The organism is Rhizobium sp. P38BS-XIX (assembly GCF_012641435.1).
GTDB lineage: Bacteria > Pseudomonadota > Alphaproteobacteria > Rhizobiales > Rhizobiaceae > Rhizobium.
Window position 1 is genome coordinate 1,358,243 of the sequence record NZ_JABAIJ010000001.1, and the last position, 57,671, is coordinate 1,415,913.

Annotated in this window: 51 protein-coding genes (1 of these 51 cut by a window edge); 14 read left to right on the top strand and 37 right to left on the bottom strand. The window is 59.7% G+C overall.

What is annotated here, in order from left to right; translation table 11 throughout:
- Window positions 1-170: 170 nt before the first annotated feature.
- The 3 genes from HGP17_RS06580 to HGP17_RS06590 all read right to left on the bottom strand — a co-directional run bounded on the left by HGP17_RS06580 (window position 171) and on the right by HGP17_RS06590 (window position 5,751).
- Window positions 171-1,184: a flagellin gene (locus HGP17_RS06580; protein ID WP_168807046.1), complete on the bottom strand. Its 1,014-nt coding sequence runs from the start codon at window positions 1,182-1,184 to the stop codon at window positions 171-173.
- A gap of 248 nt (window positions 1,185-1,432) precedes the next feature.
- The gene (locus HGP17_RS06585) at window positions 1,433-4,585 is read right to left on the bottom strand and encodes an efflux RND transporter permease subunit (protein WP_168808123.1); all 3,153 of its coding nucleotides are present in this window, start codon (window positions 4,583-4,585) and stop codon (window positions 1,433-1,435) included.
- Window positions 4,585-5,751 carry an efflux RND transporter periplasmic adaptor subunit gene (locus HGP17_RS06590; protein ID WP_168807048.1) on the bottom strand — a complete coding sequence of 389 codons (1,167 nt, stop codon included), beginning with the start codon at window positions 5,749-5,751 and terminating at the stop codon, window positions 4,585-4,587. Before HGP17_RS06590 ends, HGP17_RS06585 begins: the two co-directional genes overlap by 1 nt.
- A gap of 360 nt (window positions 5,752-6,111) precedes the next feature.
- Here HGP17_RS06590 and HGP17_RS06595 point away from each other — a divergent pair, with 360 nt between their 5' ends.
- Entirely contained in the window at window positions 6,112-8,577 is a 2,466-nt protein-coding gene (locus tag HGP17_RS06595) for a UvrD-helicase domain-containing protein (protein ID WP_168807050.1), read from the top strand.
- 123 nt (window positions 8,578-8,700) lie between these two features.
- Here HGP17_RS06595 and HGP17_RS06600 read toward each other — a convergent pair whose 3' ends face one another.
- Window positions 8,701-9,036 carry a helix-turn-helix domain-containing protein gene (locus HGP17_RS06600; protein WP_168807052.1) on the bottom strand — a complete coding sequence of 112 codons (336 nt, stop codon included), beginning with the start codon at window positions 9,034-9,036 and terminating at the stop codon, window positions 8,701-8,703.
- A gap of 149 nt (window positions 9,037-9,185) precedes the next feature.
- Between HGP17_RS06600 and gstA the strand changes: the two genes are divergently transcribed.
- The 4 genes from gstA to HGP17_RS06620 all read left to right on the top strand — a co-directional run bounded on the left by gstA (window position 9,186) and on the right by HGP17_RS06620 (window position 13,276).
- Entirely contained in the window at window positions 9,186-9,821 is a 636-nt protein-coding gene (gstA, locus tag HGP17_RS06605) for a glutathione transferase GstA (RefSeq protein ID WP_168807054.1), read from the top strand.
- 270 nt (window positions 9,822-10,091) lie between these two features.
- The gene (locus HGP17_RS06610; protein ID WP_168807056.1) at window positions 10,092-11,375 is read left to right on the top strand and encodes a sugar MFS transporter; all 1,284 of its coding nucleotides are present in this window, start codon (window positions 10,092-10,094) and stop codon (window positions 11,373-11,375) included.
- A 110-nt stretch (window positions 11,376-11,485) separates the two neighbouring features.
- Window positions 11,486-12,109 carry a bifunctional nicotinamidase/pyrazinamidase gene (pncA, locus tag HGP17_RS06615; RefSeq protein WP_168807058.1) on the top strand — a complete coding sequence of 208 codons (624 nt, stop codon included), beginning with the start codon at window positions 11,486-11,488 and terminating at the stop codon, window positions 12,107-12,109.
- A gap of 81 nt (window positions 12,110-12,190) precedes the next feature.
- Window positions 12,191-13,276, top strand: coding sequence for a glycosyltransferase family 1 protein (locus tag HGP17_RS06620; RefSeq protein ID WP_168807060.1), 1,086 nt, complete (start codon window positions 12,191-12,193; stop codon window positions 13,274-13,276).
- A gap of 4 nt (window positions 13,277-13,280) precedes the next feature.
- Here the strand turns inward: HGP17_RS06620 and HGP17_RS06625 are convergent, their stop codons facing one another.
- The 4 genes from HGP17_RS06625 to gcvA all read right to left on the bottom strand — a co-directional run bounded on the left by HGP17_RS06625 (window position 13,281) and on the right by gcvA (window position 16,338).
- On the bottom strand, window positions 13,281-14,678 hold the full coding sequence (locus HGP17_RS06625; RefSeq protein ID WP_168807062.1) for a hypothetical protein: 1,398 nt from the start codon (window positions 14,676-14,678) through the stop codon (window positions 13,281-13,283).
- 134 nt (window positions 14,679-14,812) lie between these two features.
- Window positions 14,813-15,001 (bottom strand): helix-turn-helix transcriptional regulator, encoded by a 189-nt coding sequence (locus HGP17_RS06630; RefSeq protein WP_168807064.1) that lies wholly within the window; start codon window positions 14,999-15,001, stop codon window positions 14,813-14,815.
- Window positions 14,998-15,378, bottom strand: coding sequence for a hypothetical protein (locus tag HGP17_RS06635; protein WP_168807066.1), 381 nt, complete (start codon window positions 15,376-15,378; stop codon window positions 14,998-15,000). The genes HGP17_RS06630 and HGP17_RS06635 overlap by 4 nt, the downstream gene beginning before the upstream one ends.
- A 51-nt stretch (window positions 15,379-15,429) precedes the next feature.
- Window positions 15,430-16,338: a transcriptional regulator GcvA gene (gene gcvA, locus HGP17_RS06640; RefSeq protein ID WP_168807067.1), complete on the bottom strand. Its 909-nt coding sequence runs from the start codon at window positions 16,336-16,338 to the stop codon at window positions 15,430-15,432.
- A gap of 123 nt (window positions 16,339-16,461) precedes the next feature.
- On the opposite strand from gcvA, the gene HGP17_RS06645 reads away from it, so the two are divergent.
- A complete protein-coding gene (locus tag HGP17_RS06645) occupies window positions 16,462-17,166 on the top strand; it encodes an SDR family oxidoreductase (protein ID WP_168807069.1) in 705 nt (234 codons plus the stop codon).
- 52 nt (window positions 17,167-17,218) lie between these two features.
- Here the strand turns inward: HGP17_RS06645 and HGP17_RS06650 are convergent, their stop codons facing one another.
- Window positions 17,219-17,755 carry a DUF805 domain-containing protein gene (locus tag HGP17_RS06650; protein ID WP_168807071.1) on the bottom strand — a complete coding sequence of 179 codons (537 nt, stop codon included), beginning with the start codon at window positions 17,753-17,755 and terminating at the stop codon, window positions 17,219-17,221.
- A 350-nt stretch (window positions 17,756-18,105) separates the two neighbouring features.
- Between HGP17_RS06650 and panC the strand changes: the two genes are divergently transcribed.
- Together panC and panB are read left to right on the top strand one after the other, a co-directional pair.
- On the top strand, window positions 18,106-18,981 hold the full coding sequence (gene panC, locus HGP17_RS06655) for a pantoate--beta-alanine ligase (protein ID WP_168807073.1): 876 nt from the start codon (window positions 18,106-18,108) through the stop codon (window positions 18,979-18,981).
- A 1-nt stretch (window position 18,982) separates the two neighbouring features.
- Window positions 18,983-19,804: a 3-methyl-2-oxobutanoate hydroxymethyltransferase gene (panB, locus tag HGP17_RS06660; RefSeq protein WP_168807075.1), complete on the top strand. Its 822-nt coding sequence runs from the start codon at window positions 18,983-18,985 to the stop codon at window positions 19,802-19,804.
- Between the two features lie 7 nt (window positions 19,805-19,811).
- On the opposite strand, the gene HGP17_RS06665 is transcribed toward panB, so the two are convergent.
- Entirely contained in the window at window positions 19,812-20,063 is a 252-nt protein-coding gene (locus tag HGP17_RS06665; RefSeq protein WP_168807076.1) for a DUF2164 domain-containing protein, read from the bottom strand.
- A gap of 230 nt (window positions 20,064-20,293) precedes the next feature.
- Between HGP17_RS06665 and HGP17_RS06670 the strand changes: the two genes are divergently transcribed.
- Together HGP17_RS06670 and HGP17_RS06675 are read left to right on the top strand one after the other, a co-directional pair.
- Window positions 20,294-21,016 carry an AzlC family ABC transporter permease gene (locus HGP17_RS06670; RefSeq protein ID WP_168807078.1) on the top strand — a complete coding sequence of 241 codons (723 nt, stop codon included), beginning with the start codon at window positions 20,294-20,296 and terminating at the stop codon, window positions 21,014-21,016.
- A 2-nt stretch (window positions 21,017-21,018) separates the two neighbouring features.
- Window positions 21,019-21,330 carry an AzlD family protein gene (locus HGP17_RS06675; RefSeq protein ID WP_168807080.1) on the top strand — a complete coding sequence of 104 codons (312 nt, stop codon included), beginning with the start codon at window positions 21,019-21,021 and terminating at the stop codon, window positions 21,328-21,330.
- Between the two features lie 45 nt (window positions 21,331-21,375).
- Here the strand turns inward: HGP17_RS06675 and HGP17_RS06680 are convergent, their stop codons facing one another.
- Window positions 21,376-23,211: an aminopeptidase P family protein gene (locus HGP17_RS06680; RefSeq protein WP_168807082.1), complete on the bottom strand. Its 1,836-nt coding sequence runs from the start codon at window positions 23,209-23,211 to the stop codon at window positions 21,376-21,378.
- Between the two features lie 339 nt (window positions 23,212-23,550).
- Between HGP17_RS06680 and HGP17_RS06685 the strand changes: the two genes are divergently transcribed.
- Window positions 23,551-23,691, top strand: a complete 141-nt coding sequence (locus tag HGP17_RS06685) for a hypothetical protein (protein WP_168807084.1) — start codon at window positions 23,551-23,553, stop codon at window positions 23,689-23,691.
- A gap of 201 nt (window positions 23,692-23,892) precedes the next feature.
- Here the strand turns inward: HGP17_RS06685 and HGP17_RS06690 are convergent, their stop codons facing one another.
- From HGP17_RS06690 to HGP17_RS06700, 3 genes are read right to left on the bottom strand one after another with little or no spacing between them, the layout of a single operon-like run.
- Window positions 23,893-24,771 (bottom strand): 50S ribosomal protein L11 methyltransferase, encoded by an 879-nt coding sequence (locus HGP17_RS06690; protein WP_168807086.1) that lies wholly within the window; start codon window positions 24,769-24,771, stop codon window positions 23,893-23,895.
- A 19-nt stretch (window positions 24,772-24,790) separates the two neighbouring features.
- On the bottom strand, window positions 24,791-25,936 hold the full coding sequence (locus HGP17_RS06695; protein ID WP_168807088.1) for an NAD(P)/FAD-dependent oxidoreductase: 1,146 nt from the start codon (window positions 25,934-25,936) through the stop codon (window positions 24,791-24,793).
- 7 nt (window positions 25,937-25,943) lie between these two features.
- Window positions 25,944-26,546, bottom strand: a complete 603-nt coding sequence (locus HGP17_RS06700) for an SCO family protein (protein ID WP_168807090.1) — start codon at window positions 26,544-26,546, stop codon at window positions 25,944-25,946.
- Between the two features lie 446 nt (window positions 26,547-26,992).
- Here HGP17_RS06700 and HGP17_RS06705 point away from each other — a divergent pair, with 446 nt between their 5' ends.
- Window positions 26,993-27,457, top strand: coding sequence for a chemotaxis protein CheW (locus HGP17_RS06705; protein WP_168807092.1), 465 nt, complete (start codon window positions 26,993-26,995; stop codon window positions 27,455-27,457).
- Between the two features lie 266 nt (window positions 27,458-27,723).
- On the opposite strand, the gene HGP17_RS06710 is transcribed toward HGP17_RS06705, so the two are convergent.
- From HGP17_RS06710 to HGP17_RS06720, 3 genes are all read right to left on the bottom strand, one after another.
- Window positions 27,724-28,218 carry a CreA family protein gene (locus HGP17_RS06710; RefSeq protein WP_168807095.1) on the bottom strand — a complete coding sequence of 165 codons (495 nt, stop codon included), beginning with the start codon at window positions 28,216-28,218 and terminating at the stop codon, window positions 27,724-27,726.
- A 184-nt stretch (window positions 28,219-28,402) separates the two neighbouring features.
- Complete coding sequence (locus tag HGP17_RS06715; protein WP_168807097.1) at window positions 28,403-28,846, bottom strand: SRPBCC family protein; 444 nt, start codon at window positions 28,844-28,846, stop codon at window positions 28,403-28,405.
- Between the two features lie 39 nt (window positions 28,847-28,885).
- Window positions 28,886-29,209: a helix-turn-helix transcriptional regulator gene (locus HGP17_RS06720; RefSeq protein WP_168807099.1), complete on the bottom strand. Its 324-nt coding sequence runs from the start codon at window positions 29,207-29,209 to the stop codon at window positions 28,886-28,888.
- A 280-nt stretch (window positions 29,210-29,489) separates the two neighbouring features.
- Here HGP17_RS06720 and HGP17_RS06725 point away from each other — a divergent pair, with 280 nt between their 5' ends.
- A complete protein-coding gene (locus HGP17_RS06725; RefSeq protein WP_168807101.1) occupies window positions 29,490-30,026 on the top strand; it encodes a GNAT family N-acetyltransferase in 537 nt (178 codons plus the stop codon).
- Between the two features lie 36 nt (window positions 30,027-30,062).
- On the opposite strand, the gene ligA is transcribed toward HGP17_RS06725, so the two are convergent.
- From ligA to HGP17_RS06770, 9 genes are all read right to left on the bottom strand, one after another.
- Window positions 30,063-32,216, bottom strand: coding sequence for an NAD-dependent DNA ligase LigA (ligA, locus tag HGP17_RS06730; protein ID WP_168807103.1), 2,154 nt, complete (start codon window positions 32,214-32,216; stop codon window positions 30,063-30,065).
- 158 nt (window positions 32,217-32,374) lie between these two features.
- Complete coding sequence (locus HGP17_RS06735; protein ID WP_348648890.1) at window positions 32,375-33,643, bottom strand: serine hydrolase; 1,269 nt, start codon at window positions 33,641-33,643, stop codon at window positions 32,375-32,377.
- Window positions 33,644-33,721: 78 nt separating this feature from the next.
- On the bottom strand, window positions 33,722-35,395 hold the full coding sequence (gene recN / locus HGP17_RS06740; protein ID WP_168807106.1) for a DNA repair protein RecN: 1,674 nt from the start codon (window positions 35,393-35,395) through the stop codon (window positions 33,722-33,724).
- Window positions 35,396-35,407: 12 nt separating this feature from the next.
- Window positions 35,408-36,277: an outer membrane protein assembly factor BamD gene (locus HGP17_RS06745; protein WP_205925796.1), complete on the bottom strand. Its 870-nt coding sequence runs from the start codon at window positions 36,275-36,277 to the stop codon at window positions 35,408-35,410.
- Between the two features lie 287 nt (window positions 36,278-36,564).
- Window positions 36,565-37,521, bottom strand: a complete 957-nt coding sequence (lpxC, locus tag HGP17_RS06750; RefSeq protein WP_168807111.1) for a UDP-3-O-acyl-N-acetylglucosamine deacetylase — start codon at window positions 37,519-37,521, stop codon at window positions 36,565-36,567.
- Window positions 37,522-37,854: 333 nt separating this feature from the next.
- Complete coding sequence (gene ftsZ, locus HGP17_RS06755) at window positions 37,855-39,588, bottom strand: cell division protein FtsZ (protein WP_168807113.1); 1,734 nt, start codon at window positions 39,586-39,588, stop codon at window positions 37,855-37,857.
- Between the two features lie 101 nt (window positions 39,589-39,689).
- A complete protein-coding gene (gene ftsA, locus HGP17_RS06760) occupies window positions 39,690-41,021 on the bottom strand; it encodes a cell division protein FtsA (RefSeq protein WP_168807115.1) in 1,332 nt (443 codons plus the stop codon).
- A complete protein-coding gene (locus tag HGP17_RS06765; RefSeq protein WP_348648905.1) occupies window positions 41,018-41,926 on the bottom strand; it encodes a cell division protein FtsQ/DivIB in 909 nt (302 codons plus the stop codon). Before HGP17_RS06765 ends, ftsA begins: the two co-directional genes overlap by 4 nt.
- An 11-nt stretch (window positions 41,927-41,937) precedes the next feature.
- Window positions 41,938-42,864: a D-alanine--D-alanine ligase gene (locus HGP17_RS06770; RefSeq protein ID WP_168807119.1), complete on the bottom strand. Its 927-nt coding sequence runs from the start codon at window positions 42,862-42,864 to the stop codon at window positions 41,938-41,940.
- A gap of 617 nt (window positions 42,865-43,481) precedes the next feature.
- Between HGP17_RS06770 and HGP17_RS06775 the strand changes: the two genes are divergently transcribed.
- Window positions 43,482-44,813, top strand: a complete 1,332-nt coding sequence (locus HGP17_RS06775; protein ID WP_168807121.1) for an MFS transporter — start codon at window positions 43,482-43,484, stop codon at window positions 44,811-44,813.
- Between the two features lie 89 nt (window positions 44,814-44,902).
- Here HGP17_RS06775 and murB read toward each other — a convergent pair whose 3' ends face one another.
- The 11 genes from murB to rsmH all read right to left on the bottom strand — a co-directional run.
- Window positions 44,903-45,877, bottom strand: a complete 975-nt coding sequence (gene murB, locus HGP17_RS06780) for a UDP-N-acetylmuramate dehydrogenase (protein WP_168807123.1) — start codon at window positions 45,875-45,877, stop codon at window positions 44,903-44,905.
- Window positions 45,874-47,289 (bottom strand): UDP-N-acetylmuramate--L-alanine ligase, encoded by a 1,416-nt coding sequence (gene murC, locus HGP17_RS06785; protein ID WP_168807125.1) that lies wholly within the window; start codon window positions 47,287-47,289, stop codon window positions 45,874-45,876. The genes murB and murC overlap by 4 nt, the downstream gene beginning before the upstream one ends.
- Window positions 47,286-48,407, bottom strand: a complete 1,122-nt coding sequence (gene murG / locus HGP17_RS06790; protein WP_168807127.1) for an undecaprenyldiphospho-muramoylpentapeptide beta-N-acetylglucosaminyltransferase — start codon at window positions 48,405-48,407, stop codon at window positions 47,286-47,288. Before murG ends, murC begins: the two co-directional genes overlap by 4 nt.
- Window positions 48,408-48,579: 172 nt before the next feature.
- Complete coding sequence (ftsW, locus tag HGP17_RS06795; protein ID WP_168807129.1) at window positions 48,580-49,734, bottom strand: putative lipid II flippase FtsW; 1,155 nt, start codon at window positions 49,732-49,734, stop codon at window positions 48,580-48,582.
- A 1-nt stretch (window position 49,735) separates the two neighbouring features.
- Complete coding sequence (gene murD / locus HGP17_RS06800) at window positions 49,736-51,148, bottom strand: UDP-N-acetylmuramoyl-L-alanine--D-glutamate ligase (protein WP_168807131.1); 1,413 nt, start codon at window positions 51,146-51,148, stop codon at window positions 49,736-49,738.
- 7 nt (window positions 51,149-51,155) lie between these two features.
- Window positions 51,156-52,277, bottom strand: coding sequence for a phospho-N-acetylmuramoyl-pentapeptide-transferase (mraY, locus tag HGP17_RS06805; RefSeq protein WP_168807132.1), 1,122 nt, complete (start codon window positions 52,275-52,277; stop codon window positions 51,156-51,158).
- An 11-nt stretch (window positions 52,278-52,288) separates the two neighbouring features.
- Window positions 52,289-53,749, bottom strand: a complete 1,461-nt coding sequence (locus HGP17_RS06810) for a UDP-N-acetylmuramoylalanyl-D-glutamyl-2,6-diaminopimelate--D-alanyl-D-alanine ligase (RefSeq protein ID WP_168807134.1) — start codon at window positions 53,747-53,749, stop codon at window positions 52,289-52,291.
- A complete protein-coding gene (locus HGP17_RS06815; RefSeq protein WP_168807136.1) occupies window positions 53,746-55,209 on the bottom strand; it encodes a UDP-N-acetylmuramoyl-L-alanyl-D-glutamate--2,6-diaminopimelate ligase in 1,464 nt (487 codons plus the stop codon). The genes HGP17_RS06810 and HGP17_RS06815 overlap by 4 nt, the downstream gene beginning before the upstream one ends.
- Window positions 55,210-55,273: 64 nt before the next feature.
- Complete coding sequence (locus tag HGP17_RS06820) at window positions 55,274-57,028, bottom strand: penicillin-binding protein 2 (RefSeq protein ID WP_168807138.1); 1,755 nt, start codon at window positions 57,026-57,028, stop codon at window positions 55,274-55,276.
- Window positions 57,028-57,546: a hypothetical protein gene (locus HGP17_RS06825; protein WP_168807140.1), complete on the bottom strand. Its 519-nt coding sequence runs from the start codon at window positions 57,544-57,546 to the stop codon at window positions 57,028-57,030. The genes HGP17_RS06820 and HGP17_RS06825 overlap by 1 nt, the downstream gene beginning before the upstream one ends.
- Window position 57,547: 1 nt before the next feature.
- Window positions 57,548-57,671, bottom strand: partial view of a 16S rRNA (cytosine(1402)-N(4))-methyltransferase RsmH gene (gene rsmH / locus HGP17_RS06830; RefSeq protein ID WP_168807142.1) — the 3' portion only. The gene runs 902 nt beyond the window's last position; the window shows 124 of its 1,026 coding nt (coding positions 903-1,026); the start codon falls outside the window, past its right edge; it ends in the stop codon at window positions 57,548-57,550.

The following is a 57,671-nucleotide window of genomic DNA, read 5'->3' on the forward strand; positions in this document are numbered from 1 at the left end:
CCAGTTCGATGGCCGCAGCAGATATGAAGCATTGCGGCAATATGATGAAGAGAAACCTTATTCGCGCCTCTGTCCCCAGCGCATGGGACAAAGGCGGTCTTTTTGAGCGTGATGGTTGCCGTTTTTCATCGGCGGGATCGTCAATCATCCCACCTAGCCCATGCTCTCGGTCAAAGATTCTGGAAGAGTTGTGTCACGGTATTGTAGCTCGCATTGGCAATCGAGAGCGATTGCAGACCGAGCTGCTGCTGGGTCTGTAATGCGAGCACCTTGCTGGACTGCTGCTCCATGTCCGCATCCACGAGCTTGCCGACACCGCTGGTCAGAGAGTCGCTCAAGTTCTTGGCAAATTCGGTCTGAAGATTGATGCGGGATTCGAGCGAGCCGAAGGCCGAGCCTATCGTGTTGAGCTGCTGCAGCATCCCAGTGACCGTATTGACCATGTCAACGATCGCACCCTTGGTCGTATTCGCATCCAGCGAAATCTCGACCTGGCCGCTGGTACTGCCGTTCTTGGTGCTGATGAGAACATAGTTTTTCGCCGAACCCGCCGCGGTGGCGAACGCCGTCGAAGTCAGCACGCCATAGCCACCCGTGCCGCTCGATTGATCGTCGATCAGATAACGCGCATCGTTTGCGGTGATGGCACCCGTCGTCGCCGTTACGCCCGCATAGTTCAGCATGCCGATCGAGACTGTCCCATGCGAGCCGCGAATCAGTGATCCGGGAACCTCATGCGGTTCTGTCGGATCGGCACCGTCCCGCAGGACGGTCCAGTTGACGCCGTTGAACGTCGCCGACTCTCCGATGCTGCGCAGCTGTTGTTTCAGCTGCGAGATCTCGTCATTGAGCTTGGATTTATCCACGCTCGTCTCATAGGCGCTGACGAGCTTGGTGCGGATCTCCGTCACGACATCGATCGCGCTGCTGACACCTGTGGAAGCGGTACTGACCGTGGATGCGGCGAGCCCAAGCGCATCCTGCACCGACGAGATCGAGCCGATATCGGTGCGCGTCATCGTCGAGATTTTCCAGTAGGTGGCGTTGTCCTTGACCGTCTGAACCCGCAGGCCTGAAGACATCTGCCGCTCGGCATTCGTCAGTTTGGTTTGGGTGTCTTTCAGCACTTCCAGTGCTGTAGTCACAGAGGGACTGACCCTGATGAAGGTCGAAAAAATACTCACGACACAAGAACTCCGGACGCAACAATACGCAACAAATACTAGGAGACATCGGAACCTTGCCGCGTGCGCTCATGCGCGCGGGCCGACGTGTCGGCGAACAGGGAGCACGGCAAAAACAACACCGATGCTCCAGCGGTTACACCCCGACATGATTAGCAAACACGCTTAATAAAGCGCTAATTCGAACGCATGATTTACCATAAATGAGAGCGCCGGCCGCAGAAAAAGCAACCCAACCGTGTCCGACTTCACTCGGCGGCGCGCAGACCAGCGAGTTTGCTACGCAATGCCGCATCCGACATCTCGTCGTGCAGACGCTGTTCCTCATGCGTCTGAGGCTTGGCGAAGCGGGCAATCAGCAGATAGGCGACCGGTGTGATATAGAGCGTCACCAAAGTTGCAAAACCAAGGCCGCCGACGATGACCCAGCCGAGCGCAACGCGGGCTTCCGCGCCTGCACCTTCGGCGAAAACCAGCGGCACGCCGCCGAGAATGGTCGCGATCATCGTCATCATCACGGGGCGTAGGCGCAATGCGCAGGCCTTCTCGATCGCCTCGCGCACGCCCTCACCCTTGTCACGAAGCTGATTGGCGAATTCGACGATCAGGATGCCGTTTTTCGCCATGACGCCGACGAGCAACACAAGGCCGATCTGGCTGTAGATGTTGAGGCTGGAGCCGGTAATGACGAGTGCGAAAATCGCGCAGGCGAGACCGAGCGGCACCGTGGACATGATGATCAGCGAGGACAGGACGCTTTCGAACTGCGCGGCAAGCACGAGGAAGATGATGACGATGGCAAAGCCGAAAGTCAGCGCCATGCCGCTGGAGTTTTCCTGCAGCGTCGCGGCTTCGGCCAAGGGCATCAGGCGCGCTCCGGGAGGCAGAAGCGGTGTTGCAATCTGCGTGACTTCATCCACAGCCTGACCGAGCGACATGTTGTTCTTGAGGCCGGCCGTGATCGCCACCGATGCCAGTTGCTGCTCGCGGGTCAACTGAGGCGCAACGGCATTCTCCTTCAGGGAGGCAACAACCGACATCGGCACGATCTTGCCGTCACCCGTCTTCAGAAAAACATTTTCGAGATCCGTGGGATCGTCGATAGGCCGCATCGTCGAGGTCAGCAGCACTGGGTAGGACTCGCCTGCGACGAAGACATCGACCACCGAACGCCCCTCAAGCAGCGACTGCAGCGCGACCGAAAGACCCGATATGTCGATGCCGAGATCCGACGCCCGCTCTCGATCGATGGCAACGGAAACCTGGGCCTGCGTCGGCTCGTTATTGAGCCGTGGCGTGTCGAACCGGCCCGTTGCATCGAGCGCCTGCACAAGCTTCAGCGCCGATGCCGTCAGTTCCTCATGATTGTTGCCGATAATGGCCATCTGCACGCCGCTGCCGGCGCCGCGAATGCGCAGACTATTGGCCTGGATGACATTACCTCTTAGTGCCGGCACGTTTGCCATAGCGCGGTTGATGTCGGTGACGATATCCTGCTGTGTGCGGTCGCGATCGCTCCAGGGCGCCAGCGTCAGCACCATGAAGCCGCTGTTCTTCTGGCTGCTCATCCCCGAGATCGCATAGATGTTGCGGATATCGCCGCTGTCCACCAGCGGCTGCAGCCCCTCCTCCACGCGCTGCAGCTGGTCCTTCGTATAATCCAGCCCGGCGCCCTGCGGCGTCGTCAGCCGAAGCATGACCATGGCCCGGTCCTCGTTCGGCGTCAGCTCGCTCTTGACCGTCATGAAGGCCAGGACAGCCGCAGCCGAAAACAGGCCGCAGAAGACGATGACGACGAACGGCACGTTCAGGCAGCTGCGCAGCGTGCGGCGATAGACAGCGGCAAACAGCTCGCCGAAACGACCGAGCACGCCATGATCCTCGCGCATCTCCTTCGTCAGCATCCGGGATGCAAGCATCGGACACAGCGTCAAGGCGACGATCGACGACAGGCCGACGGAGAAGGCCAGCACGAAACCAAACTCGCGAAACAGACCACCCACCTGCCCCGGCAGGAATGACAACGGTATGAACACGGCGGCGAGCGTCGCGGTCGTGGCGATGACCGCGAAGAAGACCTCGCGCGTGCCGAGCACGGCAGCGGCCCGCGGGCCGATCTTTTCGGCCCTGCGGCGCACGATGTTCTCAAGCACGACGATCGCGTCGTCGACCACCAGACCCGTGGCCAGCACGATCGCCAGCAGCGTGAGAATATTCACCGAGAAGCCGACCATATAAAGCGCGGCGAGCGTCCCTGTCAGCGCGACAGGCATGGTGACGACCGGGATCAGCGTTGCGCGCCAGTCCCGCAGGAAGAGATAGATGACGACGGTGACGATCAGCGCCGAAAGCACGAGCGCGAGCACCACCTCGTGGATCGCACCCTGAATGAACACGGCATCGTCGCTGGTGATGACGATGCGCGTACCCTCGGGCAGCGATTTCGACAGCTGCGCGACGACGGCCTTCACGCCCTCGGAAATATTCAGCGTGTTCGATTGCGCCTGTCGGATGATACCGAGACCGACGCCCTGCACACCGTTCGAGCGCAGCGCGGTTGTGCCGTCTCGTGGCCCGAGCGTGACGGTGGCGACATCGGACAACCGCACGCGGTTCTTGATGATCAGCCGCGAAAAATCCTCCGGCGTCTGCAAAGCCGCCGTCGCGCGAACGACGATATCCTGACGCGCGCTCTTCAGCGATCCCGCCGGCACGTCGAGCGCCGCCGTCGAAAGCGCAGTTGTCAGATCGCCGATTGTCAGTCCCCGACCGGCGAGCGCCGCCTGATCGACATCGATGCGGAAAACCTTCTCCTGATCGCCGTAAAGCTCGACATCGGCGACGCCCTCGACCGATGCGAGGCGATCGGTAATGTCCCTGTCGACAAGCTGCGTCAGGTCATCCATCGTCAGCGTGCTCGATGTAACGGCAAGACGCATGATCGGCTGCGAATCCGAATCCGCCTTGACGATCTGCGGCGCATCCGCCTGATCCGGCAGTTGCTCCGTGATGCGGCCGATCGCGTCGCGAACGTCGTTGGCGGCAACAGATAGATCCGTCGCATCGGAGAACTCGAGCGTTACCCTGCTCTGACCGAAGGACGAGCTGGATGAGACCGATTTCAGACCGCTGACGCGGGCAACCGCGCCCTCGATGATCTTCGTCAGCTCCTGGTCGACCGTCTGCGGCGATGCGCCATCGAAAACGGTTCGAACGGAGACGACCGGTCGATCGACATCGGGCAGCTCACGCACTTCGACGCCGAAATAGGCGGCAAGGCCGGCAACGACTAGCAGCGTGTTGAACACCAGCGCCAGGATCGGCCGGCGCACGAAAAGCGCGGTAAAGGACTGCTTGTCCGGCCGCGCGGCGCCCTCGTTCAAATCGTCACCCGACCCCATCATTGCGTGATGACCTCCGAGGCCTGCGCGACATCGCGAGCGAAACGAACAGCGCCACCCTCCGTCACCCGCTGCAAACCTTCCGTGACGATGAGATCGCCGTCGCGCAGCTCGCCCTTCACCAGGACGGCATCCGGATTGCGCTGCACGATACTGACCCTCACCTTGGACGATTTTCCATCGGCGACGCGCCACACATGCGCACCCTCGCCGTCCCATTGCACGGCCAGCGGATCGACGGATGGATAACTATCTCCTGCAAAACGCATGCCGACGTTGAAGGACATGCCGGCTCGCAGCTCATCCGCGGCATTGTCGATGCGGGCGCGCACACGCAGCGTCCGGCTGGCGCCGTCAACACGATTGTCGATCGCTTCGACCACGCCCGTGAAAACGCGCCCCGGCAGCGCGACCGATGTCGCCTCCACCGGCTGCTCGACCTTCACCGTGTTGGCAAAGCGTTCCGGCACCCAGTAATCCACCAGGATCTCGGAGCGATCATCGAGCATGACGATATTGCTTGCGGTCGTGACGTTGTCGCCGACGACAACGGGCACAATGCCGACGATGCCATCGATCGGCGCGACGACATCGCGCCGCCTCAGGGCCAATTCGGCCGATTGCAGCGCCAGTTTGGCTCCCTGCTCGACGATTTCGGCATCGAAGACATCCATGCGCGAGACGCTGGATTTGATGTTCCGGTAAAGCTGCGATTTCTCCGAAGCGCTTTTCAGCGCCACCTCCGCCTGTCCGCGAGCAATGATCTGCTCGTCGTCATCGAGGCGCGCCAGCACTTGCCCCTGCTGCACGCGATCACCGGACTTGATGAGGATTTCGCGGATCGTGCCCGCAGCCTGAGGCATGACAATGACGGAGCGGATCGCATCACCCGTGCCGATCGCGCTGAGCCGATCATTAACGATGCCGCCGACAACCGGCTCGGTGACGACAAGAGGAATGTTCTGACCGCGCCGCCTGCCGGAATTGTCAGCCGTATTGGCCGTGCCGTCCTTGAGAGCGTCGGCAGGCCTGATCATCGCAACGATATGGTCAGGTAGACCGGCCTTCTGCAACAGGTCTGCTGCACCCGGCACGAAGGCCACGGCAACGGCGATCGCCCCCACCAGCAAGATTATAGACAAGGAAAGCTGCTTCCAGGCGGTCATGCACGTCTCCGGCTCGTGTGTCAGAGGCGATGAAATCGCGTCGTTGATGTCTGCGCGGCCCCTTATCACCCAGCGCACTTACCGGGGCCGAATTCGCGTCGGGCATCGTCGTAATGCAAGATTGTGCCCGATTTGGCGCAATATCGTGTCTTTGGGTACATCCGGCAAGCTTTGGTACATATTATGACGAAGATGTAATCTTTGCGCGAGCAACGACACGTTTCATCGCCGCGTCGACAAACGCTTTGCGAGCGTACACCACTACGCGATCGCGGATTTTAGCCTGTGAATGTGCACTTTTTGTTCTAGTTTCGGCCCGTTTCTTTTGCCTTTCGGGGCAGAATCATTACATTGGGCGGCATGACCATTGGACATGACGATATTCCCTTCTTTGACGAGGAGCCGGAGCACACGGCACCGCGCCGTTCTGCGCCGGCGTCCGGCGGCATTGGCGGCGGCATCGCGGCCCGCGCCATGGCGGCTCGCGACAGCGGCCGGCGGCCTGACTATCTCTCGGGTCTTAACGCCGAGCAGGCGGAAGCCGTGGAAACGCTCGATGGCCCCGTTCTCGTGCTTGCGGGCGCCGGCACCGGCAAGACGCGCGTGCTGACCACCCGCATCGCCCATATCCTGTCCACCAACCGCGCCTTCCCCAGCCAGATCCTCGCGGTGACGTTCACCAACAAAGCGGCACGCGAGATGAAGGAACGTATCGCACTTCTCGTCGGCGGTGCGGTCGAAGGCATGCCATGGCTCGGCACCTTCCACTCGATCGGCGTCAAGCTATTGCGCCGCCATTCCGAGCTGGTCGGCCTCACATCCAGCTTCACCATTCTCGATACCGACGACGTCACCCGCCTGATCAAGCAGCTGATCCAGGCCGAGGGGCTGGACGACAAGCGCTGGCCGGCCAAGCAATTCGCCGGCATGATCGATAACTGGAAGAACAAGGGCCTCAGCCCCGCCGATATTCCGGAGGGCGACGCCCGCGCCTTTGCGAACGGCAAGGGCCGCGAACTCTATGCCGCCTACCAGAACCGCCTGAAGACGCTGAACGCTTGCGACTTCGGCGATCTCCTGCTGCACCCGATCAACATGTTCCGGCAGAACCCGGATATCCTCAAGGATTACCACCAGCGTTTTCGCTACATTCTGGTCGACGAGTATCAGGACACCAACACGGCGCAATATATGTGGCTGCGCCTGCTGGCGCAGCGGCAGAAGGGCGAGCCGCAGAACGTCTGCTGCGTCGGTGACGACGACCAGTCGATCTATGGTTGGCGCGGCGCCGAAGTCGACAACATCCTGCGCTTCGAGAAAGATTTCCCGGGCGCCAAGGTTATCAAACTCGAGCGCAATTACCGCTCCACCGAGCATATTCTCGGTGCCGCCGCGCATCTGATCGCCCATAATGAGGGCCGGCTCGGCAAGACGCTGTTTACCGATCGCTCCGATCCCGACGACATCAAGGTGCAGGTGCACGCCTCCTGGGATTCCGAGGAGGAAGCGCGCGCCATCGGCGAAGAGATCGAGCAGCTGCAGCGCAACAAGCACAAGCTCAACGACATCGCCATCCTCGTACGCGCCTCTTTCCAGATGCGCGAGTTCGAAGATCGCTTCGTCACGCTCGGCCTGAATTATCGCGTCGTCGGCGGCCCTCGCTTCTACGAGCGTCTCGAAATCCGCGATGCCATGGCCTATTTCCGCCTCGTCTGCCAGCCGGCCGACGATCTCGCCTTCGAGCGCATCATCAACACGCCGAAGCGCGGCCTCGGCGACACCACCGTGCGTACCCTGCATGACTATGCCCGCGCCCGCGACATCCCGATGCTGGCGGCGGCAGCCGATATCATCGAGACGGACGAAATGAAGCCGAAGGCGCGCAAGGCGCTGTTCGACGTCGTGCAATCTTTCCGCCGCTGGCAGGAACTGCTGGAAAACACGCCGCATACCGAGCTTGCCGAGCAGATCCTCGAAGAGTCCGGCTATACGGATATGTGGAAGAACGACAAATCGGCGGAAGCGCCGGGACGCCTGGAAAACTTGAAGGAACTCATCCGTTCGATGGATAGTTTCGAATCAATGCGCGGCTTCCTCGAGCACGTGTCGCTGGTGATGGATGCCGAGCAGAACGAAAATCTCGACGCCGTCTCCATCATGACGCTGCACTCGGCCAAGGGCCTGGAATTCGACACGGTGTTCCTGCCCGGCTGGGAGGAAGGCTTGTTTCCGCATCAGCGCTCGCTGGACGAAAGCGGCCGAGCCGGTCTGGAGGAAGAGCGCCGCCTCGCCTATGTCGGCATCACCCGCGCCAAGCGCCGCTGCCACATCTGGTTCGTCTCCAATCGACGCATCCACGGCCTCTGGCAGTCCACAATCCCCTCCCGCTTCCTCGACGAGTTGCCGGAAACGCATGTTCAGGTCGCCGAAGTCGAGCAATCCTATGGCGGATACGGCCGCGGCGGATACGGCCAATCGCGCTTCGACAAGGCCGAACCATTCGCGAATTCCTATTCGACACCCGGCTGGAAGCGCGCCCAGGCGAACCGCAATGATGCGACCCGCGACAACTGGGGCAGCCGCTCAGGCCACGCCGTCGAGCGCATCGGCTACGGCGAAAGCGGCCCGAAGGTTCGGACCATCGACGGCGAGCTGGTGGCCAAATCCACCTCCTCCGAACCTTCGAAATTCGCCATTGGCGACCGCGTCTTCCACATCAAATTCGGCAACGGCAACGTCTCCGAGATCGAAGGCAACAAACTGACGATCGAATTCGACCGCGCCGGGCAGAAGCGCGTGCTGGACGGGTTTGTGGAGCGGGTTTGATTGGACTAAGCCAACCCTCTGGTTTGGGACCAGAGGGCGCATTGATGCGATGGCAAAGATCAAGCAGATCGACAAGAGAGACCCGATTGGCGGGATTTTTACGACCTGTTCTGGTGAAGCCGCTTATGCGTCGGCTATCTGCGCATCCCGATCCTTAAGCCACAGTCCAAATTCCTTGACCACGGCCACGACCTTCTCCAAGCGACGCCCATACTCCGTCAGCGAATACTCGACCTTCACGGGAACAGTCGGATAGACCGTGCGACTGATTAGGCCCGCCTCCTCCAGCGCCCGCAGATCAAGCGTCAGCATCCTCTGGGAAATCCCCGGCATCAGCCGCCGCAGCTCGTTGAAGCGCTGCGGACAGTCGACCAGATAGGACACGATCAGCAGCCGCCAGCGGCCTCCCAGCAGATGCATCGCCTCCTCGACGGAGCAGCCGGTCACGGTCTTTTTCATCGCACATCCCTCATGCCTGAGGCGGTATAATTTTTGTACCTAGATGTCAAACTTTTCCGTTCTTACGATTCTATACCGCGTGGACTACATGGTTCAGCGACAGCCTTTCCAAGCGAAGGCTGGCTCGAAAAACACCATGGAGGCCTCTCGTGAAACTGTACTACATGCCCGCAAGCTGCTCGCTCTCACCCCATATCGTCATCAATGAGCTTGCCCTCGATGTTGAGATGATCAAGGTCGACCATACCAACCACAAGACAGAGGCAGGGCTTGATTTCTATGACGTCAATCCGCACGGCTATGTGCCTGTTCTCGAACTTGACGATGGCAGCCATTTAAGCGAAGGGCCGGTGATCGTTCAGTATCTGGCGGACCTGAAGCCGGACGCCGGATTGGCGCCTGCCGCCGGAACGATGGAACGTTACAAGCTGCAGGAGATGCTCAGCTTTCTCTCAACGGAGATCCACAAGGGATTCATTCCACTTCTCTATGCGCGGCTCGCCGGCAACTATGTCGAGACCGCCAAGCCGAAACTTGAAAAGCGCTATCAGTGGATCAACGCGCACCTCGCCGATCGCACCTTCCTGATGGGCGATCGCTTCACCGTTGCCGATGCCTATCTCTTTGCATTGACGGGTTGGGGCCAAGCGGCGTGGCTCAAGTCTTACTATCGGGCGGGCATTCATTTCGATGAACTGGATCATCTCGCCGCCTGGTATGGCCGCGTGAAGCAACGCGATGCTGTAAAGAAGTCGATCATAGAAGAAGGATTGGCGCTTAATTGAGCGCCTAATCCGCTCTCAGACCCATCACGCAACGGCCTTATAAACGCATTCTGACACTTGCGGGTTCCCGCATTGCTGCAATGCAAAATCCGCATCGCTAGCATGCTACCAATATAAGCCCAATCGATTATATCGACATTAGCGGCTTCGGGATACCGCGTCTCCCGCGGCATCCCGGCAAGCCGCCGCCAGTCTGTCTTTCGGCCCGTTCGGGCTTATCGCCCGGGCCGACCATCGAAGCCTGGCAAAACATAAATCGAGGATAAGAAAGTGGCTGGCTCAGCAACAAGCTCTGCGCCCACCAGCGCCCGTGCATCCGCACACCAAGGCCAGGGCAATTACCAATTCGCGCTCATCGCACTCACCTCACTCTTTTTCATGTGGGGTTTCATCACCTGCCTGAACGACATTCTGGTCCCGCACCTGAAGAGCGTCTTTCAGCTCAATTACACCCAGTCGATGCTGATCCAGCTCTGCTTCTTCGGTGCGTACTTCATCGTATCGCTCCCGGCTGGCGCGCTGGTAAAGCGCATCACCTATAAGTGGGGCATCGTCGTCGGCCTCGCGATCTCTGCAGTCGGCTGCGCGCTATTCATTCCAGCCGCCAGCTACCGGGTTTACGCGCTCTTTCTCGGCGCTCTCTTCGTGCTTGCCGCCGGCATCACGATCCTGCAGGTCGCCGCCAATCCCTATGTCACCGTGCTGGGACCGCCGGATACGGCTGCTAGCCGCCTGAATCTGACGCAGGCCTTCAACTCGCTCGGCACGACGATTGCGCCGCTCTTCGGCGCCATGCTGATCCTGTCGGCCGCGACCGTTGCCGCAGCGAATGCGACGCCGGAGCAGCTCGATGCCATTCGCATGACCGAGGCGAACGCCGTCAAATTCCCGTACTTACTGCTTGCTGCCGCCTTCCTCGTTCTCGCCGCCATCTTCGCGGCACTGAAACTGCCGGAAGTCGAAGATGAGGAAACTGTCGAGCCGATGCGTGGCGGCGGCTCTGCCTGGCAGTATCGCCATCTCGTGCTCGGCGCCGTCGGCATTTTCCTTTATGTCGGCGCCGAGGTCAGTGTCGGCAGCTTCCTGGTGAATTTCCTCAGCCAGCCCGATATCGCCCACCTCTCCGAGGCGGACGCCGCCCACTACGTCTCCTATTTCTGGGGTGGCGCGATGGTCGGCCGGTTCATCGGCTCGCTGATCATGCGACACATCGACGACGGCAAGGCGCTCGCCTTCAATGCCGCGATCGCCATCATCCTGCTGATCGTGACGGTGTTGACCACCGGCCATGTCGCCATGTGGTCCGTGCTGGCGATCGGCCTGTTCAACTCCATCATGTTCCCGACGATCTTCAGCCTGGCGCTGCATGGTCTCGGCAAATACACGAGCCAGGGCTCGGGCATCCTGTGCCTGGCGATTGTCGGCGGTGCCGTTCTGCCCGTCATTCAGGGCGGCCTTGCCGATACCATCGGCATTCACCTCGCCTTCCTGATGCCGATCATCTGCTACCTCTACATCGCCTTCTATGGTCTCAAGGGCCACAAGCCGGCGTAAGCTCTTGCAAAGCATCGCGCCTCGTCGCCATGATCGGCGGGGCGCAAAAGGCTTGATCCGAAGCGCGCTGCTTGGCATCGTGCAGCGCATCAAACGGAAGGACAGGCCTCATGAAAGCATTGCTGCTCATCGACATCCAGAACGGCTTCTGCCCCGGCGGCAATCTTCCGGTACCGGAGGGCGACCAGGTTGTGCCCGTCGCCAATGCTCTGATCGATAGCGGCAAATACGATCTCATCGTGGCCTCGCAGGACTGGCATCCCGCCGGTCACGGCAGCTTCGCCTCCGCCCATCCCGGCAAGACGCCCTTCGAGATGGGAACACTATCCGGCAAACCGCAAATGATGTGGCCCGATCATTGTGTCCAAAACACCGTAGACGCCGAATTCCATTCCGACCTCCATACGGCCGCAGTCGATTTCATCCAGCAGAAGGGTCAGAATCCGCTGGTGGACAGCTATTCCGCCTTCCGCGACAATGATCAGGCCGCTCTCACCGGCCTTGCAGCCTATTTGCGCAACAAAGGCGTTACCGAACTCGATCTCTGCGGCCTGGCAACGGATTACTGCGTGAAATTCTCAGCGATCGACGCCGTCGAAATGCTTCCCGGCGTGAAAGTCCGCTTCATCGAGGACGGAAGTCGCGGCATCGATCCCGCTGGCGTTAATGCTGCAATCGAGGAGATGCGGTCGCGCGGTGTGACGATCGCCCACAGCCGCGATGTCCTTGCTTAAAATCAGGCGCTGGCGGCTAAACCTTCCCTAAAGAAAATCGTGCAAACTATGCCCGATCAACAGGATATCGGGATTTTTTGCGTGCAGTCGATCATCATCAACGGGCGTTTTCTCGGCCAGCCGCTTTCCGGCGTGCAGCGCTTTGCGCGCGAACTGACGTTGGCGCTCGACCGGAAGATTTCCGCAGGCGCTGTTCCCGCTGCCTTGAAAGGCGCCCGCTGGCGATTGGCCGTGCCTCGCAACACGCCGGTCGATATCGAGCTCTCATCCATCGCGGTCGATTCCTTTGGCTCTGGCCCCGGCCATCTCTGGGAGCAGACCGCTCTGCTGGCCCGTTCACGCGGCAGCCGGCTGATCGGCTTTGGCGGCAGCGGCCCGCTCCTGCATCGCCGTCAGGCAGTCGTCATCCACGATGTCACCATCTTTAGACACCCGCAGTCCTTCAAGCGCAGCTACCGCCTGCTGCATGGCGCGCTCGGCGCGGTGCTGACCCGCACCGCCAGGATCGGCACCGTCTCGGAGTTTTCGCGCAACGAGATTGCGTCCGTCTTCCGTGTGCCGGCCGGCGGCATCGATGTCGTCTACAATGCCGTCGATCACTTCGCAGCACTCCAGCCGGACGAGACGATCATTCAGAGACTTGGATTAAATACAAATGGCTTCTTTCTTCTCGTCGGTACGATGAAACCGAACAAGAACCTCGATTTCGCCATTCGGGCGTTCGAAGCGCTCAAGGATGAGAGCCAGAAGCTGGTGGTGGTAGGCGGCACAGCCCCGAGCGTGTTCAAATCGGACGGCCCCCAATCCAACGATCGGCTACTCTTTGCTGGCCGTCTGACGGATGCCGAGATCGCCGCACTCGAGCGCCATGCGACAGCCTTTGTCTTCCCAAGCATCTATGAGGGCTTCGGCATCCCACCCCTGGAAGCCATGACACAGGGCTGCCCGGTGCTTGCCGCCGACATTCCCGCCGTGCGTGAAGCTTCCGGCGACGCCGCGCTTTATTTCGATCCCACGCGACAGGATGAACTGGTGTCCGCCATGACGAGGATCGCGAACGACGGCGCCCTGCGGGAGGATTTGCGCCGGCGCGGCCATACCAATGTCGCGCGGTTCTCATGGGATGGCAGTGCGGACTGCGTGCTTTCGATGCTGGAAGCTCTCTGACCTCTCAGGATTGAGCACGCGGCCTAAACATCATGACGAAATAACTGTAGAGCCCGAGCAGGCAGAAAAGCCCACCGCCGATCACGCCGACGACAACGGAGATCCATAGCGAGTAGCCGAAGCCCGCCGTTGCCAGCACCGGCACCGCCAGGCCGATGGCAGCAAGCACGACCGGCTGCCAGGCAAAATCGAAGGGCAGCGACATCAAAACCTTGACGCCAATGACCATGGCGATGACAGCCCCGACCATGCCGCCGGCCATCAGTGCCGCGTCTCCGACATAGCCGAGGTAGCCGCCGGCAAGCGCTCCGGCGTTCAGCAGGATGCAGTCGATCACCGCCAGCAGGAAAATCGCAAGCAGTCGATGCCGCAGATGCGCCGGCGTCGGCAGCATGTTGAACGTCAGCGCCCGACAGGTGGCAAGCCCGATCACAAAAGGCGCGGCTGCGAGGAACCCCTCGCGCAGACCGGCGGCAATCACCAACTGCCCGATCGGTTGCAACAGGGCGAAAATGCCGGCTGCCGTCATAAGCGTAAGCCCGGCGAGCAGCGAATAATAATCGCCCAGCTGCTTCCGGAATTCGGGTGACGCCCCCTCGCGATCGTAGCGCGCCACCACATCGGGATACTGAATGGCCTGCAAGGCGGAGACGATCAGCACAAACGGCCGCTGCAACAGGTCGAGAGCCAGCAGGCCGCCGGCCGCCGCCTCTGCCCCGAGCGCTGCCGTCAGGATCGACTTCAGCCCAAGCGGCGCCAACAGTCCGATGACCGAGGCGCCGGCAGCGACGCTGCCGTAGACGAAGTGCTTGCGGACGAGCGACGGCTCGAAAGCCGCAGCCTCACGCAGGCTGTTGCGCGTCAGAAGCATGGCCAGAAAGCCATAGGCGATGTAGCCGGCCAGCAGTCCCGCGACGGTGAAGGTAAAGGTTGGAGCGAAGGCGGCGCCCGCAAGCGTTCCGACGGCGAGGATGGTCGCGCGCGAGCCTTGCAAACGCGAAAAGGCACGAAATTCCTGGCGAAAGCGCAACATGGTCAAATGCAGATCGCTGCCGCCCTGCAGAATGGCGACCAAACCACCGAGCAAGGCTATCTCGCCCGGCACCGACAACACGATCGACGCCGCGGCAACGATGAGGCAGACCACGGAACATGCCGCGAATTCGATGGTCAGCGCCCGCCGCTCCAATGCCTCGCTTCCCGGCGTCTGGCCCGGATAAAAACGGCTGCAGGCAAAGCGGATCCACTCGAAACAGAAAATCGATCCAAATTGGCTGATCGAAATAAACAGCGAGTATCCCGCATAATCCGACGGGGTCAGCAGATGTGCCACGACGATCAGCAGCCCGAAGGCCACCGCCGCCTGATAGAAATACGCTGCCAATGCCACGATCTTTGCCATGGCTGCAGCTAACAGCAAAAGATTGAGAAAAGCGCTAATCCGCCGCCGGAATTTCACCGGCGACAGTGTGATCGCGACATCGGCTCACGCTCTAACGGTGAGAAGACCAACAAACCGTCGAATGCCGAACGTCATCACTCCGCAAAGATCTCTTCGATCGGAAGGGCAAAGACCCTGGCAATGACGAAGGCCAGCGGCAGGCTTGGATCATACCGCTCATTCTCGATGGCGTTCACGGTCTGCCGGGAGACGTTGAGCAGGGCCGCAAGATCACCTTGCGACCAGCCCCGTTCAAGACGCAGAGCCTTCAGCCGGTTCTTCATCGATAGCGCCGATGGCTGATGACGCCGCCAATGATCCACAACGTCGACATCAGGGGCCAGACGGCAAACATCGTCAGCTTGGGATAGCCCACATTTTCGAGAAAACCATAGCTGAATGTGATCAGCGCCGTGCCGGCAAAAGCAAGCGAAAACGCCTCCAGCTGGATCTTGCGCTGCAACTCGTCGACGCGACGCAGCTGCCGCAGCACTGAAATCGCGATAAAAATCCCCGGCAGCATCGGCGCGAGAGATATCACGGTTTTCCAGGAACCGTCTTCCACCATGCCATGATTGATCAGCCAAAGCGAAACGGTCAGCACGACGCAATAGGCGAATAGGCTGGCTCCGAGTTCCCTAAGATAGCGGTATCTTGCCATAAGCGGCCTCCTGTAAAGCATGCTTTACATATGATGTCTCGAAACAGGATGTCAAGCATGCTTTACATATCGCGAACGCTTCGCCTCATCGCTGATCCAGCCGATGACCGTCTCGACTGCCGTGGATTTCCGGTAGCGCGGCCAGACGAGATAGAAATCCATGGGGCCGCTCAGCGCACCCTGGCCGACCTGGATCAGTCGCCCTTCGGCCATGTCGCTCGCGACGAAATCGCGGTTGGCGAGCACGATGCCCTGCCCGGCAATGGCCGCCTCGATCGCATGGGACGTCTGGTTGAAACTGATGCCCTTGTAGAATGCCTGAGCAGTTCCTCCGAAATGGCGCTCGATGAATTCGGGCCAGGAATTGTGGGCATCGTGAAGCAGCGCATAGTCCGCAAGCTCCTCCGTCGTTGTTGGCGGCTTGCGGCCAGACAAGAGGGCGGGGCTGCAAACGGCAATAATGTCCTGCTCGAAAAGCAACTCCGTCGCCAACCCCGGCCCGAAGGGTGGCCGACCATAGCGGACGGCGAGATCCACTCCATCCGACTGAAAGCCGGACATCCGCTCAGTCGCCAGGATATGAAGATCGAGATCGGGATGACGAGCCGTGAAATCCGGCAGGCGCGGAATCAGCCATTTCGACGCAAATGTCGGTGTGGTGCTGATGGTGAGCTTGACTGGTTGCGGCCGCAAGTCGCCTGTCGACTGGGCGATGATCTCGAAGGCACGTCTGATATCGGCGATATAGGCGCGTCCCTCGCCCGTCAAAACCAGGCTCCGCGGCATGCGCTCGAATAGTTTGACGCCGAGCTCTGCTTCAAGCCCGCGCACCTGCTGGGCCACGGCACCCTGCGTGACCCCAAGCTCCTCGGCGGCCAGCCTGAAGCTGCGATGCCGCGCCGCAACTTCAAAGGCTTTCAAGCCATTCAGAGAGGGAATTTTACCGAGGGATCCGTTCATGCGATAGTTTTTCTACTGGCATCCAAGAGTTTAACTACTTCGTCTTCGTGCAAGGAAAATGATATTTCATCGGTAAGTTCGATACAATCAGCGCATTTGATCCAGTTGGAAGAGGAAAAAGATATGTCGGCACAAAAAGTGGCAATCATCACTGCAGGCGGCAGCGGCATGGGCGCGGAAAGTGCCAGACGCCTTGCCGCCGATGGCTTCAAGGTCGCAATTCTCTCGTCCTCCGGAAAAGGCGAGGCCCTTGCCGCCGAGCTTGGCGGCATCGGCATTACGGGCTCCAATCAATCCAATGACGATCTCAAGCGTCTGGTCGATGCGACGATGGAGAAATGGGGACGCATCGATGTGTTGGTAAACAGTGCCGGCCATGGCCCCCGCGCTCAGATCCTTGAGATCACGGACGAGCAGTGGCACACCGGCCTGGACGTCTATCTGATGAACGTCATCCGTCCGGTCCGGCTGGTTGCTCCGATCATGCAGAGCCAAACATCCGGCGCGATCATCAATATTTCTACGGCCTGGGCGTTCGAACCCTCGGCGATGTTCCCGACTTCGGCCGTTTTCCGTGCCGGCCTTGCCTCCTACACGAAAATCTTCGCCGACACCTATGCGGCCGACAATGTTCGCATGAACAACGTGCTACCCGGGTGGATCGACAGCCTGCCTGCCACCGCGGAGCGCCGCGACAGCGTACCGATGAAGCGCTACGGCACCAGTGCCGAAATTGCCGCGACCGTCGCCTTCCTGGCCTCCGATGGAGCAGGCTACATCACCGGCCAGAACCTCAAGGTCGACGGCGGATTGACCCGCTCGGTGTAGTCCAGGCGGAAAATCGAAGCAGGCCGCGTCGGCTTTTTCACTCAGGCCGACGCTAGCTCTTGAGGCCGCGTTGACCGAAACTGGCCCTCTTGCCGGCAGCTGTCGTTCTCGCTGGCGCAGCATATGCAGTTGGAGTTTGTTGAGGCACAGCCTTGGAATCGTCTGTTCCCGCATGCGTGAAAAAATCGCTCCGGGTCCATAAGAGCAGAACGCAATAGAACATTCCCAATGCGCGATATACTTCCTGGAGCGCTGTTGACATTGATGCGGCAGGCATCAGTAGCCATGAAACCGTCACGGCGACATAAGTCGATAACAACAAGAGAGCGACACCGCGTGATCGGATGCCCAAGTCACGTATTCTGGCGGCCTGGAGACTCAAATCCATCCATAGAAACGGAGCGAAGAGGAGCATGAAGGGCAAGAATGCCAGAGGCGAGGAGAAGACCGGTTTTCCATGACTGGCAAATGCCATAACGGAAAACAGAAGCACAAGCACGATACCGCCCACAGCGCTGATAGCAAGACGCCACAAGAGATACTGCCCGCGCGTCAGACGCCCCTGAAAACAAAAAAGAACTTCAATCACGCGATTACCCCCCACGCGATCCCCAACGATTGCACCACAGCATGCAGGCCCTTAGGCCCCATGAAGGTTTCATCTCAAATTTTATCGAAGGGGCAACTTTAAGGTTTTGTGCCACAAGCCCAGCTGCTTCTTCGGTCCATTGCGCATTTTTTCAATACCGGCGCTCGGCTCCGCAAAAGACATGACCTCACTTGTCGCCAAGGCGCTGGGTCTTCGTGGAGGCGCAAAGACCTATCCCTCAGTTCGGCGTCACGAATTGCTTTTTTGCACTGCACACGTTAGACAACCCGCCACATTCAGGGGATGGAAACGGGCGGTGTGGGCGGACCTGCCTCGGGAGGATTGCCACGATGGACGTCATCACCACGATAGCTGCCTTGCGCGAACGGCTGACGGAGCATCGCAAGGCAGGCAAGCGTATAGGCCTGGTGCCGACCATGGGTTATCTGCATGCCGGACACATGGAGCTTGTGTCCCGTGCCAAGGCAGAAAATGACGTCGTCGTTACCTCCATCTTCGTCAATCCGCTGCAGTTCGGCGCCAATGAGGATCTGGCGAAATATCCGCGCGATCTTGAGCGTGATAGCGCCATGCTCCGTGGTGCGGGCGTAGATTATCTTTTCGCCCCCGGCGTCACGGATATGTACCCGCGTCCGATGGAAACCGTCGTCGATGTGCCGAAGCTAGGTGCCGAGCTGGAGGGCACGGTTCGCCCGGGCCATTTTGCCGGTGTTGCCACTGTCGTCACGAAGCTCTTCAATATCGTCCAGCCCGACAGCGCCTACTTCGGCGAGAAGGATTATCAGCAGGTCGCGGTCATCCGGCGCATGGTCGAAGATCTGGCGCAGCCCGTTCGTGTCGTGCCGGTGCCGACCGTGCGTGATGCCGATGGTCTCGCCCTCTCTTCGCGCAACGTCTACCTCTCCGGGCAAGAACGCGCAGCCGCTGTTATCGTCCCCAAGACACTTGCGGAAGCCGAACGGCTATACGAGTTCGGTGCGAACGATCCGGCAGCATTTGAGGAGGCTCTCAGCGCCTTCATCGAAAGCGAACCGCTGGCGACAGCGGAAGTCGCCGCCGTTCGGCATCCGGACACGTTGGAGACGCTGACGACACTTCAAGGTCATCCCGTTCTGATCGCGCTCTTCGTGCGCATCGGCACCACCCGCCTGCTCGACAATCGCGTTATCGGCCGCAAGCCGTCCACCAGTGAAGGGATCGCTTGAGATGAGCACCGTCGGACACACCAGGCGCGCCACGCCCGCTGCCATCGAGGCTATGAAGGGCCAGCGCCTCATCGTCAGCCTGACCGCCTACACGACGCCGATTGCCCGTCTCCTCGACCCGCATTGTGACCTGCTTCTGGTCGGGGATTCCCTCGGCATGGTCCTCTATGGGCTGGAAACGACGGTTGGCGTCACCATGGAGATGATGATTGCGCATGGCCAGGCCGTCATGCGCGGCGCAAACCATGCCTGCGTCATCGTCGATCTACCCTTCGGCTCCTATCAGGAATCGAAGGAGCAAGCCTTCCGCAGTGCGGCTCGCATTCTGAAGGAAACCGGCTGCGATGGCGTGAAGCTGGAAGGTGGTGAGGAAATGGCGGCGACCGTGGCGTTTCTGACCAGTCGCGGCGTTCCGGTCTTCGGACATATCGGACTGATGCCACAGCAGGTGAACACGACAGGCGGTTATCGCTCGCTCGGTCGTTCCGAGAAGGAAGCCGAGAAGATACGCCGCGATGCACACGCCATCGCCGAAGCTGGCGCTTTCGCCATGGTGATCGAGGGCACGGTCGAGCCCCTCGCCCGCGAAATTACCGCCTCCGTCGCAATCCCCACCATAGGCATCGGCGCATCCGCAGCCTGCGACGGGCAGATCCTCGTTTCCGACGACATGCTCGGTCTGTTCAGCGATTTCAAGCCGCGCTTCGTCAAACATTTCGCAGAGCTGGCGCCCATGGTCTCCAAGGCCGCGGAAGCCTATGCCGAAGAAGTGAAGGCCCGTACGTTTCCCGCGCTGGAGCACACATTCCAGCCGAAAAAGTAAGGTGAGATCAGTCCTTCGCCGGCTCTTTTTCCAGCAGATAGATCGCCTCGCCGAAATCGTCCATCTTGCTCATCAACGCTGCATGAGCATCTCGCAGACCCTGATTGTAGTAGTAGGGTCCGATCTCGCTGGTGAAGAAATCGAGCAGGAACTCGCCGGGCAAAGTCCCGAGTGTCTGGTCCAGTTCATCGGCGAAATAGCGCTGAAGGCGGGCGACGATGGCGGCCTTCTCTTCCTTCGTGAAAGTTATCTTCTGCATTCTTCCTCCCGGTTTGCTCGCGAAACCAGCGAATGGCTTCAACGAAATCAATTGACCCATCAACTAAATTCAATTGCTGGCTCGACACGCACCGCTTACACGTCCCGCCATTGAACAGCGCGCAAGCCTATGCGCAAGGGGCAACCATCGTTGTGCTCCATGCGGGCTTCGCACCCTCGACATCGCACCCCCGAGCATTGCCGGGCTTTCCATGAAGGACAAAGCGGACCATGAGTCGCGCGGAATTTCTTGACGGGTTGAAGGGTGGCATTCCCGTCGGCCTAGCTGCCGCACCCTTCGGCGCCCTGTTCGGCGCGCTGGCGCGCGATCAGGGCATGTCTCTCGGCGAATTGACCCTGATGAGCGGCACCGTCTATGCCGGCGCCAGCCAGATGGTCGGACTGGATCTCTTCGGTCACAACGTTCAGGCTTGGCTGATCGTGCTGTCGATCCTGGCGGTGAATTTCCGTCACGTGCTCTATTCCGCTGCGATCGCGCGCTACATCAGGCATTTTTCGCTAGTCGAGAAGTTCTTCACTTTCTTTCTGCTGGTCGATCCGCAATTTGCCGAAACCATCAAGCGCCACGAAAGCGGTAAGCCGGTGACCTTTGCCTGGTATTTCGGCTTCGCCGCGATGATCTATATCCCCTGGGTGGTCGTCAGCCTGATCGGCGGCCTTCTCGGGAGCCTGATCGGTGATCCGAAATCCATCGGCCTCGACATCCTCCTGCCGATCTATTTCCTCGGGATCGTCATGGGCTTCCGCAAGCGCGATAACTTCCTGCCGGTCGTCGCCGCGAGCGCGATAGCTTCGGCCATCGCTCATCGTTATGTGGGTTCGCCCTGGCATGTCAGCATCGGCGCGCTGGCAGGCATCATCCTTGCCGCGGTGCTGCCGCCGGTAAAGGCGAACCGCAAACCCGACATAGCGCACGAAAGCCACGAGGTCTGACCATGCTCGACTTCAATCCGCATATGGTCATGCTGATTGCCGCCGCAGCCGTGGTGACTTTCCTGACACGCATCGGCGGCTATATCCTGATCGTCAAGATGACGCGCATTCCGCCACGCGTCGAAGCAGCACTGAATGCCGTGCCCGCCGCCGTATTGACAACACTCGTCGCACCCGCCTTTTTCATTGGCGGTTGGGACACCAAGGTGGCGATGCTCGCGGCTCTTCTTGTCGGCCTACGCTATCCCTCGACCTATATGCTGGTTGCCGGATGGATCGTCGTTATGGCGTGGCGCCATTCCATCGGCGCGTGAGGCACCAAGAATCCCACCCCGTGGAAACGGGATGGGGTCCATTTTTCAATGATGAAGTGCGAGCGTGGCATTCTCCAGCCATGCCCGAACATCATGATCGTGGATCAGCGGCATCAGCGCCTCGCGCGTCCGCACGTGATATTCGTTCAGCCAATGCAGTTCATCATGCGTCAGCAGTTCAACGAGCACCAGGCTCCGGTCGATCGGGCAGAAGGTCAGTGTCTCGAAGCCCAGCATCGGCATATCGCCGCCTTCGATCTCCTCCGGATCACGGATGAAGATCAGGTTTTCGATACGGATGCCGAAATGGCCCGGACGATAATAGCCCGGCTCGTTGGAGAGGATCATGCCGGGCAGCAATTCCTGCACGGCAAGGCGAGCGATGCGCTGCGGCCCCTCGTGCACGGAAAGATAGGATCCGACGCCGTGGCCGGTGCCATGGGCGAAATCGACGCCCGCCTTCCAGAGTGCGATGCGCGCCAGCGGATCGAGATCGCAGCCGCGCGTACCCTTCGGAAAACGCGCCGTGCTGATGGCGATCATGCCCTTCAGCACCAAAGTAAAGAGACGCTTGTGCTCTTCTGAAACTGTGCCGATACCGACCGTGCGGGTAATATCTGTGGTGCCGTTGATGTATTGCGCACCTGAATCGATCAGGAACAGTTCACCGGCCTGGATCAGCCGGTCGCTCTCCGTGGTCACACGATAATGCATGATAGCCGCATGTTCGCCGGCGCCGGAGATCGTGTCGAAAGAAATATCCTTCAGCGGGTTCTGCATGCTTTCGCCGACGCGCGCGCGGCAAGCTTCCAGCCGTTCGGCAGCGGCGATTTCCGTCACCGTGCCTGGCTTGCTCGTCTCGAGCCAGTAGAGGAATTCGACCATGGCGGCACCATCCTGCAGGTGTGCTGCGGCCGAGCCGTTAATTTCCGCCGCATTCTTGCAGGCGCGCGGTAGCTTGGCGGGATCATTGCCCTCGACCACCTCCCCGCCGCCGTGACGGATGATATCCGTGAGCGCATAGGAAGCGAGATCGGGATCGACCAGGATGCGCGCACCGTTGGCCGCCGCCTCGGACAGACGCTTGCCGAGTTCGGAAGGCGGCAACTGCTTGCAGATCTGCGCGAGATAGGCTTCCGCCTCGACCTTGGTCTTGCGCTTGTCGAGAAAGAGCTCAGCGGAACCTTTGGCGTAGATGATCGCGCGGGCCAACGGATGCGGCGTGTGCGGAACGTCGCTGCCGCGGATGTTGAAGATCCAGGCGACCGAGGATGGATCGGTGATCAGCGCCGCCTTCAGATTTTTCTCTTTGAGACCGCTGGCAATCGCCGCCAGCTTGTCCTTGGCGAGAACGCCCGCCTGAGCGATATCCTGAATGATAACGTTGCCCAGCGGCTCGGCCGGCCGATCTGCCCAGAGCTTGTCGAGCGGATTGTGCGGCAGGAAGACGAGCTTCCCGTCAATCTCGGCCAGCGCTTTTTCCAGTCGGCGCACTTCGGCGCCCGTATGCAGCCATGGATCGATGCCGAGCCGGAAGCCTTTCTTCGCATGGCGCGGCAGCCAGATATGCGCCGGTTCGTTCACAAGGTCACCACCGGTGAACACGGTGCCATCCACCTGCTCGGCAAGCTGCGTCACATAGCGACCATCGACGAAAACGACGGCCTGAGAGTGTGTCACAAGCGCAACACCCGCCGATCCAGTGAAGCCCGTTAGCCATGCCAGACGCTCCGAGCACTTGGGTACATACTCGCCCTGATACTCGTCGGCACGCGGCACGAGGAAGCCGTCAATGCCGAGATCGCTAAAGGCGGCACGCAGACCGGCAACGCGCTCGCGGCCGAATTGCGGGGTGGATGTGACATCGAAAGACTGAAACATGAGCTGATCCGAAGCTATAGAGAATCCGTGAAACTGAATGCTGCCAGTATGTTAGAGCATGACGACCGGAAGTGCGACGTGATTTTGGATCATCGCGACGATATGCGCGTTCATGGCGCTACTGGGTCTGCCGCAGGACCATCCCTTGGGCTGGGCTGTTAACGAATCCGCCCATTTCATGAGCATCACCAATCAAATGTGACATCTTCACGGCACGAAACATGCATATCGCGCATAGCTCCCATGAAACCTCCCCCCTGCCACACTGAAGGGCGAATCGCTATATCCGGCGCATCGAACGGGGTTCACGAAGAACCCGACCAAAAAGGACTTAAGACTATGCCTATCTCCCGCTCCGCATATGTTAGCCCGGCGCTGGCTGGCGAGCGTCGCACCGTACGCCACTCTGTCGGTTCGCTTCGTCAGCTCGAAGTTGAAACGTCGAAGGCAATCGGCGCAAGCCGTGGCGATCGCCACTAACAGTTTGCCAAGCTACGCGTTCTACGACGATCGCGATCCGGTTCTCCTCCTCCCTCTCGGATCATGATCAGAACGCTTAGAGCCCGCTCGAGCACTCCTCCTCCACACGCTCGCGGGCAGGATCGGTGAAAACCGATCTGAAGGCGGTGCTTCGGCACCGCCTTTTTTTATGGCCTGATTTCTGAAAGGGAAAAGACCGGCTCAAGGCCGGTCGAGATGGATCGTCACCCAGCCATTACGCCAGATCGTCCGCACGTGGCGCAACTTGGCGCCATTATAAGCGGCAAGAACCTTCCAGCGCTGCTCGGCAAGAATACCGGAAAGAATTACCGAACCGCCTGGCGCCAAGTGAGCAACCAGTTGCGGCGCCATCTTGATCAACGGCCGTGCCAGAATATTGGCAATGATCAGATCGAAAGGACCGTGACGCGAAAAGGCAGTGGAGTGGAAGCCGGGCGCGGTCTCCAGCGCAACGCCGGATGCAATTCCATTGCTGCGGACATTGTCCCGCGCCACGCGCACGGCGATCGGATCGATATCGGTTGCCAGAACCGGAATATTGCGCAGCTTGCGCACGGCAATGGCCAGAACGCCGCTGCCGGTTCCGAGATCGAGCGCGTTGCGCACGCGGCGGCCGGCAAGAACCTTCTCGATCGTCTCCAGGCAACCGGCCGTGGTGCCGTGATGACCGGTGCCGAAGGCCTGTCCGGCTTCGATCTCGATGGCGATATCGCTTGAACCGACCTTGTCTCGATCATGCGAGCCATGAACGAGGAAGCGCCCTGCACGAACGGGCTTCAATCCCTCCAGCGACTTCGCAATCCAGTCGATGTCGGGGATGACCTCCCTCTCGACCGCGAGCTCGGGAAAAGCCGGCTTGAGCAACGCTTCGAAACGGTCGCGAACATCCTCTTCGTCATCGGCATAGAGATAGATGGACGCTTCCCATAGGTCCTTCTTCTCATCGATCTCGGTCGTCGCGATCGGCAGCTCTTCATCTTCGAATACGGGCGTCATCAGATCGAGAATCCGCTCGGCGTTCTTCTCGGTCGTCTTCACATACAGGCGAATTTCACTCAACTCGTCGCTCTTTCTCGTTCTATTCGGCCCAGTCTATCCAAGGCGGCCTTGGAGTATCGTAACCGGCTACACCGCGCAGCAAGCTCTGCCGAACCGGTCCGAACCGCAACAATAGCGGCGCCAGGATATTACGCGCCGCAACCGCCAGCGGATTTTTCATGGTCACCAATCGCGTCAGCCCGTAGGTCTGCTTCAATACCTGCTTTACGGCGGGAATTCTCAAGGCCGAATACTCCTGTTCGCGGCCTTCCGCAATGAGCCAGGCAAGCCAGCAGGCATCCTCGATGCCGAGATTCATCCCACGCGCGCCGGCAGGCGAATGGATATGGGCGGCGTCTCCCGCCAGAAAGACATTTCCCTTTGCCATGGGCTCGACATGCCGAAAATGAATACGGAACTGCGAAGCCCAGGTCTTCTCGACAACCTTTGCGGGATGAGAGATGCGGCTTTCGAAATCCGGCAAAGTCGAGATATAGCGGATCACATCGGCAGCGATCGGCAATCGGCCGAGCATGCCGGGATCGAAAACCGTGATCTCGGCAAAATGCGTATCGAGCGGCCCCTCGTATCGAAAGTCGGCGAGATAGAAATAGGCTTCGAGCGCCTCTCCGGGAAACCCAGCCCCTATGGCTTTCCGCACCACGGAATGCGCGCCATCGGCGCCGATCAGGATATCCGGTCGCACCGTTTGCATGGAGCCGTCCGGACGGCGAAGCGTAACCTGCGGGCTTCTGCAATCGGCGATCTCGCCGGCAGCGATGGCAGTCTGCCATTCAGGTGCAATGCCATAAGCCGCAAGGGCTTCTAGCAACAGCACTTCCGTGCGCCCCTGCGCAAGACCTCGAATGGCGCCGAAGCGGCCTTTCACCTGCCGCGTGTCCAGCTCGATAAGAGGTTTTGAAATTGAGCGCGCGCGGAAATAGTCGATTGATTGCGCAGCTTCCGTGATGCGCTCTGCGACGCCGGCGGGTGATAGAAGCGTCATCGTGCGGGCATTGACCCCGAGCGCCCTGCTCTCCTCAACCGGTGTCGGGCCGGTGCCGTCGTCGACGATGCGCGGGACGAAGCCGCGTCGTGCAAGCTCCAGAGCAGCAGCAAGACCCACAGGCCCTCCTCCCGCAATCAGGATCGATCGAGATTTACCATCCCCGTCCACCGGCGCCATTCGGGCCCTATCCCTTCTTGATCAGATTCTCCAGTTTCTTCACCGCAACATCAGGATCTTCCTGATAGGCAATCGTTCCTGCAAAATCACCGGCGGAGTTGAGCAGGAACACGGATGCGGTGTGATCCATCGTATAGTCGCCATTCTGCTGCTTATCGTCCACCGGCACCTTCTTGGCGTAAACGCGGAAACCCTTGACCATATCCATCACCTTGGTCGGATCGCCCGAAATGCCGGTGATCCGCTTGGAGACATTGCTGACATACTGGTCCATGATCTCGGGCGTGTCACGTTCGGGATCGACGGTAACGAAGTAAGCGTTGAGCTTGGTGCCATCCGGATCCACCTTCTGCAGCCAGCCATTCAGCTCGAACAAGGTGGTCGGACAGACATCGGGGCAATGCGTATAGCCGAAGAACACCGCGGAGGGCTTGCCGCGAAACGCCTGTTCGCTGATCGGCTTTCCCGTCTGCGTGACCAGCGTGAAGGGAACTCCATAGGGGCCGGCAGCAGCGACCTGAGAGGCCTTGTTGCCCCCAAAGCTCAGCCAACCCAATATGCCGGCAACAATTACCACGACCACCCAGACGCCAATTCGCGCACTTCTCATGACTGCCATCCTCATCAAACCCCGGCGACAACGCTCTCAAAATGCGTGATCAGCCTTTCAGCCGGTGTAACGGCTCAAGGTTGAGGACGCAATTCAAGAAGACGTTTGACAATGGCGGAAATCGTCGCAGGAGGCGGCGCGATCCGTGACGGTCCGATGGGGCATCAAGGCCCCATTCCAGGCATAAACAGGCAAATTCTGTTTCAATGTTAAAGCAATCCTAACCAGTCCGCGCGAACATCAACAGCAAATGTCGGACACGATTTCGACCGCCATGGCGACCCGTGGCACACCAATTTATTTCAGAAGGGCATGACGCCCGCCGGAGCAGCCTGGCATTGCCTGCCAAAGCGCCGGACGCTGCCGCTGCCCAAGCCGCTCCAGCCGATCCTTCTTTTCAATCGCAAGCGCCGTATGCGGCGACACCAAACGGGAAGTCCTCAAGCATGACGAACGCCATCAAACAAACCGGCGCTTATCTGGAGATCGTCTCCTTCCACCTCGGCGATCAGGAATTCTGCATCGACATCATGGCCATTCGCGAAATCCGCGGCTGGGCACCGGTGACGCCGATGCCGCATACGCCGCCTTACGTGCTCGGCCTGATCAACCTGCGTGGCGCGGTGATCCCGGTCATCGACATGGCTTGCCGTCTGGGCATGAAGATGACGGAACCTTCCGAGCGCTCGGCCATCATCGTTACGGATATTGCCGGCAAACTGGTCGGCCTGCTGGTCGAGCAGGTTTCCGACATGATGACGATCAAAAGCGAAGATCTGCAACCGGCACCGGAAATCATTCCGGAAGCGCAGCGCGCCTTCTGCCGCGGCATCGTCGCACTGGAAAAGTCGATGGTCTGCTTCCTCAACCTCGACACCATCATCGCCGATCAGCTGGCGCAGGCAGCCTGAGCTAACTGTATAAACACAAAAGAAAATCGCCCTGGAGCCAGGCTTCAGGGCGATCGTTTTTTATGTGACCAGCATTGGCAGGGGTGTAGCCAACGCGCCAGTCATGCAGGCCGTGAACAAGTAGAAGAGTCACTTCACCGTTCAATTGCGAAATTGCATCAAAAAAGTGCAGACCGAAAGCAACCAGAAGGTATTCGACAACCCAAGAGTATGACTTTTTTTGGTACTACCCTTCCGACGGTTGTCATTGAGGTATCACGGTAACGCTATTTCGGCTTGCCGTTCTTCCACGTAACGCTTTGACCAAACAGAGGTATTGTCGAAATTGCCATCTTGGCCGAACCGTTGGTCAGCTCTCGCGAGTGGATGAGATAGACGAGCGTGTCGTTCTTCTTGTCGTAGATGCGGGTCACAACCAGCTTCTTCCAGATCAGCGAGAGACCTGCGCGAAAGACCTCCTCACCGCTCTGCGATAGATTGATATCGCCGATCTCGATCGGCCCCGTCTGACGGCAGGCAATGGAGCTGTTGGACGGATCCTCGAACCAGTTACCCTTGCGCAGCCGATCGATCACGCTGCGGTCGAAATAGGTGACATGGCATGTGACGCCGGAAACGCCCGGATCGGGAACGGCATCGACCAGAATATCATTGCCAGTCCAATCCACTCCGACCTTGCCGACCACCTCGGCGGAGGCGGAAACAGGTGCCAGGCCGAGGAAAACTGCGGCCATGGCGGAATAGAACTTCCGTGAAGTCATCGATCATCCTCCAACATCAGCCGCGGGAGCGAAAGCGGCATCGCTAGAAGTAAGGTTGCCGATGACCGATGCAAGAGACGCTGCCCCAACCCGCAATCGCCGCCAGGCAAAAAGCTGGGCGGCAATCCCGTTCCAGGCTTATGGAGAGACGTCAATCTGCGCCTCTCAAGCCGCCGCCCAAGTCTTATCTGTTTTCGATCGCCACACGTCCGGTCTCGAGCAGCGACTTGAGATTGGACAAGATCTTCGGCCAGCCCGAGGAGACCCCCTCAATGAACTTGGAGTTCTCAAGCTCGATACTATGAGTGACCGTCAGCTTCACAGCGCCGTCGGCTGGCTCCAGTTCCATCACGCAGAGTGACCACCCTTCAGCCTTGATATCCGGCATGAATTCGTTGCGCCAGCGGATGGCGAGACGCTTTTGTGGTTCGAATTCGGTGATCTCGCCCGTATCGGCAACACGCCCATCGGGAAACAGGAGCTTCCAAGAGGAGCCAACCTTCCAATCGGTTTCAGGCACGATGCCGAACCAATATTGCTTGACGAACTCCGGCGTCGTCAGCGCCGACCATAGCTTTTCCGGCGAAGTGCGGATGAATGTGACGTAGACGAATTTGCTGCCTGCCATGTCATTTCTCCTTGTTTCATGAGTCTCCAGCCATTGGCCTTATGCATCGCCCTCATCTTCGAGAGCCTTCTTCAAAGCTGAAAGCATGCCGAGCTGCCGTTGTTCGAACTTGTTGATCCAACGCTCGGCGATGCCGTTGATCGGCACGGGATTGATGAAATGCAGCTTCTCGCGACCCTGTCTTGCCGTGGAAACCAGATTGGCCTCCTCCAGAATGACGAGGTGTTTCGCCACTGCCTGGCGTGTCATGTCCAGATCCGCACAGAGAGCGCCAAGTGTTTGGCCATTGCGCTCGTATAAGCGATCCAGCAACTGCCGTCGGCTCGCATCCGCGAGCGCCTTGAAAACCGCGTCGTCATCCATGAATATACGGAACCATTTGGTTGCCTGTTGAGTTCCATATAGGCAACCAAATGGTTGCGTGTCAAGATATGCGTGAAACAATTGACAATGAGGCGATTGCATCGGATCATTTGTGCATGATCGCAAACCGCACCATCACGATGCACCTCATCACCACCTCACCCGTTGCAGGGCGAGTGGAAGGCGTGTTGCGTTGAGCTGATCGCGATCCATGTCAACCCTGCCGAGGCGAGCAGGGTTGAAAGGGCCTCGCTCTCCTCCTCTACATCAAGGAGAGCCTATGAATCCCCAGCAAGAAGAACCAGACGAGCGACGATACGGCAAGATCGGCGCAATCGAACTTCGCGCAGCCCGACCGTCCGATGCGGAAGCCATCGCATCCATCGCAAACCTCCCCGGCTTTCGTGCCGGGACTTTGCGACTGCCGTTTCAAAGCACCGAAGAGACCCAACGGTGGCTGGACAAGCAGGATCCCAACGCAATCACCCTCGTCGCCGTGCTCGACGGACAGGTCGTCGGCAACGCGGGCCTGCGCCGGCTCGCCGGCCGGAGGATCCACAGCGGCAGTATAGGTATGGGCGTCCATGATGATTTCACCGGCCGCGGCATTGGCTCGGCACTCCTCGGCGCGCTCGTTGACGTCGCCGATAACTGGCTTGCCATCAAACGCCTGGAATTGACCGTCTATGTCGACAATGCGCCCGCGATCCGTCTCTACGAAAGGTTCGGGTTCGAAACCGAAGGATGCCTTCGCGCCTTTGCGTTTCGCAATGGCGATTATGTCGACGCCTTTACGATGGCGCGGCTGAAGATCTGATAAGGTGCGGCGGCGGATAAGATCCCGCCGCCATCATCAGCTACCGATAAGCTCAAGCCATTCGTCCTCGGTCATGACCTGGACGTCGAACTCCTTGGCCTTGTCGAGCTTCGATCCGGCGCCCGGGCCGGCAACGACGATATCCGTCTTCTTCGAAACGGAACCCGAAACCTTGGCCCCCAGGCTCTCGGCCTTGGCTTTGGCTTCATCGCGCGTGAACTTTTCCAGCGAACCGGTAAACACCACCGTCTTGCCGGCAACCGGACTGCCCGAAGTGACCGGTTGTTCGGCCTCCTGCGGCTGAACCTCATCGAGCAATTTGCCGATCACCTCGATGTTGCGAGGCTCCTTGTAGAACTCGACGATCGCGCGTGCGACCACCTCGCCGATACCCTCGATATTGTTCAGGTCGTTCCAGGCATCGCCGGCAAATGTTTCAGCCTCTTTCATCCCCGCTTCGAAGGCGCCGTAGGTGCCATAGGAGCGCGCCAGCAGTTTGGCTGTCGTCTCGCCCACATGACGGATGCCGAGCGCAAAAATGAAGCGATGAAGAGCAATCTGGCGACGCTCATTGATCGCGGCATAAAGCTTGCCGACACTCACCTTGCCGAAGCCGTCGATATTTTCGAGCTTGGCAAGCGATGATTGCTGACGTCTCTCCAGCGTGAAAATATCGGGCGCGATCCTGATCTGCAGCGCCGGATCCTCGCTCTCGAAGAAGAAATCGATCTGCTTTGAACCAAGACCCTCGATGTCATAGGCATTGCGCGAGACGAAATGCTTGAGGTGCTCTGTTGCCTGAGCCCGGCAGATGAAGCCACCGGTGCAGCGCGTCACCGCATCGACCTTGCCTGTCTTTTCGTTGATATCGCGCACGGCATGGCTGCCACAAACGGGGCAGACCTTCGGAAACTCGTAGGGTGTGCTCGAAGGCTCTCGCTTTTCCGTGACGATATCGACGATCTGCGGGATGACATCCCCCGCCCGCTGCACGATCACCATATCCCCGACGCGGATATCGCGGCCATCGCGGATCGGCTCGCCCTTGTTGCCGATCCCCTTGATGTAGTCGGCATTGTGCAACGTCGCATTGGTGACGACGACACCGCCGACCGTGATAGGCTCGAGGCGCGCCACCGGCGTCAGCGCACCGGTGCGGCCGACCTGGATGTCGATGCCGACCAGGCGCGTAAATGCCTGTTCCGCCGGGAATTTATGCGCCGTCGCCCAGCGCGGCGAGCGCGAACGAAAACCAAGGCGAGCCTGCAGCTCGAGGCTGTCGACCTTGTAGACCACGCCGTCGATATCGTAATCGAGATCGGGCCGCTGCAGACCGATTTCCTGATAGTGGCCAAGAATATCGGCCACCGAACTCAACCGCTCCATCAGCGGGTTGACCGGAAAGCCCCAGGATTTAAAGACCTGCACCATGCCATATTGCGTATCGGCCGGCATTTCGGAGATTTCGCCCCAGGCATAGGCGAAGAATTTCAGCTTGCGGCTGGCCGTGACCTTGGCGTCGAGCTGGCGCAACGATCCGGCCGCCGTGTTACGCGGATTGACGTAGGTCTGCTTTCCCTCAGCCTCCATCTGGGCGTTGAGCGCCAGGAAGTCGCTCTTGGCCATATAGACCTCGCCGCGGACCTCGACGACATCGGGCGCATCCGCAGGCAGGGTCTGGGGAATTTCCTTGATGGTCCGGATGTTGGCGGTGACATTTTCGCCCGTGGTGCCGTCGCCGCGCGTGGCGGCACTGACCATCCGCCTGTTTTCATAGCGAATGGACATCGACAAACCGTCGATCTTCGGCTCTGCGGTGAAGGCAATCGAGTTATCGGGCAAGCGGCCAAGGAAGCGATAAACGCCGGCGACGAAATCCTCGACATCCTCCTGCGAGAAGGTGTTGTCGAGCGACAGCATCGGCCTTGCATGAACGACAGGCGCGAAGGTTTCGGACGGTGCAGCCCCAACGCGGCGCGACGGACTATCGGCGCGAACGAGAGCAGGAAACCGCGCCTCAATGCTGTCGTTGCGCCGCTTCAGCGCATCATAATCCGCATCCGAAATCTCCGGCGCATCCTTGCTGTGATAAAGCGCATCGTTGCGCGCAATCTCCGCAGCCAGATAGGCAAGCGCAGCAGCGGCTTCTTCTTCAGTCAAATCCTCGACGGGCTTCTGTTCGGTGCTCATGAATCTACACTCCCCGATTTCGAAGATGTTTTAGAGCACTTCGAGAAAAAGTGCGAAGCGGTTTTCCATCCGCAGCACCTCAATACAGCGAGAAAATTTCATGCCGCTATGGCGAGCGTCGAAGGAGAGAATAACGTCATCCGATCGACGCAAGCACGTCAGTTGCTCGCGAACTGCTTGAGTATGCTGGACCAGAGTTCGACCAACTCGGCATTGCCGATCCCATGCATCTTGGTGCGAACGGCCGTGTGAACGAGAACCAGATGTGTCGTCGGGTCGACGAGGATGCGCTGCCCCTCCAGACCATCCATGAAGAATGTGCGGCGCGGGCCTGGCATCAGCCAGGTCTGATAGCCGTAGCCCCAGGGATGAGGCTCCTGCGTGACGGCAAGAAATGAGCCCTGGGTCGCGGGCTGCGTCGCATCCATCAGCCACTGGCGCGGTATGATCTGCCGGCCGTTCCAGGCCCCGTCATGGGCCAGCAGCAGGCCAAAGCGGGCATAGTCGCGAAGAGTCGCGCTGAAACAGCAGTAGCCCACTTCCTGACCGGTCTTATCGACCTGCCAGTTCGCGCTCGACTCTGCGCCCATCGGCTGCCAGATGCGGGATTGGAGATAGGCGGCCATCGTCATATGGGTGGCGTGAGTCAGGACCAGGCTCAGCCCTTCGGTGTCCAGATTGCTGTAATGCCAAACGGTGTTGGGTGCTGCAACGCGCCTGTTGAATCTCTTGACGGCCGAAAAAGGATCGAGCTGTTCCGCGCCAAGCAGGGAGTCTCGCAGCCGATCCGCATCCTGTGGCGTGCCGAAATTCTCGGTGAACGCAATACCGGAGGCCATGTGCAAAAGCGCGCGGATCGGCGTGACGCCCATCTCGGTGCCCTTCAATTCCGGCACATAGGTCTCGACGGTATCATCTATCGAATGAATGGCGCCCTCGGAAATCGCAATACCGACGAGCATGCCCGTCAGGGTTTTCGCCATGGACTGAGACAGGAAGCGATCATGATCCGTGCGACCATACTGGTAGTGCTCGAAGAGGATCGTATCGTTGTGCGCCACCAGCAATCCGGTGGTGGGGTTCGTATCGAGATATTTCATCAACGACGTGTTTTCGGCGCCGAACTTGAAGTTGGTCGAAAGCTCGGCCGGAGCACGCAGCAGCGTTGACGGTTGCGGGGCGGCGGCCACTATATGGGTTGGCCAGAGCTGATCCGCATGGCTGTAGTTGCCGACCATGTTCGGCTGGTTCTTGAACGGCAGGGCAACAGGATAGCCGAGCGTCTCGCCGTAACTTGCGGCGTCGGGCCCTCCCTGCGAAAAGACGGGAACCGCCTTCGGTGGTTGCTGCTGCTGTACCGGCGCAGCATTCGCCTGAATGGAAAGCGCCAAAAAAATGGCGGCGACAATACTGCCCCAGAAACCCACGCAACAACCCTTCCAAATAGAAACGGGACGTCGTCTAGCAAAGCCTCATAACAGGCGTTTGACGAGTTTACCGTGTAATCAGCCGTTCCCAGCCAGCAAACGCTTGGCGGCAGCCCTCGCCTCTTCGGTCACAGATGCACCTGCGAGCATTCGGGCAATCTCTTCGGTGCGATCTTTCGCAGCCATGGTAGCGACTCGTGTGGAGATCTTCTCCGAGCCGTCGGCAACCGGTCCCTTGGAAATCAGGAGATGGGTCGCCGCACGCGCTGCTACCTGCGGCGCATGCGTCACGGAAAGTACCTGCACGCGATCGGACAAACGCTTCAGCCGCTGGCCGATCGCATCGGCAACGGCGCCACCGACGCCGGTATCGATTTCATCAAACACAAGGGTCGGCGCCGAACCGCGATCGGCAAGCGCCACCTTCAGTGCCAGCAGGAATCGCGAAAGCTCGCCGCCGGACGCAACCTTGGTGATCGGGCCTGGGCGTGTCCCCGGATTGGTCTGAACATGGAATTCGACGACATCAATGCCCTCGGCCATCCCCGCATCCGGGTCGCTGGTAATCTCGACCATAAAGCGAGCCCGCTCGAGCTTCAGCGCCGGCAGTTCCGCCATGACGGCGCCAGCCAACGCTTCACCGGCATGATGACGCTTTTCCGAAAGCGCACGCGCGGCGACATCGAATTCGGCCTTGGCGGCGGCAAGCTCCGCATCAAGGCGAGCCAGCTTTTCCTCACCGGCATCGACATCGGCAAGATCCGCTATCATCCGCACGGCCAGAGCCGGAAGCTCGGTCACCGGCACGGAATATTTGCGCGAGGCAGCTCTTAGAGCAAACAGGCGCTCCTCGACCTTTTCCAATTCGCGCGGATCGTACTCCGTCTTGCGGAGCGCTGCCTCCACCTCCATCTGCGCGTTCGAAAGCTGATCGAGCGCGGCATCGAGCAGCGCCACGGTATCTTCAAGCAATCCCGGCGCTTCATGGCTCTTGCGTTCGAGCCGGCGTACGAGCGATGCGATATGCGGCACCGGAGACGCATTGCCGTTGAGGAATTCCGACGCCTCGGCGATATCGCCGGCAATGCGTTCGGCCTTCATCATCCGCGCGCGCTTATCCGCGAGCTCATCCTCTTCGCCGTCCTGCGGCGACAGCTTCTCCAGCTCCTCGACGGAAGCGCGGAGATAATCCGCCTCACGCGCCGCCTTTTCGACCTGCTCGCGATGCTTCTTCAGCGTGCGCTCGGTATCGCGCCAAATCTTGTGCAGCCTGCCGACGCCCTGCGCCTCATCGCCGAGACCGGCAAAGGCGTCGAGCAACATGCGATGCGCATCCGTATCGACAAGCGCACGATCATCATGCTGACCGTGAATTTCAACGAGAAGCTGTCCGATCTGCCGCATGAGCTGAACGCTCAATGCCTGATCGTTGACGAAAGCCTTGGTGCGGCCGTCCGCCGATTGAACGCGGCGGAAAATCAGATCGCCTTCGTCGTCCAGCCCGTTTTCCCGCAGAAGTTTGCGGGCCGGATGCTGCATGCCCACATCGAAAACCGCGGTGACCTGACCGCGATCCTCTCCATGACGCACGAGACCGCCATCCCCTCGCCCGCCAAGCGCCAGCGACAGACTGTCAAGCAGAATGGATTTTCCCGCACCGGTCTCGCCAGTCAGCACCGAAAGGCCAGACTCGAAGGCAAGATCCAGCCGCTCGATCAAAACGATATCGCGGATCGAAAGCTGGATCAGCATGTGCGCTTAGTCTCACGTCCCAAGAAGAAGTTTCTTGCCCGCTCTGGAAATCCACGAGCCTGAATTTTCGCTCGGCTCTACGCCGCCCTTTTGCAGCAGCTGGTAAGAATCCTTGTACCAGCGGCTATCCGGATAATTGTGGCCGAGTACGGCGGCTGCCGTCTGTGCTTCCGGCACGATACCCATGGCGTAGTAGGCTTCGACGAGTCGCGCCAGTGCTTCTTCGATCTGGTTCGTCGTCGGATACTGTTCGACAACCACGCGGAAGCGCGAAATCGCTGCAAGATAGTTCTTACGCTCGAGGTAATAGCGCCCGACCTGCATTTCCTTACCGGCCAGCTGGTCCTTGGCGAAGCGGATCTTTTCCTGCGCGTCGCTGACATATTGCGACTTCGGATAATTGTTGACGACCTTGGTCATCGCTTCGATCGTCTGGGCCGCGGCACGCTGATCCTGCGTCACGTCGACGATCTGCTTGGCATAGGACGAACCGACGAGATACTGGACGTAATCGGCGTCTTCCGAGCCCGGATACTGCTTCAGATAGCTGTTGCCAGTCTGAACCGCGTCGTCATAGCGGCCAGTGCGGTATTTCACGAAGGTGCTCATCACCATCGCCTTGCGCGCCCATTCCGAGAAGGGCTGCTGCTGGTTGATGGCGTCGAACTTGCGACCGGCTTCGGTCATGTTGCCGGCCTTGATGTTGGCAAGACCCTGATTGTAGAGCAGTTCGGGTGGATCGGACTCGACACCCAGCTTGGTGATGTCGATATCTTTCTTTGTATTGCAACCTGTCACGACAGCGCCGGTACCAGCCAGCAGAAGCGATACGAGCAAAGCCCGTGCTGTAATATTCATGCTTTCAGACCTTGCAAAACCCATCGGATCACTGTCCCACTAGCCGTCGTTGCTTGGACGGCGTTCTCTCGCTGGCGTTTCTAGCCGCAAAAACACCATCAGGGCAACGCATTGATGATGCATTAACGCATTTTTGTGGCAAAGACCGCATATCTGCAGGCTTAATCACTGTTTTGTCAGGGAATTCTTTGCCTTGCTTGCCTGATGGCAACATTGCGCCGGCTGAAAATAAAGCCTGCGGGTCTCCCTCATCCCAAAAAAAAGCCGCTCCTCATGGGAGCGGCCAATTGTCTAAATCTCGAACCCGTAGATCACGCAGACCAGGGTGCGAATTCCGGCGCATTGACCGGAACGAAATCGCGGCTGTGAGCGCGCTGACGCGGTGCGGATGTCTCAACGACATCGTATGCCGACGGGTCACTGAGCAGTGCCTTCAAAGCATTTGCGTTCATGCGATGGCCGCCACGATAGGAGCGGTAATGGCCGATGAACTGGGCGCCTGCAAGCGCCAGATCGCCGACAGCATCCAGCGTCTTGTGACGAACGAATTCGTCCTTGGGATAACGCAGGCCTTCGACATTGATCACGGTGTTGTCGTCGGAGATGACAACAGAATTTTCCAGCGAAGAACCCAGTGCATGGCCCGAAGCCCAGAGCGGCTCGACATCGCGCATGAACCCGAAGGTGCGGGCGCGCGACAGCTCGGTCTTGAAGGTCTCGGCGGTTAGGTCGCCTTCCCACTTCTGCCGGCCGATCAGCGGGCAGGAAAAGTCGATCTCGACTTCGAATCGCGTACCGTCATAAGGACGGAACTCGCACCAGGAACCACCGGCTTCGATGCGCACCGGCTTGGTGACGCGGATGTAACGGCGCTTCACGCCGAGCGAAACAATACCGGCCTGCTCGATGGCTTCGATGAATGGATAGGAGCTGCCGTCCATGATCGGCATCTCGGCGCCGGATACTTCAACGGCGACATTGTCGAGGCCAAGCGCATAGATGGCAGCCATGACGTGCTCAACCGTCGCAACGGAGCGTGCCGGCGAGAAGCCGAGAACCGTGCAGAGATCCGTATTGCCAACCTGCGAGGAAACCGCACGCAGCTCAGTAACATCGCCATTGCCGTGCACGCGCTGGAAAACGACACCCGTACCCGCTTCAGCAGGATAGAAGGTGATCGACACATTGGCGCCCGAATGAACGCCTATGCCCGACAGTGTCACGGGATTTGCAATGGTGGTCTGAAAACCCAGCAATCCGATTGCCATGTAAATTCTGCCTTCGTCTATCTGATCCAGGCGGGGCGGTCATGCTTCGGACGCTTAACCCATAATGCCGGTTCAGTCTGTTAATCATGCTGCAGAGGACACATACGTTCATCGATGAATGTGATTCCGCAGCCTTGCTTGATATCTACATACGCGCCACGGCATCGCATTCCAAATCACTGTTTCTTTCGCTTTGTTACGAAAGCAGACGATTGAATTTGCTGGATAATTTCAAATACGTGAAGACGTCTGAAATAAGGAAATCCGGGGCGTTTCGGCCCCGGATTTCACAAAGATGGTTAGCAGCCTATTAAAAAGCTGTCCAGTATCGGCTCAGTTCGACTGACGGCGCAGGAAGGCCGGGATTTCGAGCTGATCGTCTTCATGGCTTGCCATGCGAGCTGCCGGAACCTGGCGGCCCTGCTCGTCGAGCTGACCACGACGCGGAGCGTAGAGGCTTGCTTCCTGGGAAGGAGCGCGACGCTGCTGCGGAGCCGGAGCTGCCGCCGGAGCCATCATGTCGTCGAAAGCCGGATCTTCTTCGCGGCGGCCGAGCGAATTGGTGATTCGCTTCAGCAGGCCCATGGGGCCACGCTCTTCGGTAGCCTGAACGGCTGCCGGCTGGGCGCGGTGTTCCATTTCGGCCTTAACGACCGGCGGGAAGTCTTCGACCTTCGGCATACGGACCTGTTCCGGAGCCTGACGAATGATCGGCTGCTGCTGCATGACCGGAGCCGGCTGCGGCTGAACCGGGGCCTGACGAACAGGCTGGGCTTCCGGCGCTGCCGCGAAGATGCGGCTCTGCGGGCGGAAGCTTTCTTCCTGGGCTACAGGCTGGTGCATAACCGGCTGCTGTTGGGCAAGCGGCTGGCGAGCCAGCTGGAAGTCCAGTTCGCGTTCCAGGTCGGCTTCCGCTGCGCGAATGGTCTGAGCGACCGGATCGACAGTGCGGGGAGCCGGCGCGGCGGCCTGCGGAATATGGGCCTGCGCGACATGGACAGGCTGAGCTGCGGCCGCTACCGGAGCGGCGGCCGCGGAGGGACGGATAGCCGGCTTTGCCGCCGGGCGGAATTCCATGCCTCTGTCAGCAGCTTCGTTCATCGCACGGTCGATGCCGGTTGCGACGACGGAAACGCGGATGATGCCTTCCAGCGATTCGTCGAAGGTGGCGCCGAGGATGATGTTGGCGTCGGGATCGACTTCTTCGCGGATGCGGGTTGCAGCTTCGTCGACTTCGAACAGGGTCAGGTCACGGCCGCCGGTGATCGAGATCAGCAGGCCCTGCGCGCCCTTCATCGAGGTTTCGTCGAGCAGCGGGTTTGCAATCGCGGCTTCAGCAGCCTGCATTGCACGGCCCTGGCCGGAAGCTTCGCCGGTACCCATCATGGCGCGGCCCATTTCGCGCATGACCGAACGGACGTCGGCAAAGTCGAGGTTGATGAGACCTTCCTTCACCATCAGGTCGGTGATGCAGGCAACGCCCGAGTAGAGAACCTGGTCGGCCATCGAGAACGCGTCGGCGAAAGTCGTCTTGTCGTTTGCGATGCGGAAAAGGTTCTGGTTCGGAATGACGATCAGCGTGTCGACCGACTTCTGCAGTTCCTGAATGCCCTGCTCGGCGAGACGCATGCGGCGGCCGCCTTCGAAGTGGAACGGCTTGGTTACGACGCCAACGGTCAGGATGCCCTTGTTGCGGGCTGCCTGTGCGACAACCGGAGCAGCACCAGTACCCGTGCCGCCGCCCATGCCGGCGGTGACGAAGCACATATGCGTGCCGTTCAGGTGATCGATGATTTCATCGATGCACTCTTCGGCAGCTGCACGGCCGACTTCCGGCTGCGAACCGGCGCCGAGACCTTCCGTGACGTTGACGCCGAGCTGAATGATCCGCTCCGCCTTCGTCATGGTGAGAGCCTGTGCATCGGTGTTGGCGACGACGAAATCGACGCCCTGCAAGCCTGCCGTGATCATGTTGTTGACGGCATTGCCGCCACCGCCACCAACGCCGAACACGGTGATTCGCGGCTTAAGCTCGGTGATATCTGGCTTATGCAGCTTGATAGTCATTGTACCCGTTCCTTCTCTTTATGGCCGCATCGCCACGCCGGCCAATTCACTTGATTTCACTTGCCTGACGCTTACCCCGGAGATTTTCCGGGATCAGGCACTCAAAAACTCTCTTTCAGCCATTGGCCGACACGGCCGATGCGGCTGTTGTTACCCCCAAGCGACGAGAGCAGCCCGCTGCTCGGCGCATGTGTCTCCATGTCTGCAACCTGAGGATAGATCATCAGGCCAACTGCCGTTGAAAATGCCGGCCCTTTGGCTGCCGTCGGCAGGCCGGATACGCCCATCGGCCGACCGATGCGCACATTGCGGGCAAGAACGCGGCGCGCCACATCCGGCAGGCCGGTCAGCTGGCTCGCGCCGCCTGTCAGAACGACGCGCTTGCCGACGATCGGGCTGAAGCCCGAACGTTGGATACGGTCGCGGATCAGCTCCAGGGTTTCTTCGATACGAGCTTTCACGATGCGCGACACCAGAGCCTTCGGCACCTGCGTCGGCTGATCGCGCTCATCCTCGCCGATCGGCGGGATGGAAATCAGTTCACGCTCGTCCGAGGAATTCGCCAATGCAGAAGCATGTACGACCTTCAGCCGCTCGGCATCTTCGATACGGGTCGAAAGACCACGAGCAAGGTCGGTCGTGACGTGATGGCCGCCAAGGCTGACGGCATCCGTGTGCACAAGCTTGCCTTCGGCAAAGACCGAAATCGTCGTCGTGCCGCCGCCCATGTCGATCGCGGCACAGCCGAGTTCGACTTCATCGTCGACGAGAGCGGCAAGGCCGCTGGCATAAGGCGTCGCCACCATGCCTTCGACGGACAGATGCGCGCGGTTGATGCAAAGCTCGAGATTGCGCAACGCAGCGCGCTCGGCCGTCACGACATGCATGTCGACACCGAGCGCATCGCCGAACATCGCGAGCGGATCGCGAATGCCGCGCTCGCCATCCAGCGAGTAACCGGTTGCCAGGGAATGCAGCACGGCGCGCTCCTGACGGATCGACTGCTGGCACGCTGCGGCCAGCACCTTCCTCAGATCGTTGGCCTCGACTTCCTGGCCACCCAGATCGATGGTCGCGGTGTAGATATCGCTGCCCAGCCGTCCGGCGGAAACGTTGACGATCAGGCTGTCGACCGTGAGGCCCGCCATGCGCTCGGCCGCATCGACCGCAAGCCGAACGACGCTCTCCAACGCGTCGAGATCGGCAATCACGCCGGTCTTGATGCCGCGGGAACGCTGATGCCCGATACCGATGATCTCGATATTGTGCGTGCGGTTCGGGAGAACCTGGCTCTCTTCGCGCGGCGTCAACCGGCCGATCATGCAGACGACCTTTGTCGAGCCGATATCGAGGACGGACACGATATGTGACCGCTTCGAGGAGAGCGGCTTCAACCGCGGCAGGCCGAAATGGGACGAACCGAATAAGCTCATGTATCCTGCCCTGCTTTCTTCAAAGCCTTGTTTCTTGCATCGACGGCGGCCTGACGACGAAGCGCTGCATCGGGGGTCAATTCGATTGCGGTCCGATCCTCGATACGAAGATCGACGGCAGCGATGTCGCGCTGCAGAAGATTCTGGTCCTTGTCGAGGCTTGTGAGCCGCGCAAGCGCGTCATCGATGTTGTCTTCCGGCAATTTGATGATCACGCCATTGTCGAGATAAAGATCCCAGCGGCGGCCGGCGACGCGCACGAATGCCTTCACATGACTGCGGATATCGGGCCACTTGCCAAATTCGTCGTCGATCGAAGCCGCTGCCGTTTCGGCATCGCGACCAACGAAGAGCGGCAGCTTCGCGAACTTGTTGTCCCGCAGCGGCGCAATCACGCTGCCGTCCTTCTGGATGAGCGAAAGCTCGGAGCCATGTTGCCAGATGGCATAGGCCTTGCGCTCGGTCAGCTTAACCTCGACGGTCCGCGGATAAATCTTGCGAACCTGGACGTTTTGCACCCAGGGGAGATTTGAAATCTTCTGACGCGCCGCATCCGCATCGAGCGCGACGAGCGATGTCGTGCCGTCTAGACCGAGCAGCTGCAGGATTTCGATTTCGGACGTCTCGTCGTTTCCGGAGACCTTCACATCTTCGATCGCAAAACCGGCAGCCGACGTGGTCGCTTCGGCAACCGCCTGGCTGTGACCACCAACGGACATGCCGTAGAGGCCGGTCGCAGCAAAGAGAGCGAGCGCAGACACCGTTCCCGTATGAGCCGGGATATGAACGCGACCCGAGCCGAGACTCACCAGGAAGCGTACGACACGGCGAAGCGGGCGCGGCAGCACGAATGCATCCTCGACCTCATCGATAGCGAGAGGTACGCGATGACGGGACCGCCTGATATTTTTGACCGTCAGCGCAAACAAGACGCGTCCTCCACCATCCACCGGAGAAATTCACCAAACGAGTAGCCGGCATGAGCGGCCATTTCGGGCACCAGCGAGGTAGGGGTCATGCCCGGCTGAGTGTTGATCTCAAGCCAAACAAGTTCACCTTCTTCGGAAAAGCGATCGTCAAAACGGAAGTCAGACCGGCTGACGCCGCGGCAGCCGATAGCTTCATGCGCCCTTAACGATAATGTTTGTATCTTTTGGTAAAGATTCGGTGAAATTTCCGCCGGCAAGACATGTTTTGATCCACCTTTGGCGTACTTGGCATCATAGTCATAGAAGCTGTGGCCCAGCGGCACGATCTCCGTAACCCCCAAAACCTTGCCATCCATGACACCACAGGTCAGCTCCCGACCGTAGATATAACGTTCGACGAGAACCTCGTCGCCATAACGCCATTCCGAAGACGTGACGATTTGCGGCGGATGCGTTTGATCTTCCTTGACGATAACGACCCCGAAGCTCGACCCTTCCCGCACCGGCTTCACGACATAAGGCGGCTGCATCGGATGCTCGCCAGTAATGGCAAAGCGATCCATGACCAGGGATGCGGCAACCGGAATGCCGGCAGCAGCTGCAACAGTCTTGGCCCGAGACTTGTCCATGGCGAGAGCCGAGGCAAGAACACCGGAATGCGTGTACGGAATCTGCAGATACTCAAGGATGCCCTGAATGGTGCCATCTTCGCCGAACGGGCCATGGAGCGCGTTGAAGACGGCGTCCGGCTTCAATTCAGCCAGGCGACTGGCAACATCATGATCGACATCAACACGGGTAATCTTGAAGCCTTCCGCCTCCAGAGCATCAGCACAGGCCTTTCCCGAAGAAAGGCTAACGGGCCTTTCCGAGGAAAATCCGCCCAAAAGGACAGCCACATGCTTGCCGCTCATTAATTACCCCCGACCTCTCGGTCTTTGATCTGCACTTGCTCGACCTCGCCTAACAGCGATTCTCGCCCCGTTTTCAATAGGTCGATTAGAACGACATTAAGGTTAATGAAGCGTTTACTTTCGTTAACTTTCGGCCGCTCCGCTGGCGCTCGAATGGCTCGAATCAAACCAACTTAAAGAATTCTGCCATTGGAATCAGAGAGTTGCTACTTTTGAAAGTGCTACATTTAGATTTTTTTAAACAAACCGGTTCGCAGCGACGCGTTAATGCGCCTCCAGGAACACCGAAAAGGGCGAGTTTTCCGCAAGGGGCAACCATCCTCGCAGTCGCCTCAGAGCACCGCAAACACACCCTGCCCTCATCCGAAAAATGATTCGTCAGCCACCGCCAAGCGGAATCAAAACTTGAGAGACCGCCGACAGCCCATTGGTTTCAAAGGAGGTGCCGGGCAATGTGGCAAACAGATCAATTTGCCTACGATTCGACAATTACGGCAAAATAACAGCGGGCAACTGTCGATTTCTTGCGCAGGCGACGTTTGCGCTGAACAAAAATTACGCTAATGACAATTTTTGCCCGCTAAGCACGCCTTAGCATCACATGAATTGGTGGGATCATGACTGACGCGGTATCTCCTTTATCGCCGACCCCCTCGTCATCGAACAACGCTGTTGCGAATTCCCCGGCACGTGTTCTGATCGCGAGCCTTATCGGCACAACGATCGAGTTCTTCGATTTCTATGTTTATGCGACGGCGGCGGTTATCGTCTTCCCGAAGCTGTTCTTCCCGGCGAGCGACCCGACGTCGGCAACGCTGCAGTCCTTCGCGACCTTCTCTATTGCCTTCTTCGCCCGTCCGATCGGCGCGATGATCTTTGGCCACTTCGGTGACCGGATCGGTCGAAAGGCGACGCTCGTTGCGGCGTTGATGACCATGGGTCTGTCGACCGTCGTCATCGGCCTGTTGCCGACCTATGAGTCGATCGGCGTTCTCGCACCGATCCTGCTGGCGCTTTGCCGCCTCGGCCAGGGTCTCGGCCTCGGCGGCGAATGGGGCGGCGCCGTGCTGCTCGCCACCGAAAACGCTCCGGAAGGCAAGCGCAGCTGGTACGCAATGTTCCCGCAGCTCGGCGCACCGATCGGCTTCATCCTTTCGGCGGGCCTGTTCCTGATTCTGCGCGAAAGCATGTCGGACGAGATGTTCCTCAATCTCGGCTGGCGCGCGCCCTTCGTCATCAGCCTCGCGCTCGTTGTCGTCGGGCTGTATGTTCGCCTGAAAATCACGGAAACTCCGGAGTTCCAGCGCGCTGTCGAGAAAGAAGAACGTGTGTCCGTTCCGATCGCCGTGATCTTCAGCTCGCACCTGCGCAGCCTCATTCTCGGCACCATCATTGCTGTCGCGACCTTCGTGCTGTTCTACCTGATGACCGCCTTCACGTTGAGCTGGGGCACCCGGCCTCCGGGCACCGGCGCACTGCCGGCCGGCCTCGGCTACTCGCAGGCTCAGTTCCTCGTCGTCCAGCTCGTCGGCGTCGTCTTCTTCGGCCTGATGATCCCGGTATCGGGGCTGCTGTCGGATCGCTATTCGCGCCGACTGGTCCTGATCCTGACGACGATCGGCATCCTCATCTTCGGCCTGTTCTACTCGTCGCTGCTGACCGCCGGCCTTGCCGGTGCCTTCGCCTGCTCGATCATCGGTCTTGCACTGATGGGCTTTACCTATGGCCCGATCGGCGCCGCCTTGGCTGCGCCGTTCCCGACCACCGTGCGTTACACCGGCGCGTCGATGACCTTCAATCTCGGCGGCATCGTCGGCGCCTCCTTGGCCCCTTATATCGCCACATGGCTCGCGACGAACTACGGGCTCGTTTACGTCGGCTACTATCTGGCGGCCGCAGCCGTACTCTCGCTCATCGGCATCCTGCTCTCGGGCAATGACGAGATCTGAGAGAAGCCTCATAACCAATTGAAAAGGCCGGGTTTTCACCCGGCCTTTTTTTTGAATCAATCTATGAGCTTGGCACAGAAAAGAAGGCGTTACTCCGTCGTAACGCCTTGGAACGGGCGAACCTCGCGGCCGGACATGAAATGGCCGAGGCGCTTGATTTCCCAATCCAGCTTGATGCCGGACTTCTCGAAAACCTCGCGACGCACCTGCTCGCCGAGATATTCCAGATCGTAACCCGTCGCCTGCTCCATGTTGATCATGAAGTTGCAATGGAGCGAAGACATCTGCGCACCGCCGATCACCAGACCGCGGCAGCCTGCCTCGTCGATCAACTTCCAGGCCGAAAGCCCCTCGGGGTTCTTGAAGGTCGAACCGCCGGTCTTCTCGCGAATGGGCTGAACCGTCTCGCGATGCGCGCGCACGGCATCCATCTCGGCACGAATCTTGGCACGATCCTCGGGGTATCCCTCGAAAAGGACATGTGTGAAGATCAGATCGTTCGAGGCGCCCGAATGGCGATAGCTGTAGCCCATCTGCTCATTCGTCAGGACATGCTTCTCGCCCTTGCGGTCGACGGCATGCACCTCGATGACACGCTCGCGTGTTTCCGCACCGTTGGCGCCGGCATTCATGCGGGCCGCGCCGCCGATACTACCTGGAATGCCGTAATAGAAATGGAAACCGCCAATGCTGTTATCCATCGCCATGGCCGAGACGTGCTTGTCCGGGCAAATCGCACCCGCCAGGATGCGGTTTTCGCCGGCAAGCTCGACGGAGCCGAAGCCCTTGGCCGAAAGCCTGAGCACGACGCCCGGGATGCCACCGTCACGCACCAATATGTTGGAGCCGACGCCGACAACCGTCAGCGGGACGTCTTGCGGCAGAATTTTCAGGAACGCGATCAGATCGTCCGTATCGTGCGGCTGGAACATCAGTTCCGCCAGTCCGCCAGCGCGGAACCACGTGACACGATCCATCGGCGCGTCCGGCGTCAACCGGCCCCTGATGTCTTTTACGCCGTCGCCGAGCGACGCCAGAAGCTTTTCCCCATTTACCTGTTTCATGCGGACTTACCCGAGAGGCCTTCCAATTCCTTTGGCAATGATGCTGCCCAATACGTGATGCTGCCAGCCCCCAACAAAACCACAAAATCACCCGGTCGCGCAATCTCTGCAACCATTGCGGCTAGATCTTCCTGCGACGGCAGGTAGCGCGCATCGCGGTGGCCGCCGGCCTTGATGCGAGACACCAGTGTCTGCGAATCGATGCCTTCGATCGGATCCTCGCCCGCGGCATAGACCGGCGCCAGGAAGATGCTGTCGGCATCGTTGAAGCAGGCGGCGAACTCTTCGAACAGGCTCGACAGGCGGCTGTAGCGATGCGGCTGGTGAACGGCGATGATGCGGCCCTTGCACGCTTCGCGCGCAGCACGCAGCACGGCCTTGATCTCAACGGGATGATGACCGTAATCGTCGAAAACCTTGACCTCGTTCCATTCGCCCGTCAGCGTGAAACGACGCTTGACCCCACCAAACGACGCCAGTCCCTTGGCGATTGCCTCATTGGAAATGCCAAGTCGATTGGCGACAGCAACCGCTGCCGTCGCATTGGAAATATTGTGCCGACCCGGCATCGGCATCACCAGATCCTTGATCTGAATCACCTTGCCCGTGCGGCGCCTGCGGATTTCGATATCGAACAACGAACGCGTGCCATCGATGCGCACATTCGAGAACCGCACATCCGCCTGCGGGTTTTCACCATAGGTGATGACCTTGCGATCCTCGATACGGCCGACCAGCGATTGCACTTCGGGATGATCGATGCACATGACGCCGAAGCCATAGAACGGCACGTTCTCGACGAACTGCCGAAAGGCCGCACGAACGGCATCGAAATTACCGTAATGGTCCAGATGCTCGGGATCGATATTGGTAACGACAGCGACGTCGGCAGGCAGCTTAAGGAAGGTGCCGTCGGATTCGTCGGCCTCGACCACCATCCATTCGCCCTCGCCCATGCGCGCATTTGTGCCATAGGCGTTGATGATGCCGCCGTTGATGACGGTGGGATCAAGACCGCCGGCCTCGAGCAACGTCGCGACGAGCGAGGTCGTGGTGGTCTTGCCATGCGTACCGCCAATGGCGATGGCGCTGCGGAAGCGCATCAGCTCGGCGAGCATTTCCGCACGGCGAACGACGGGCAGAAGCTTTTCGCGCGCAGCGCCGAGCTCGGGATTGCTCTTCTTGATGGCGGTGGAAACGACGACGACTTCGGCATCGCCGAGGTTCTCAGCCTTATGACCGATATGGACTGGAATGCCCTTGTCGCGCAGCCGCTGCACATTGGCGCTTTCCGATTGGTCGGAACCCTGCACGCGATAGCCGAGGTTATGCAACACCTCGGCAATGCCGCTCATTCCGATACCGCCGATACCGATAAAATGCACAAGGCCGATTGCCTTCGGCAGCTTCATACGCCTGCCCCCTTGAATTGCTGAATTGAACGTCCCGCGGCAATAGCCTCAACCATGTCGGCAAGCAAGTTTGCCGCATCCGGCTTGCCCGCCTGCTTGGCCGATGCCGCCATCTTCGCGAGCTTTTCCGGCATGGTCATAGCGCCGCGCAGGATGGTGGAAAGCTTCTCCGGCGTGAGTTCCGATTGAACGATTACCTTGACGCCGCCCGTGGCCGCCAAGGCCGCGGCATTGGCGGCCTGATCGTGATCGAGCGCATGCGGATACGGAACGAGGATCGCCGGTCTGCCGATCACGGCGAGCTCTGATACCGTCGATGCGCCGGAGCGGCAAAGGACCAGGTGCGCAGCGCCGATACGCTCTGCCATGTCGTTGAAGAACGGCGCGACATCCGCGCCCATCTCCAGGCGCCTGGTGCAGCTGTTGACCGTTTCCATATCCTCGGGACGGACCTGCTGCGTGATCCGCAGGCGTTTGCGCAGCGGCTCTTCCAACAGGCTGATCGCCGTCGGCACCGCCTTCGAGAAATACTGAGCCCCCTGGCTGCCACCGAAGACGACCAGATTGAACGGATCATCCGCCCCAGAGGGTACGTAGTCCCGCTTGGCAGCCTCGATAACGGCCGGGCGAACGGGATTGCCGGTCGTTACCGTCTTTTCGGCAAATGCGCCGTCATCCGAGAGAAAGCCGCCCGCAATTGCTCGCACGCGCGGTGCCAGCATCTTGTTGGCGCGGCCCATAACGGCGTTCTGCTCGTGCAGCATCGACGGCACACCGAGGCGCGTCGCGGCAAGCAACGGCGGCACTGTGGGATAACCGCCGAACCCGACGACGCAAACGGGCTTGATGCGCCGGATCAGCTTGCGCGCGGCGCGCATCCCGGACCAAAGCGTCCAGAGAGCGCCGGCCACCTTCAAGGGATTCTTGGAACCGATCGTTGCCGACGGCACGACATGGATTTCGTCTGCCGGAAACTTGCCGGCGTAGCGTTCGGCGCGGCTGTCGGTGACGAGGTGCACGGAATAACCGCGCTCCTTCAGCTTGTAGGCCAGCGCTTCGGCCGGAAATACGTGACCGCCGGTTCCGCCGGCGGCAAGAAGGACAATGCCTTTACTCATAATGTTCGCTCCCGCGAATACCCCACTACCCGGGGCATCTTCCTAATATAGGAAGTCGCCCCGACCGCGTCATCGGCGCGGACCAAGCACCCCTCATAGACCGACGCTTCTGGAAAAGCGACCGTAGAATATGCGGGAGACGGGGGATGGAATAGCGGCAGGTCCAAGGACATCACTCCGCCGGCAAACCGTGCGTCACGCGGAACTGGCTGCGATCCTGTGCACGCTTTTCTGGACGATGGCGGGTCAGCGCCAGGATGAAGCCTGCGGTCACGCAGATGGCCGTCATCGACGAACCACCATAGGAGATCAGCGGCAGCGTCATGCCCTTGGCCGGAAGCAGCTGCAGGTTCACGCCGATGTTGATGATTGACTGGATACCGATCTGCAGAACCAGACCGGCTACGGCAAAGCGATTGAAGTCGTTCTTTTCCTTATAGGCATGCGACAAGCCGCGCAGCACGAGGAAGCCGAAGATCGAGACCAGCACCATGCAGAAGATGACGCCGAACTCTTCGGCGGCCACCGAAAAAATGAAGTCGGTATGGGCGTCTGGAATGATACGCTTCACGATACCTTCGCCCGGACCGACGCCGAACCAGTTGCCGTGAACGATCGCTTCCTTGGCGGTGTCGACCTGGAAGGTGTCGCCTTCGCCGGTCATGAACTTGTTGACGCGTTGCGCGACGTGATCGAAGGCGTAATAGGCCGCCACGAAGCCGCCGGCGCCGAGCCCTCCTAGGACGATGATCCAAAGCCAGGGCATGCCGGCCATGAAGAACATGCCGCCCCATACGGCCGTTGTCAGGATCGTCTGGCCAAGGTCCGGCTGCGCCACGAGCAGCGCGACGACGATACCGAAGAGAATGATCGCGAAAAGATTGCCGGGGATTTCCGGCTGACGCGCATGCTCGGCAAACAGCCAGGCGCAGACGACGACGAAGGCGGGCTTCATGAATTCCGACGGCTGGATAGACAGTGCCGCAATGTTGACCCAGCGGCGAGAGCCCTTGACTTCGATGCCGAAGAACAGAGCAAAAAGCATCATCGCCAGCGAAACGATCAACAGGATGACTGCGGTGCGTCGCACCTGCCTCGGCGTCATGAAAGAGATGCCGATCATTGCCGCGATCGCCGGAACGAGAAACAGCGCGTGACGCTTGACGAAGTGGAAAGGCTCCAGTCCGATGCGCTCGGCAACCGCGGGCGAAGCCGCGAAGGACAGCATGAAGCCGATGCCGATCAACAGGATGAAAAGGGACAGGAATACACGGTCGATGGTCCAGAACCATTCGGCCAAGGCCCCACGTTCAACGCGGCTTACCATATCATTTGCCTCCAGTTGCTGAACCGATCAGCATGGTGACGCCCTCTATCGCAGCCACATGGCTGACGAAGGCGTCGCCCCTGATCTCGAAATTCTTGTACTGATCGAAGCTTGCGCAAGCCGGTGACAGCATCACCGCCGCCGATGAATGCTCATCCCGGTCCGCATCGGCAGCAGCATGCTCCACAGCGCGCTCGAGCGTGCCGGATATCTCGTAGGCGACCTGCTCGCCGAGCGTCGCGGCGAAGGCAGGTGCGGCCTCCCCGATGAGGTAGGCCTTCGCAATACGCGGAAAGAGCGGCGCCAAAGTGGTAATGCCACCCTCTTTCGGCAGGCCGCCTGCAATCCAGTAGATATTCTCATAGCTCGAAAGCGCAGGAGCAGCGGCATCCGCGTTCGTTGCCTTGGAGTCGTTGACGAACACGACCCGGCCACGTCGCCCGACAGGCTGCATGCGATGCTTGAGACCTGGAAAGGATTTCAATCCAGAACGGATTTCATCGGGAGATACGCCGACGGCCAGGCAGGCCGCGATCGCCGCTGCGGCATTCTGTGCGTTATGACCGCCGCGCAGGGTCTGAATGCCGTCGAGATCGGCGATTTCAGCCGTCGCGCCGACGGATGCCTGCATGATGCGGCTGCCTTCAGCGTAAAGACCGTCGGCCAGCGCATGGCGTCGCGAAATCCGCGTGACCTTGCCGCCTGCCCGCTCGATGCGATCGGCAATCAACGAGGAGTAACTGTCGTCGACACCGACGACGGCAACGCCGCTGCCGGCCACCAGACGCTCCTTGATATCGGCATAATGCTGCATGGTGCCATGCCGATCGAGATGATCGGGCGTCAGATTCAGCAGAATGCCGGCCGAAGGGTTCAGTGTCGGCGCAAGGTCGATCTGGTAAGAAGAGCATTCGACGACGTAGAAGCGACCGGCCTTTGGCGGTTCGAGCGTCAGAATTGCGGTGCCGATGTTGCCACCGAGCTGCGTGTCGCGACCACTCGATTGCAGGATATGCGCGATAAGTGCCGTCGTCGTCGACTTGCCGTTCGTGCCGGTAATGGCAATAAACGGGCAATCCGGCGCATGCGCCCGCCGTTCTCTCACGAAAAGCTCGACGTCGCCGATGACTTCAACGCCAGCGGCGTGCGCGAGATCAACGGTCCAATGTGGCTTGGGATGCGTGAGCGGCACCCCAGGCGACAACACGAAGACCGACAAGGCATTCCAGTCGATCGTCCGAAGATCCGCGACAGGTATGCCTTCCGCAGCCGCCTTCGCCACGCTGTCCGGATTGTCGTCCCAGGCCGTGACCTCGGCCCCGCCTGCAACAAGCGCGCGCGCCGTCGCAAAGCCCGAACCGCCGAGACCGAAGAGAGCGACCTTTTTTCCGTTCAGCGTGGTGACCGATATCATCGACGCCTCACCGCAGCTTCAGCGTAGAAAGGCCGACCATCGCCAGGATGACGGCAACGATCCAGAAGCGCACGACGACCTGACTTTCCGTCCAGCCCTTCTTCTCGAAGTGATGGTGGATCGGTGCCATCAGGAAGACGCGGCGCTTGGTCAGTTTGAAGAAGCCGACCTGAATGATGACGGAAAGCGCTTCGAGCACGAACAGGCCGCCGATGATCGCCATGACAATCTCGTGCTTGGTCGCGACGGCAACCGAGCCGATCATGCCGCCCAGCGCCAATGAGCCGGTGTCACCCATGAAGATAGCGGCCGGCGGGGCGTTGAACCAGAGAAAGCCCAGACCCGCACCGATGACGGCGCCGAGAACCACGGCAAGCTCGCCTGTGCCGGGCACGAAATTGATCGCGAGATAATCGGCAAAGACGAAGTTGCCGGCAAGATAGGAGATCACGCCGAAGGACGCGGCGGCGATCATGACAGGCACGATTGCAAGGCCGTCGAGCCCGTCCGTCAGGTTAACGGCGTTGCCGGCGGCGACGATAACGAAAGCGCCGAACAGCACGAAGAACATGCCGAGATTGAGCAGCAGGCTCTTGAAGAACGGAAACGCGACCGAGGAGCCGAACGTCGAGCCAGCCGGGCCGGACGCCAGTGCCGTCGTCATCATGAAGTAGACGGCAATTGCCGCAATCACGAATTCGATGCCGAGGCGCGCGCGGCCGGAGAAGCCTTTGTCGCTCTGCTTCGTGACCTTCAGATAGTCGTCATAGAAGCCGATGGCGCCGAAACCGAGCGTTACGAGCAAGGTCGCAACGACATAAACATTGGCAAGGTCCGCCCAGAGAAGCGACGAGACGACAATGCCGGCAAGAATCATCAGGCCCCCCATGGTCGGGGTGCCAGCCTTCTTGAAATGCGTCTGCGGACCGTCGGCGCGGATCGGCTGTCCTTTACCCTGACGCACACGCAGGGAGGAAATGATTCGCGGACCGAAGAGGAAAACGATCAACGCTGACGTGAACAGAGAGCCACCGGTACGGAACGTGATGTATCTGAACAGATTGAGAAATCTGAAATGAGTACTGAAAAAATGAACGTGGTCCGATAGTTCGGCAAGCCAGATCAGCATAAGAGCCCTTTCTAAAGCCCCTGATGGGTATGAGGGCCCGTGTCGGAAAATGCGGGAAACTTGTCAAGCAAGCCCGCAACGATCTTTCCAAACCCCAATCCCAGCGAAGATTTCACCATCAAAACGTCGCCCGGGGCGACCGAATTGAGCGCGAATTCCGAGAGTTCCTCTGTCGTCTCGCGATATTCGACATGAACACTTTCCGGCAGTTCATCCCTCAAAACTGCCATCTCCGGACCCGCCAGCCATACATGCTCGATACCGGCCGCCAGAAGCGGTCCGGTAAGGTTCGCATGCACCCGCTGGGCATAATCCCCCATTTCCAACATATCGCCGAGTACGGCGATCCGCCTGCCCGTTCGACCGACGATCCCCGAATTGGGCGATGTCGTTGCCAGCAGCGCGATAGCCGCGCGCATGGATGCGGGATTGGCGTTGTAACTTTCGTCTATCAGCGTGAAGTAACCATGGCCGATCGCGCGCTTGTGGCGCTGGCCCCGGCCTTTTTCCGCCTGGAGGTCGGCCAGTGCATCGACGGCCTGGTCGAGATCGGCCTCCACGAGCATGACGGCGCCAAGGACTGCGAGCGCATTCTCGGCGATATGGCGGCCCGGCGCCCCGATCGCAACTTCCATCGTCTCGCCGCCGATCGTCAGCCACAGAGTGGAATTCTCTTCCGAGGCATTGAATTCCGCGAGGCGAACATCGGCCTTCGGGTGCTGCCCAAAACTGTGGATGTGCTCGATGCCGGCGGCCACCGCAGCCTGCTCCAGCAACTCGAACTGGTCATTGTCATGATTGAGAATGGCATGACCGCCCGGCACCACGCCGTCGAAGATCTCAGCCTTGGCCGCCGCGATTTCGCTGATGCTGTTGAAATTCCCGAGATGAGCCGGCGCGATCGTGGTGATGATCGCCACATGCGGCTGCACCATCTTGACCAGCGGCCGAATTTCCTCGGGATGGTTCATGCCGATTTCGAAAACGCCGAAATCCGTGTCTTCGGGCATGCGCGCCAACGTCAACGGCACGCCCCAGTGATTGTTGAAGGACGCCACCGAGGCGTGAACCTTGCCGGATGGAGACAGCGTACGCCGCAGCATCTCCTTCGTGGTCGTCTTGCCGACCGAACCCGTGACGGCGATAATCTTCGCGCGCGTGCGTTGGCGCGCCGCAACGCCCAGTCGAGCCAGTGCCGCCAGAACATCGTCCACGATGACCTTCGGCACCGTCAGACTGCCCATCGCCGGCAGACGTGCCTCGCTGATGACGATAAAGGCCGCGCCGTTCGCCATGGCCACATTGGCATAGTCATGGCCGTCGACACGATCGCCCTTGATGGCAAAGAAAGCCTCGCCCGGCTTTATGGAGCGACTGTCTATGGAAATGCCCGTAATGCCCTGAGGCAGCGTTCCGATGAAACGGCCCGAGATTGCGGCGATCAGTTCCTCAGATGTCCATAGCCAGTTCAAGACTTCAAATCCTCCAATGCTTTGCGAAGTTCAGCATGATCCGAGAACGGCAGCGTAACGGCGCCAATCGTCTGCCCTTCCTCATGCCCCTTGCCGGCAACGATCAGCGTATCGCCGGATTTCAGCATTCCGGCCGCCTTGCGGATCGCTTCGGCGCGATCGCCGATTTCCGTAGCGCAGGCGGCACCCGCCATGATCTCCGAGCGGATCGCAGCCGGCTCTTCGGAACGCGGGTTGTCGTCGGTCACGACAACAACATCTGCGAGACGGCAGGCGATCTCTCCCATGATCGGTCGTTTGCCACGGTCGCGATCGCCCCCGCAGCCGAAAACGACGATGATCCGGCCCGTGGTGAAGGGCCGAACGGAATTCAGAACGTTCTCAAGCGCGTCCGGCTTATGTGCATAGTCGACATAGGCAAGCGCCCCATCCGCCGTATGACCGACGAGTTCCAGGCGGCCCGAGGCGCCCACAAGCTTCTCGAGGGCGGCCATCGCAACCGAGGCGGCAACACCTGTCGAGATTGCCAGACCGGCCGCGACAAGCGCGTTGGCAATCTGGAAATCTCCGGCCAGGGGAATGTGGACCTCGAAAATCTCGTCGCCGATATGAACCTCAGCGATTTGCTTGTGTCGGAAATGCTCGACACGCTTGAGCGTGAGGAAGCCACCCTTGCGCCCCACCGTGCGAACGTCATGACCGGCGTCGCGAGCAGCGGCGATCGCCTGAGCAGACCAGGCATCGTCAGCGAATATGACGGCAGGCGAGCCTTTCGGCAGCAGGTCCTTGAACAGCCGCATCTTGGCGGCCATGTAGTCTTCGATCGTCGGATGATAGTCCATATGATCGCGACCGAGATTGGTAAAGGCGGCAGCGGCTAGCCTGACGCCATCCAGGCGGAACTGATCGAGGCCGTGGCTTGACGCTTCCATAGCCGCATGGGTCACGCCCTCGTCCGCGAGCTCGGCCAGCAGATTGTGCAGTGACGCCGGATCCGGTGTCGTCAGTGAACCATATTCGTTACGGGTGGGCGATACGACGCCCGTCGTGCCGATCATAGCGGCGGGATGACCGGCAAAGGCCCAGATCTGGCGCGTGAAGGATGCGACGGAGGTCTTGCCCGCAGTCCCGGTCACAGCCACCATTGCCTCTGGCTGTCGGCCGTAGAAATGCGAAGCAGCGATTGCCAGAAAACGCCTGGGCTCAGACACCGAGAGCAACGGTGCGCCCGTGGCAACGGCATCGCCGCCCGCAACAACGACCGCGGCGCCGCGGGAAACGGCATCCGCAATAAAGCTCGCACCATTGGCTTTCGTACCCGCGACGGCAACAAAGGCCATGCCGGCCGATACCTTGCGGCTATCGGCGGACACTCCCGTTATCTCGAGATCGCCAAGCGTTCCGCCAATCTGTGTTGTGAGTTCCGGAAATGCATCTCCGGCGATATCCCGCAGCTTCATCGAATGTACTTTTCGTTTTAGCCGATCCGCCCTCTCGCGAATCGGCCAGTGTATTCTTTCACGCTTAATAAGACGCCAGCAAGGCCGAGTTGTCTTTTCCGAAAGTGGGCTGGACTCCCAGAATCGGCGCAGCTCTTGCTATGATATCGCGGGCGATCGGCAAAGCGGTGAAGGCCGAAATAGTCCCGCCGCCACGCTCGCCGCTTTTCGGCTCGTCGATGAAGGTCATGACGATATATTGCGGGTCGTCGATCGGGAACGCGGCCAGGAAGCTGTTGAAGTTGAGATTATGTGCATAGCGGCCATTGACGACCTTGTCGGCCGTACCGGTCTTGCTGCCGACGTTGTACCCCGGGACGCGTGCATTACGGCCCGAGCCACGGGTGCCATTGAACTCGAGCAGGAAGCGAACGTCGTCGCTGGTGCTCTTCTTGACGACCATCTTGGCGATGGCGTCGGCCTGATCACGCGTGCGCGGAAGAAAGGTCGGGTCGATCAACTTGCCGCCATTGACGAGGGCCGATGCGGCAACAGCCGTTTGCAGCGGTGTCGTCGAGACGCCGTGGCCGAACGAGATGGTGATCGAGTTGATCTTCTTCCAGACGCGGGGCTGGCTCGGCGCCTTCACTTCCGGCAGCTCGGTATTCATCCTGTTGAGCAGCCCCAGGCGAGTCAGAAATTCCTTATGCGCATCGATACCGACGATATCGGCAATCTTCGCCGTGCCGATGTTGGACGAATACTGGAAGATTTCCGGAACCGACAGCACGCGATGCTGACCGTGGAAGTCGTGGATGGTGAAGCCGCCGATCCGGATCGGATTGGTGGCATCGAAGGCATCGCGCAACGATATCTTGCCTTCGTCGAGCGCCATAGCCATCGTGAAGGTCTTGAAGGTGGACCCCATTTCGAACGTACCGTTCGTCATGCGGTTCAGCCATCCTTCCGAAGCGCCTTCGTTGGGATAGTTGGGGTCGAAGTCGGGAGCCGAAGCCATTCCCAGCACTTCGCCGGTGTGGACGTCGAGGATCGCAGCGCCGGCACCCTTCGCCTGGAAATTCTTGACCGCGTTGACGACGGCATCACGGACGATGCCCTGTACACGCAGATCGATCGACAGCTTCACCGGCTGCAGCGGTTGATCGTTCGTCATGCCGGCGGCGGCAAGGTCGGCAAGACCTTGATCGTCGATGTATTTTTCCATGCCGGATACGCCACGGTTATCGATATTGACGTAGCCGAGGATATGCGGCGCGGTCGAGCCGCCCGGATAGAAACGACGCTTCTCGGGACGGAACCCGATACCCGGAATACCGAGCGCCAAAATCTGGCTCTGCTGCTTCGGCGTCAACTGGCGGCGAAGCCAGGCAAAATGAGAGGTCTTGACCGAAAGCTTCCGATAGGTGGATTTCGCATCGAGATCCGGCAGAACCGTGCGCAGCTGCTCCACGGCTTCATCAGGATCGATAATCTTGTTGGGCTCGGCGAAGAGGGAAACCGTACGGATGTCGGTCGCAAGCAACGCGCCATTGCGATCGACGATATCAGGCCGCGAAGCCATTAGACGATCCGGCGGCAGAATGCTGGACGTAATATCCGGCGCGGTCATCGCGAACTGGGCAAGACGTCCGCCGATCACGCAATAGATGGCAACAAAGCTGACGACCAGTAGGACGACGCGGCTTCTGGCCTGGTTCGACTTACGCTTGCGAATGCCTTCAAACAGCGAACGGGAAAACCCGTCGCCTCGCCGGTTGTTGCCATCGGTGGAAAAGTGCGCCTTGCTCTTCAAGACCATGATGCGAGAAAGAAAAGACATTAATGGCCCACCGATCCCGTTGAGATGTTGTCCACGTCCGGCTTCTTGCGCTTGGCAATAGCGGGTGCCTTGGGCCGCGGCGCCGGAGCTGCCGCCACGTCAGCGATGGCTTTCCTGATCTCGGCATCGGTGGTGTCGCCGCTCTTCGAGGCAGAAGCAACCTTGGAGCCGGCAGGCTTGGTGCTTTTGTCACCATCCTTCGCATCCGCTATGGCCGGCTGCGGAACCTGAGAGCGGAGCATCGGCAGCTCGCTCGGCTGAACGATAGCCGTCGACAGCGTCGGCTGCAGCTGAAGCTCATTGCTGTAGTTATTGACGAGGCGCTCCAGCCGGTTCGGCTGCGACACCAGGGCCCAGTCTGCCTTCAGCAGCTCAATCGTGTCCTTTTCAAGCTTGATCTCGGCTTCGAGGCGATGAACCTCTTCCAGCTTCAGCTCGGCGCGATGCTTGATCGTATAGGTCACACTGGCCATTGCCGTCATGACGCCGATCAGCACGATGTCAAAAGTCTTCAACATATCAACCTCCGAGCTTTCCGAGATTGGCGAGATTGGGCAGATCGAAGATCGAGAAATCGGCGGATTCGGCGGGCGCTGCCGTACGAAGACCGGCACGCAGCTTGGCTGAACGAGCCCGAGGATTG

Bases quoted from the DNA above. Each gene is read 5' to 3' on its own strand.
- HGP17_RS06585 (WP_168808123.1), bottom strand. From the start codon at position 4,585: ATGGGGTCGGGTGACGATTTGAACGAGGGCGCCGCGCGGCCGGACAAG.
- HGP17_RS06590 (WP_168807048.1), bottom strand. From the start codon at position 5,751: ATGACCGCCTGGAAGCAGCTTTCCTTGTCTATAATCTTGCTGGTGGGG.
- HGP17_RS06595 (WP_168807050.1), top strand. From the start codon at position 6,112: ATGACCATTGGACATGACGATATTCCCTTCTTTGACGAGGAGCCGGAG.
- HGP17_RS06600 (WP_168807052.1), bottom strand. From the start codon at position 9,036: ATGAAAAAGACCGTGACCGGCTGCTCCGTCGAGGAGGCGATGCATCTG.
- pncA (WP_168807058.1), top strand. From the start codon at position 11,486: ATGAAAGCATTGCTGCTCATCGACATCCAGAACGGCTTCTGCCCCGGC.
- HGP17_RS06625 (WP_168807062.1), bottom strand. From the start codon at position 14,678: ATGGCAAAGATCGTGGCATTGGCAGCGTATTTCTATCAGGCGGCGGTG.
- HGP17_RS06630 (WP_168807064.1), bottom strand. From the start codon at position 15,001: ATGAAGAACCGGCTGAAGGCTCTGCGTCTTGAACGGGGCTGGTCGCAA.
- HGP17_RS06635 (WP_168807066.1), bottom strand. From the start codon at position 15,378: ATGGCAAGATACCGCTATCTTAGGGAACTCGGAGCCAGCCTATTCGCC.
- gcvA (WP_168807067.1), bottom strand. From the start codon at position 16,338: ATGAACGGATCCCTCGGTAAAATTCCCTCTCTGAATGGCTTGAAAGCC.
- HGP17_RS06645 (WP_168807069.1), top strand. From the start codon at position 16,462: ATGTCGGCACAAAAAGTGGCAATCATCACTGCAGGCGGCAGCGGCATG.
- panC (WP_168807073.1), top strand. From the start codon at position 18,106: ATGGACGTCATCACCACGATAGCTGCCTTGCGCGAACGGCTGACGGAG.
- panB (WP_168807075.1), top strand. From the start codon at position 18,983: ATGAGCACCGTCGGACACACCAGGCGCGCCACGCCCGCTGCCATCGAG.
- HGP17_RS06665 (WP_168807076.1), bottom strand. From the start codon at position 20,063: ATGCAGAAGATAACTTTCACGAAGGAAGAGAAGGCCGCCATCGTCGCC.
- HGP17_RS06670 (WP_168807078.1), top strand. From the start codon at position 20,294: ATGAGTCGCGCGGAATTTCTTGACGGGTTGAAGGGTGGCATTCCCGTC.
- HGP17_RS06675 (WP_168807080.1), top strand. From the start codon at position 21,019: ATGCTCGACTTCAATCCGCATATGGTCATGCTGATTGCCGCCGCAGCC.
- HGP17_RS06680 (WP_168807082.1), bottom strand. From the start codon at position 23,211: ATGTTTCAGTCTTTCGATGTCACATCCACCCCGCAATTCGGCCGCGAG.
- HGP17_RS06685 (WP_168807084.1), top strand. From the start codon at position 23,551: ATGCCTATCTCCCGCTCCGCATATGTTAGCCCGGCGCTGGCTGGCGAG.
- HGP17_RS06695 (WP_168807088.1), bottom strand. From the start codon at position 25,936: ATGGCGCCGGTGGACGGGGATGGTAAATCTCGATCGATCCTGATTGCG.
- HGP17_RS06700 (WP_168807090.1), bottom strand. From the start codon at position 26,546: ATGAGAAGTGCGCGAATTGGCGTCTGGGTGGTCGTGGTAATTGTTGCC.
- HGP17_RS06705 (WP_168807092.1), top strand. From the start codon at position 26,993: ATGACGAACGCCATCAAACAAACCGGCGCTTATCTGGAGATCGTCTCC.
- HGP17_RS06710 (WP_168807095.1), bottom strand. From the start codon at position 28,218: ATGACTTCACGGAAGTTCTATTCCGCCATGGCCGCAGTTTTCCTCGGC.
- HGP17_RS06715 (WP_168807097.1), bottom strand. From the start codon at position 28,846: ATGGCAGGCAGCAAATTCGTCTACGTCACATTCATCCGCACTTCGCCG.
- HGP17_RS06720 (WP_168807099.1), bottom strand. From the start codon at position 29,209: ATGGATGACGACGCGGTTTTCAAGGCGCTCGCGGATGCGAGCCGACGG.
- HGP17_RS06725 (WP_168807101.1), top strand. From the start codon at position 29,490: ATGAATCCCCAGCAAGAAGAACCAGACGAGCGACGATACGGCAAGATC.
- ligA (WP_168807103.1), bottom strand. From the start codon at position 32,216: ATGAGCACCGAACAGAAGCCCGTCGAGGATTTGACTGAAGAAGAAGCC.
- recN (WP_168807106.1), bottom strand. From the start codon at position 35,395: ATGCTGATCCAGCTTTCGATCCGCGATATCGTTTTGATCGAGCGGCTG.
- HGP17_RS06745 (WP_205925796.1), bottom strand. From the start codon at position 36,277: ATGGGTTTTGCAAGGTCTGAAAGCATGAATATTACAGCACGGGCTTTG.
- lpxC (WP_168807111.1), bottom strand. From the start codon at position 37,521: ATGGCAATCGGATTGCTGGGTTTTCAGACCACCATTGCAAATCCCGTG.
- ftsZ (WP_168807113.1), bottom strand. From the start codon at position 39,588: ATGACTATCAAGCTGCATAAGCCAGATATCACCGAGCTTAAGCCGCGA.
- ftsA (WP_168807115.1), bottom strand. From the start codon at position 41,021: ATGAGCTTATTCGGTTCGTCCCATTTCGGCCTGCCGCGGTTGAAGCCG.
- HGP17_RS06770 (WP_168807119.1), bottom strand. From the start codon at position 42,864: ATGAGCGGCAAGCATGTGGCTGTCCTTTTGGGCGGATTTTCCTCGGAA.
- HGP17_RS06775 (WP_168807121.1), top strand. From the start codon at position 43,482: ATGACTGACGCGGTATCTCCTTTATCGCCGACCCCCTCGTCATCGAAC.
- murB (WP_168807123.1), bottom strand. From the start codon at position 45,877: ATGAAACAGGTAAATGGGGAAAAGCTTCTGGCGTCGCTCGGCGACGGC.
- murC (WP_168807125.1), bottom strand. From the start codon at position 47,289: ATGAAGCTGCCGAAGGCAATCGGCCTTGTGCATTTTATCGGTATCGGC.
- murG (WP_168807127.1), bottom strand. From the start codon at position 48,407: ATGAGTAAAGGCATTGTCCTTCTTGCCGCCGGCGGAACCGGCGGTCAC.
- ftsW (WP_168807129.1), bottom strand. From the start codon at position 49,734: ATGGTAAGCCGCGTTGAACGTGGGGCCTTGGCCGAATGGTTCTGGACC.
- murD (WP_168807131.1), bottom strand. From the start codon at position 51,148: ATGATATCGGTCACCACGCTGAACGGAAAAAAGGTCGCTCTCTTCGGT.
- mraY (WP_168807132.1), bottom strand. From the start codon at position 52,277: ATGCTGATCTGGCTTGCCGAACTATCGGACCACGTTCATTTTTTCAGT.
- HGP17_RS06815 (WP_168807136.1), bottom strand. From the start codon at position 55,209: ATGAAGCTGCGGGATATCGCCGGAGATGCATTTCCGGAACTCACAACA.
- HGP17_RS06820 (WP_168807138.1), bottom strand. From the start codon at position 57,028: ATGTCTTTTCTTTCTCGCATCATGGTCTTGAAGAGCAAGGCGCACTTT.
- HGP17_RS06825 (WP_168807140.1), bottom strand. From the start codon at position 57,546: ATGTTGAAGACTTTTGACATCGTGCTGATCGGCGTCATGACGGCAATG.